General features: G+C 37.9%; 54 protein-coding genes and 1 other annotated feature (2 of these 55 cut by a window edge). Of the genes, 43 read left to right on the forward strand and 11 right to left on the reverse strand.

Translation table 11 applies throughout. The features are described 5' to 3' along the window. The 5 genes from RHP56_RS02115 to RHP56_RS02135 all read right to left on the reverse strand — a co-directional run. Positions 1-199, reverse strand: partial view of a methionine ABC transporter ATP-binding protein gene (locus tag RHP56_RS02115; RefSeq protein WP_011679278.1) — the start only. Its footprint begins 881 nt before the window's first position; only the first 199 of its 1,080 coding nucleotides appear in the window; it begins with the start codon at positions 197-199; its stop codon lies beyond the left edge, outside the window. Continuing rightward, positions 196-1,527, reverse strand: a complete 1,332-nt coding sequence (locus RHP56_RS02120) for a M20/M25/M40 family metallo-hydrolase (RefSeq protein WP_180970318.1) — start codon at positions 1,525-1,527, stop codon at positions 196-198. Before RHP56_RS02120 ends, RHP56_RS02115 begins: the two co-directional genes overlap by 4 nt. A 51-nt stretch (positions 1,528-1,578) precedes the next feature. After that, a complete protein-coding gene (locus tag RHP56_RS02125; RefSeq protein ID WP_011679279.1) occupies positions 1,579-2,421 on the reverse strand; it encodes a MetQ/NlpA family ABC transporter substrate-binding protein in 843 nt (280 codons plus the stop codon). A gap of 27 nt (positions 2,422-2,448) precedes the next feature. Beyond that, the gene (locus RHP56_RS02130) at positions 2,449-3,294 is read right to left on the reverse strand and encodes a MetQ/NlpA family ABC transporter substrate-binding protein (protein ID WP_011679280.1); all 846 of its coding nucleotides are present in this window, start codon (positions 3,292-3,294) and stop codon (positions 2,449-2,451) included. A 447-nt stretch (positions 3,295-3,741) separates the two neighbouring features. Continuing rightward, positions 3,742-4,401: a YoaK family protein gene (locus RHP56_RS02135; protein ID WP_011679281.1), complete on the reverse strand. Its 660-nt coding sequence runs from the start codon at positions 4,399-4,401 to the stop codon at positions 3,742-3,744. Positions 4,402-4,497: 96 nt separating this feature from the next. Here RHP56_RS02135 and RHP56_RS02140 point away from each other — a divergent pair, with 96 nt between their 5' ends. From RHP56_RS02140 to RHP56_RS02150, 3 genes are all read left to right on the forward strand, one after another. Further along, entirely contained in the window at positions 4,498-6,339 is a 1,842-nt protein-coding gene (locus RHP56_RS02140; RefSeq protein ID WP_258984441.1) for a DUF2207 domain-containing protein, read from the forward strand. Positions 6,340-6,610: 271 nt separating this feature from the next. Further along, the gene (locus tag RHP56_RS02145) at positions 6,611-9,274 is read left to right on the forward strand and encodes a calcium-translocating P-type ATPase, PMCA-type (RefSeq protein ID WP_025267782.1); all 2,664 of its coding nucleotides are present in this window, start codon (positions 6,611-6,613) and stop codon (positions 9,272-9,274) included. A 6-nt stretch (positions 9,275-9,280) separates the two neighbouring features. After that, a complete protein-coding gene (locus RHP56_RS02150; RefSeq protein WP_014324321.1) occupies positions 9,281-9,727 on the forward strand; it encodes a hypothetical protein in 447 nt (148 codons plus the stop codon). A 70-nt stretch (positions 9,728-9,797) separates the two neighbouring features. Here RHP56_RS02150 and RHP56_RS02155 read toward each other — a convergent pair whose 3' ends face one another. Continuing rightward, positions 9,798-10,775, reverse strand: coding sequence for a sugar transferase (locus RHP56_RS02155; protein ID WP_061514765.1), 978 nt, complete (start codon positions 10,773-10,775; stop codon positions 9,798-9,800). A 173-nt stretch (positions 10,776-10,948) separates the two neighbouring features. Here RHP56_RS02155 and RHP56_RS02160 point away from each other — a divergent pair, with 173 nt between their 5' ends. From RHP56_RS02160 to RHP56_RS02260, 21 genes are all read left to right on the forward strand, one after another. Continuing rightward, positions 10,949-12,004: a BMP family lipoprotein gene (locus RHP56_RS02160; protein WP_011679286.1), complete on the forward strand. Its 1,056-nt coding sequence runs from the start codon at positions 10,949-10,951 to the stop codon at positions 12,002-12,004. Positions 12,005-12,260: 256 nt separating this feature from the next. Further along, on the forward strand, positions 12,261-13,703 hold the full coding sequence (locus tag RHP56_RS02165; protein ID WP_011679287.1) for an ABC transporter substrate-binding protein/permease: 1,443 nt from the start codon (positions 12,261-12,263) through the stop codon (positions 13,701-13,703). Beyond that, positions 13,700-14,452, forward strand: coding sequence for an amino acid ABC transporter ATP-binding protein (locus RHP56_RS02170; protein WP_011679288.1), 753 nt, complete (start codon positions 13,700-13,702; stop codon positions 14,450-14,452). Before RHP56_RS02165 ends, RHP56_RS02170 begins: the two co-directional genes overlap by 4 nt. A 66-nt stretch (positions 14,453-14,518) precedes the next feature. Then, positions 14,519-15,964, forward strand: coding sequence for an ABC transporter substrate-binding protein/permease (locus tag RHP56_RS02175; protein ID WP_102753355.1), 1,446 nt, complete (start codon positions 14,519-14,521; stop codon positions 15,962-15,964). A 41-nt stretch (positions 15,965-16,005) separates the two neighbouring features. After that, positions 16,006-17,028, forward strand: coding sequence for a competence protein CoiA (locus RHP56_RS02180; RefSeq protein ID WP_102753354.1), 1,023 nt, complete (start codon positions 16,006-16,008; stop codon positions 17,026-17,028). A 57-nt stretch (positions 17,029-17,085) separates the two neighbouring features. Then, a complete protein-coding gene (gene pepF / locus RHP56_RS02185) occupies positions 17,086-18,879 on the forward strand; it encodes an oligoendopeptidase F (RefSeq protein WP_102753353.1) in 1,794 nt (597 codons plus the stop codon). Positions 18,880-18,989: 110 nt separating this feature from the next. Beyond that, positions 18,990-19,379 carry a cytidine deaminase gene (locus RHP56_RS02190; RefSeq protein WP_011679291.1) on the forward strand — a complete coding sequence of 130 codons (390 nt, stop codon included), beginning with the start codon at positions 18,990-18,992 and terminating at the stop codon, positions 19,377-19,379. Between the two features lie 16 nt (positions 19,380-19,395). Beyond that, the gene (locus RHP56_RS02195) at positions 19,396-19,836 is read left to right on the forward strand and encodes a nucleoside 2-deoxyribosyltransferase (protein WP_004164656.1); all 441 of its coding nucleotides are present in this window, start codon (positions 19,396-19,398) and stop codon (positions 19,834-19,836) included. After that, positions 19,836-20,765 (forward strand): phosphoglycerate dehydrogenase, encoded by a 930-nt coding sequence (locus RHP56_RS02200; protein WP_102753352.1) that lies wholly within the window; start codon positions 19,836-19,838, stop codon positions 20,763-20,765. The genes RHP56_RS02195 and RHP56_RS02200 overlap by 1 nt, the downstream gene beginning before the upstream one ends. 19 nt (positions 20,766-20,784) lie before the next feature. Continuing rightward, positions 20,785-21,153: a winged helix-turn-helix transcriptional regulator gene (locus RHP56_RS02205; RefSeq protein ID WP_102753351.1), complete on the forward strand. Its 369-nt coding sequence runs from the start codon at positions 20,785-20,787 to the stop codon at positions 21,151-21,153. Positions 21,154-21,163: 10 nt separating this feature from the next. After that, positions 21,164-21,357 (forward strand) — a binding site (T-box leader). A 99-nt stretch (positions 21,358-21,456) separates the two neighbouring features. Next, positions 21,457-22,506, forward strand: coding sequence for a phenylalanine--tRNA ligase subunit alpha (gene pheS / locus RHP56_RS02210; RefSeq protein ID WP_025267790.1), 1,050 nt, complete (start codon positions 21,457-21,459; stop codon positions 22,504-22,506). A gap of 2 nt (positions 22,507-22,508) precedes the next feature. After that, complete coding sequence (pheT, locus tag RHP56_RS02215; RefSeq protein ID WP_102753350.1) at positions 22,509-24,965, forward strand: phenylalanine--tRNA ligase subunit beta; 2,457 nt, start codon at positions 22,509-22,511, stop codon at positions 24,963-24,965. A gap of 80 nt (positions 24,966-25,045) precedes the next feature. Further along, positions 25,046-26,332 carry a UDP-N-acetylglucosamine 1-carboxyvinyltransferase gene (locus RHP56_RS02220; protein ID WP_011679296.1) on the forward strand — a complete coding sequence of 429 codons (1,287 nt, stop codon included), beginning with the start codon at positions 25,046-25,048 and terminating at the stop codon, positions 26,330-26,332. Positions 26,333-26,424: 92 nt separating this feature from the next. Beyond that, on the forward strand, positions 26,425-26,691 hold the full coding sequence (locus RHP56_RS02225; protein ID WP_004164650.1) for a type B 50S ribosomal protein L31: 267 nt from the start codon (positions 26,425-26,427) through the stop codon (positions 26,689-26,691). A 39-nt stretch (positions 26,692-26,730) separates the two neighbouring features. Continuing rightward, entirely contained in the window at positions 26,731-28,122 is a 1,392-nt protein-coding gene (gene rlmD, locus RHP56_RS02230; protein WP_102753349.1) for a 23S rRNA (uracil(1939)-C(5))-methyltransferase RlmD, read from the forward strand. A 1-nt stretch (position 28,123) separates the two neighbouring features. Next, the gene (locus RHP56_RS02235) at positions 28,124-29,452 is read left to right on the forward strand and encodes a UDP-N-acetylmuramoyl-tripeptide--D-alanyl-D-alanine ligase (protein WP_102753348.1); all 1,329 of its coding nucleotides are present in this window, start codon (positions 28,124-28,126) and stop codon (positions 29,450-29,452) included. 23 nt (positions 29,453-29,475) lie between these two features. Then, complete coding sequence (locus tag RHP56_RS02240; protein ID WP_011679299.1) at positions 29,476-30,618, forward strand: serine hydrolase domain-containing protein; 1,143 nt, start codon at positions 29,476-29,478, stop codon at positions 30,616-30,618. A 35-nt stretch (positions 30,619-30,653) separates the two neighbouring features. Continuing rightward, positions 30,654-32,240, forward strand: a complete 1,587-nt coding sequence (gene cshA / locus RHP56_RS02245; protein ID WP_102753356.1) for a degradosome RNA helicase CshA — start codon at positions 30,654-30,656, stop codon at positions 32,238-32,240. Positions 32,241-32,384: 144 nt separating this feature from the next. Continuing rightward, positions 32,385-33,566, forward strand: coding sequence for a bifunctional folylpolyglutamate synthase/dihydrofolate synthase (locus RHP56_RS02250; RefSeq protein WP_102753347.1), 1,182 nt, complete (start codon positions 32,385-32,387; stop codon positions 33,564-33,566). Next, positions 33,556-34,944 (forward strand): MFS transporter, encoded by a 1,389-nt coding sequence (locus tag RHP56_RS02255; RefSeq protein WP_011679302.1) that lies wholly within the window; start codon positions 33,556-33,558, stop codon positions 34,942-34,944. The genes RHP56_RS02250 and RHP56_RS02255 overlap by 11 nt, the downstream gene beginning before the upstream one ends. Positions 34,945-34,979: 35 nt before the next feature. Continuing rightward, on the forward strand, positions 34,980-35,588 hold the full coding sequence (locus RHP56_RS02260) for a JAB domain-containing protein (RefSeq protein WP_036089967.1): 609 nt from the start codon (positions 34,980-34,982) through the stop codon (positions 35,586-35,588). 22 nt (positions 35,589-35,610) lie between these two features. On the opposite strand, the gene RHP56_RS02265 is transcribed toward RHP56_RS02260, so the two are convergent. Further along, positions 35,611-36,579, reverse strand: a complete 969-nt coding sequence (locus tag RHP56_RS02265) for a thymidylate synthase (protein ID WP_011679304.1) — start codon at positions 36,577-36,579, stop codon at positions 35,611-35,613. Positions 36,580-36,779: 200 nt separating this feature from the next. Continuing rightward, positions 36,780-37,256: a deoxycytidylate deaminase gene (locus tag RHP56_RS02270; RefSeq protein ID WP_014324339.1), complete on the reverse strand. Its 477-nt coding sequence runs from the start codon at positions 37,254-37,256 to the stop codon at positions 36,780-36,782. A gap of 71 nt (positions 37,257-37,327) precedes the next feature. Here RHP56_RS02270 and RHP56_RS02275 point away from each other — a divergent pair, with 71 nt between their 5' ends. From RHP56_RS02275 to RHP56_RS02325, 11 genes are all read left to right on the forward strand, one after another. Then, the gene (locus RHP56_RS02275) at positions 37,328-38,173 is read left to right on the forward strand and encodes a bifunctional 5,10-methylenetetrahydrofolate dehydrogenase/5,10-methenyltetrahydrofolate cyclohydrolase (RefSeq protein ID WP_102753346.1); all 846 of its coding nucleotides are present in this window, start codon (positions 37,328-37,330) and stop codon (positions 38,171-38,173) included. A gap of 108 nt (positions 38,174-38,281) precedes the next feature. Next, complete coding sequence (gene comGA, locus RHP56_RS02280) at positions 38,282-39,223, forward strand: competence type IV pilus ATPase ComGA (RefSeq protein ID WP_010289199.1); 942 nt, start codon at positions 38,282-38,284, stop codon at positions 39,221-39,223. Beyond that, entirely contained in the window at positions 39,192-40,202 is a 1,011-nt protein-coding gene (locus RHP56_RS02285; RefSeq protein WP_014324340.1) for a type II secretion system F family protein, read from the forward strand. The genes comGA and RHP56_RS02285 overlap by 32 nt, the downstream gene beginning before the upstream one ends. Beyond that, positions 40,199-40,510 carry a competence type IV pilus major pilin ComGC gene (gene comGC, locus RHP56_RS02290; protein ID WP_011679307.1) on the forward strand — a complete coding sequence of 104 codons (312 nt, stop codon included), beginning with the start codon at positions 40,199-40,201 and terminating at the stop codon, positions 40,508-40,510. Before RHP56_RS02285 ends, comGC begins: the two co-directional genes overlap by 4 nt. After that, positions 40,494-40,895 carry a type II secretion system protein gene (locus RHP56_RS02295; RefSeq protein WP_011679308.1) on the forward strand — a complete coding sequence of 134 codons (402 nt, stop codon included), beginning with the start codon at positions 40,494-40,496 and terminating at the stop codon, positions 40,893-40,895. Before comGC ends, RHP56_RS02295 begins: the two co-directional genes overlap by 17 nt. A 176-nt stretch (positions 40,896-41,071) precedes the next feature. Continuing rightward, on the forward strand, positions 41,072-41,485 hold the full coding sequence (locus RHP56_RS02300; protein ID WP_010290465.1) for a prepilin-type N-terminal cleavage/methylation domain-containing protein: 414 nt from the start codon (positions 41,072-41,074) through the stop codon (positions 41,483-41,485). Beyond that, complete coding sequence (locus RHP56_RS02305) at positions 41,478-41,765, forward strand: hypothetical protein (RefSeq protein ID WP_014324343.1); 288 nt, start codon at positions 41,478-41,480, stop codon at positions 41,763-41,765. Before RHP56_RS02300 ends, RHP56_RS02305 begins: the two co-directional genes overlap by 8 nt. 37 nt (positions 41,766-41,802) lie before the next feature. Next, positions 41,803-42,792: a class I SAM-dependent methyltransferase gene (locus RHP56_RS02310; RefSeq protein WP_102753344.1), complete on the forward strand. Its 990-nt coding sequence runs from the start codon at positions 41,803-41,805 to the stop codon at positions 42,790-42,792. A 62-nt stretch (positions 42,793-42,854) separates the two neighbouring features. Beyond that, positions 42,855-44,114 carry an acetate/propionate family kinase gene (locus RHP56_RS02315; protein WP_059441911.1) on the forward strand — a complete coding sequence of 420 codons (1,260 nt, stop codon included), beginning with the start codon at positions 42,855-42,857 and terminating at the stop codon, positions 44,112-44,114. Between the two features lie 74 nt (positions 44,115-44,188). Next, the gene (locus tag RHP56_RS02320; RefSeq protein ID WP_102753343.1) at positions 44,189-45,490 is read left to right on the forward strand and encodes a glycoside hydrolase family 73 protein; all 1,302 of its coding nucleotides are present in this window, start codon (positions 44,189-44,191) and stop codon (positions 45,488-45,490) included. Between the two features lie 383 nt (positions 45,491-45,873). Next, the gene (locus RHP56_RS02325; protein ID WP_010294328.1) at positions 45,874-46,839 is read left to right on the forward strand and encodes a GRP family sugar transporter; all 966 of its coding nucleotides are present in this window, start codon (positions 45,874-45,876) and stop codon (positions 46,837-46,839) included. 81 nt (positions 46,840-46,920) lie between these two features. On the opposite strand, the gene greA is transcribed toward RHP56_RS02325, so the two are convergent. From greA to RHP56_RS02340, 3 genes are all read right to left on the reverse strand, one after another. Next, positions 46,921-47,403 carry a transcription elongation factor GreA gene (greA, locus tag RHP56_RS02330; protein ID WP_011679314.1) on the reverse strand — a complete coding sequence of 161 codons (483 nt, stop codon included), beginning with the start codon at positions 47,401-47,403 and terminating at the stop codon, positions 46,921-46,923. A gap of 55 nt (positions 47,404-47,458) precedes the next feature. Then, positions 47,459-50,068: a YfhO family protein gene (locus RHP56_RS02335; protein ID WP_102753102.1), complete on the reverse strand. Its 2,610-nt coding sequence runs from the start codon at positions 50,066-50,068 to the stop codon at positions 47,459-47,461. A gap of 88 nt (positions 50,069-50,156) precedes the next feature. Further along, positions 50,157-50,774 carry an SDR family oxidoreductase gene (locus RHP56_RS02340; RefSeq protein WP_011679316.1) on the reverse strand — a complete coding sequence of 206 codons (618 nt, stop codon included), beginning with the start codon at positions 50,772-50,774 and terminating at the stop codon, positions 50,157-50,159. Positions 50,775-50,898: 124 nt separating this feature from the next. Between RHP56_RS02340 and RHP56_RS02345 the strand changes: the two genes are divergently transcribed. The 8 genes from RHP56_RS02345 to RHP56_RS02380 all read left to right on the forward strand — a co-directional run. Continuing rightward, positions 50,899-52,050 (forward strand): AAA family ATPase, encoded by a 1,152-nt coding sequence (locus RHP56_RS02345; protein WP_042250822.1) that lies wholly within the window; start codon positions 50,899-50,901, stop codon positions 52,048-52,050. After that, positions 52,047-53,204: a vWA domain-containing protein gene (locus tag RHP56_RS02350; protein ID WP_096638958.1), complete on the forward strand. Its 1,158-nt coding sequence runs from the start codon at positions 52,047-52,049 to the stop codon at positions 53,202-53,204. Before RHP56_RS02345 ends, RHP56_RS02350 begins: the two co-directional genes overlap by 4 nt. Further along, a complete protein-coding gene (locus RHP56_RS02355; protein WP_010291654.1) occupies positions 53,201-53,491 on the forward strand; it encodes a hypothetical protein in 291 nt (96 codons plus the stop codon). The genes RHP56_RS02350 and RHP56_RS02355 overlap by 4 nt, the downstream gene beginning before the upstream one ends. Then, positions 53,488-53,994 carry a hypothetical protein gene (locus tag RHP56_RS02360; protein ID WP_014324351.1) on the forward strand — a complete coding sequence of 169 codons (507 nt, stop codon included), beginning with the start codon at positions 53,488-53,490 and terminating at the stop codon, positions 53,992-53,994. Before RHP56_RS02355 ends, RHP56_RS02360 begins: the two co-directional genes overlap by 4 nt. Positions 53,995-54,344: 350 nt before the next feature. Continuing rightward, the gene (locus RHP56_RS02365) at positions 54,345-55,520 is read left to right on the forward strand and encodes an ABC transporter substrate-binding protein (RefSeq protein ID WP_014324352.1); all 1,176 of its coding nucleotides are present in this window, start codon (positions 54,345-54,347) and stop codon (positions 55,518-55,520) included. 57 nt (positions 55,521-55,577) lie between these two features. After that, complete coding sequence (locus tag RHP56_RS02370) at positions 55,578-56,456, forward strand: branched-chain amino acid ABC transporter permease (RefSeq protein ID WP_011679321.1); 879 nt, start codon at positions 55,578-55,580, stop codon at positions 56,454-56,456. Next, on the forward strand, positions 56,456-57,430 hold the full coding sequence (locus tag RHP56_RS02375; RefSeq protein ID WP_014324354.1) for a branched-chain amino acid ABC transporter permease: 975 nt from the start codon (positions 56,456-56,458) through the stop codon (positions 57,428-57,430). The genes RHP56_RS02370 and RHP56_RS02375 overlap by 1 nt, the downstream gene beginning before the upstream one ends. After that, positions 57,402-57,671 carry the start of an ABC transporter ATP-binding protein gene (locus tag RHP56_RS02380; RefSeq protein WP_011679323.1) on the forward strand. The gene runs 516 nt beyond the window's last position, so the window shows 270 of its 786 coding nt (coding positions 1-270); its start codon is at positions 57,402-57,404; the stop codon falls past the right edge of the window. The genes RHP56_RS02375 and RHP56_RS02380 overlap by 29 nt, the downstream gene beginning before the upstream one ends.

The following is a 57,671-nucleotide window of genomic DNA, read 5'->3' on the forward strand; positions in this document are numbered from 1 at the left end:
TTACAGAACCACTAGTTGGTTCTTGTAGTAAGTTAATTACACGTACAAGTGTTGACTTTCCAGCACCAGAATAGCCTACGATACCGTAAACATCACCACGTTCAATATTGATGGAAACGTTTTTGACAGCTTCTATGGTGCGCTTTTTTTGATGGAAAGTGACATCGATATTTTTTAGTTCAATGATTGGTTCTGTCATTTTTCATAACTCCTAATTAGTTCTTTGATTACAGCAATATGTTGATTATAATCTGTTAATCGGATATTTTCATTGGGTGCATGGTCTAATGTATGTGCGTATCCTACACCCAAGCTAGCTATGGGTGCGTTCAATGCTTCGTGAATGTAATACATTGGGCCAGTACCGGGTGACGTTGGCATAATAACTGGATGCTGATGATAATACTTTTCAGTGATATCAATAACACGCAAAATTTCGGGATCCGACATGTCACTGCGATATCCTGGTTGACCTAACGTCTTAGTTACCACGATATCAGAAAATCCTTCATTTTGGAAATGCTGTTTAATTTGTTGCAAGGTTTTGTCAGGATCCATATTAGGAACTAAACGTGCTTCAAGTTTAGCAGAGGCAACAGCAGGCAAAACAGTTTTTACACCGTCACCTAAATAGCCACTTTGAATACCTTCTATATTTAATGTTGGTTGAAAATATAATGTTTCTTTTAGGTCATCGCCAGTTTTATCACTTAAAAGTGGCGAGGTTAGACCATGTTGTTGAATCAATGTGTCTCTTGTTGTAGGAAGACTTCTAACCAGTTCTTTTTCTCGTTGATTAGGGATGGCTACATCGTCATAGAATCCTGGGACAGCAATGTGACCTTCTCTATCAAATAGGGTTGCTAAAGCTTGGGTCAGACGCCAAGCAGCAGAATCTACGACACCAGCTAAAGATGAATGAAGATCGGTCTTTGCTGTTTTTACATCAACATTGAATGTTACGATACCCTTGTTACCACCAAAAATCTCCACCACATCATGCACGTTTTTTCCGCCTGATTCCCAAATAACTAAATCTGCGAATAGTTGATCTTGATACTTACTTAAGTATTCATCCAAGTGCTGAGAGGATGATTCTTCAGAACCTTCAATAATAAAAGTGATATTTACTGGTAAGTGACCTTCGTGTTCAGTTAAGTAATCTTCAATAGCTGTCAAGCGGGCAGTGATGTTTCCTTTGTCATCATCAGTTCCGCGTCCGTATAATTTACCGTCATGTTCAGAAAGTGTCCAAGGATCCGTTTGCCACAATGATATTGGTTCTACCGGTTGTACATCATAGTGATTATAGATAACTAGCGTCTGAGCATCAGGGACGCTGCTCCTAAATTGCGCTAATACGAATGGCGCAAAATAAGTATCATCATAGGTTACTTGAGCACCTAATTCACGAAAAGTTGTCGCCAATAGTTGAGCTGCTTCGGGTAAACAGCGATGAGTTGCCGAAACACTGGGTAGTGCAACTAAATCGCGGAGTAAATTTAGATATTTTTGATTAGAGCTCATGTTCATTTATTACCTTCCACAGAAATTATGTACGCGCCGAGGCGCATGTCTTTACTTGTTATAGTCCCAAACTGTAACTTCCGCTGAACCGTAATATTTTTTAACTAGTTTCTTTGTCTTATCAGTTTGCAATGACTTCACGACCTTTTTGTAAGTCTCGTTGTCTTTGTCTTTCTTATTGGCAGCGATGAAGTTGAAGTATTGTTCAGTTTCCTTATTCAAACCTTCCACGTAAATGGCTGAATTGACATCTAAGTTAGCTGATACGGCGTAATTGGTGTTCACCACGGCACCAGCAACTTTTGAATCATCTAACGATTTAGCGGTTTGCGAAGCATCAACCGGCGTAATAGTCAAGTTTTTAGGATTTGATGTAATATCTTTTGGTGTAGCTGTGTCAGTATCTTTAATCTTAATTAGTCCTGCTTCAGCCAAAAGATGAATACCACGGTTTTCGTTAGTGACATCGTTAGCTACCAAAATTTGGTCACCAGACTTAAATTCAGAGATCTTCTTATATGATGTTGAGTATATACGAAGTGGTGTTGTCCAAGTGTCTCCAATAGAAACAATGTTGGTCTTGTAGGTCTTGTTCCAGTTCTTCAAAAAAGGATAGTTTTGGAAAGCATTCAGATCAATGTCACCATCCGCTAAGGCTTTGTTCGGTTGTGAATAGTCAGTGAATTTCTTTGTTTTCAAAGTAATGCCGTACTTATCTTTGGCAGTTTTAATAGTGGAAGCCCAGATTTCATCTTCCGCTTTTGATCCAGCCATTACACCAATAGTAACGGTCTTAGATTCTGTTTTTCCTTGTCCACCAAATGACAGGTAGGCCGCACCAGCGATAACGACAACGGCAACACCAGCGATAATATAGTTCTTTTTCTTACTCATAATAAATTCTCCCTTAGTATCTCATTCTTATTTTGAAAAATCTTTATCCCAAGCAGGTAGTTCAACACCATCATATTGCTTATTAATGGCTTTCTTAACGGCATCTGTTTGGTAAGCCTTCACAACTTGTTTATAAGTTTTATTGTCTTTATCTTTGCTGTTTGCGGCAATAATGTTAACCCATTGATGTGAATTCTTGTTGATTGGTTCAACGAAAATAGCTTTTTTATAGTCCAATTTAGCTGAATCTGCATAAGTACCGTTGATTACTGCGCCTTGGATGTCAGATAAGGTACGAGCTGTTTGATCGGCAGCTAATTCTTTAATTTTCAAATTTTTAGGATTTTTTGTGATGTCTTTAACTGTTGCAGTCGTCAGACCATTTTTTAAATCAATTAATCCAGCAGATTTTAAAACATACAGTGACCGGCTTTCATTTGATGGATCATTTGGTACGGCGATTGTGTCACCACTTTTGAACTGAGAAACCTTGGTGTATGTTTTAGAATACAATCGGATAGGTGAAATAACCGTGTCGCCGATTGAAACAATTTTATTACCGGTTGCTTTATTTGACGCCTTTAAGAATGCATAATGCTGGAAGGCGTTAAGATCAATGTCGCCTGCAGCCAAGGCTTTGTTTGGTTGTGAATAATCTGTAAATTCTTTGAATTTAATTGTAATGCCATATTTATCTTTAGCAGTTTTCTTAACAGTATTCCAAATGGCTTGGTCTTGTTTAGAGCCAGACATTATGCCGATGGTTACTGTTTTTGACGATGTTTTTGAGTGCTGCCCAAAGCTGGCGTAAGCGGCACCAGCAATTACAATCACTGCAGCACCACCAATAAGCCATTTGGTTTTTTTACTCATAATATATATTCTCCTCAATATTCCCAAATAACGTGCAAAACGGATTTTTAAAACAAACAACAGAACGAAACAGTTTTGATGAGTTCAAAAAAGCCGTTTCCATATCATAGTCATAGATACAGAAACGGCTAAAAAATAGCGTGTTACCATTCTGAGTTGTAGATATTTGTTACCAAATATTTGCTCACTAACCATCAGGCATCGGGAGATGATCCTAGCCGAATGGTGTGCCCGGTAACGGGGGCCAAGTCGTTGTATGCTTAACGGTAAACCGATTCGCATACACCAATCACAGGTCATTTTCACAATCGCACTCACGCTGGCTCTCATCAACCGTCAGCTTTCTTAGCTTCGATAAATTGCTACTTTTCTGTTCAATTTGTTTTCGTTTTAAAAATCGTTATAGCCTATAATAACTAGATTATATTTATTTGTCAAATGTTTTATTTAATTCTTGAATAATAACAAGAAAACAACAAACATAATTATGCTGGAACCAAGTAGTGCGAAAGTGCCAAAGATACCAGAAAGAACAGCAGAAGAGAAGGCACCAACCATGAAAAAGACAACTAATATTGAAAATACCCATGCATTATGTAGAAAAATATGGTCACGGTTAATAAAGTATTTTACGAGATTGGTACCCACATTACGTAAATTACCAGTTGACATAACGCTTGTGAAAGGTAGACCACGTAATTTTGGAAATGAGTCCAATTGCATTGCTAATAGAAAGGATAGTGCCGATATGATGACCGTACTAGCTAGGTGATGATTAAAGACACCAATCATTGCAATACCAATAAATTCGATCAAAATACTGTGCTGTTGTAAGGATAATTTGCCGGCTGGAACAAAATGATTTAATACAGTATTAAATGCAGCCCCAAGCACGAAAAAAATGATTGGGATAACAAAAAATAAGGTTGCTTTCCAGTGTCCTTGGGCAAGGTGGAATCCTGCTTGGATAATATTTCCAGTTTGTAAGCTAGCAAATCGTTCGTGGTGGTATTCAAATGTGTACGAGTCGATAAAACCCGAATTCATGACGAGCAGTAGACCAATACGCAATCGTTCTTGCATTGGATTTTTATTCTTCAATATCATAATATCTCCTAAAAAATATTATTTTAACACGCCTGATTTGCTAATACTAGTAAAAAATAGATATACTGATACTACCATTTGGAGAGGGGAAGTTAATTGATAAAATTGAAGATAGTAGTATTTACATTTTTGTTTGCCATGATGGGTGTCTTAACGGTTTCCGCAGATGGCGATTATCGTATTACTGATTTAAATGAGGTTGTACGAATTGATGCCAACGGGGATGCGCGTATTACTAAAAAGGTCACTTATCATTTTGATGATGAGATGAACGGTGTGTATTTTAAAGAATCACTTAAAAAAGGAACTGCTTCACAATCGTTACAGTGGGGAGGATTAACTTCAATTGAGGTTAGCCATAACAACGGGGAAAAGCAGACTATTTTACCTCGTCAGGGTGATAGTAGTTATGGTTATGTTGAAACAAAAACTAGTCAGCAGGTTCAAGAAAAAATATATTATCCAGTCCAAGAGAATGATCAGTTGACAATGTTTTATCATTACACTTTAAAAGGTGTCGTGGTAAATTGGGATGATATTGCTGAGATAAACTGGTTACCTATAGGAACTAGGGACGTTGCCATCGAAAAATTACGTTTGGAATTTGCACTACCTAATCAACCAGCATCAACTTTAAAGGCTTGGGTACATGGGCGGTCGGTGGGACATGTTCTTGTGAATAAGAAACAGGCGAACATAACAGTTAACAGCAAGAAAATTGGCCCCGATGATACCGTCGAAGTCCATACTTATTTTGATACCAGCCAGACACCGTTGAATACGAATAAGCAGTCAGGTAACCGTGCTGCCTATATTCAAAAGCAAGAAAAAGCGATTGCGTTAAAAAATAAGAAATCCCTACAGATAAAGAAAGTAATTGGATTCATTGTTTCTCCAATTGTTATTATGATACTCGTATTCATTATTATGCTAAAAACTATCCAACGACGAAAGCTATTACAAAGCGCGCGACAACAGAGCGGTGTAACTGGTGACATTGTCCATATCTTTGATATACCAAATGATATTGGACCAGCGCTGGTCAGCGAACGAATTGCTAAATCAGTTACAAATGCGAAACTTATTATTGCAACACTGCTCGATTTGATTGCCCGTCGCAAAATTGCAATGACATATGACGATATTCAAAAGCAAGATGACATAACCTATTCAGTTTTGGATGAAACGAATTTACAGCCATTTGAATTAGTTTTCATTAATATGATTTTTGGTAAGTATCGTAGAGCGGTTGTACATGCCGAATTTAAGCAGCCAGAATCAGGGGTGTCAAATCGGATTAAAAAAGATATCAGTTCTTTTACAAAAGCACTAAAGGAAGCTGAAAAGCAGGCTTCAATAATTGACCATGTACTGACTAACAAAATAAAAAGTCAGCAATTTTTTCTAACGCTAGCCCTAATTATTAGTACAATAATATCTACTTTTTTGTTAGGAATTTTTGCTTATAGTACACAAGCATGGTCCATGTGGTATGTTATTTTTACGGAAATTATTGTTGTCATATTAGTTCTTATTTTTAGTATTAAACCAGCAATATTTTATAAGGTTCCTGATGGCTTTCAGGAAAAATGGCAGTGGGATGGATTTGCCAAAATGTTACACGATATTGCTCATTTAGAGAATAAAACGGTTTTGGACGTACAACTTTGGGATAAGTTGTTGGCCTATGCTATCATATTTGGCGAGGCAAAAAATGTCGCAAAACAAATGAAAGTTTGGTCACAAAAGGTTGATACAGATGATTCTATAATTTTTGTGCCAATCATGTTATATGGCGATGACTGGAGCGAGAGCTTGATTTATAATATTGAAAATGACGGTGCTTTTCACGTCGATAATAATGTGAATGGCGACGGTGGGGGATTTTCCGCTGGCTCATCAGGAGGTGCGGGGGGCGGCAGTGATGGTGCTTTCTAAAATGATAAAATTTTCAAACAAAAATGACACGTACTTAGAAAAATTTGTTATACTATAAGCATAAGTTAATTTCTGAGGGAGTAACTGACGGAATGATCGTGGCTGAATCGTCAAAGCAAAACAGCAATGTTTTATATCGCGCTTTATTGCGCCGGTTTAGCATTAAACAGTGAGACTCATGTAAACACACTTTTATTTGTGTTTACATGAGTTTTTTCTTTTGTTGGTAAAAACTTGGAAATTTATTTGAAAGAATAAGGAGATATTCAACATGGCAGATAAGCCACTCTATAATCAAGATAACACAGAAGTGTTATCTCATTTGCAGACGGATGCTAGTAAGGGGCTTTCGAGTTCTGAAGCTAATAAGCGTCTTGAGCAAAATGGCGCTAATCAATTGAATGAAGCTAAGTCAACGAATTTAGTCCAAAAATTTATTAATCAATTTAAGGACTTGATGATTGCTATTCTGTTGGCCGCCGCCATTGTTGCCGCATTTACTGGAGAAGTGGTTGATGCAATTTTCATTTTAGCTATTGTTATTATTAACGCCATTTTTGGTGTTTTCCAAGAAGCTAAAGCTGAGGATGCGATTAATGCCCTAAAAGAAATGTCGACACCAAATGCTAGTGTAATTCGTGATGGTAAAGAAACTTCAATTAAGTCCACAGAATTAGTAGTCGGTGATATTGTTCGTTTGGAAGCTGGAGATATTGTACCAGCTGATGTACGTTTGATTGAATCTGCGTCCTTGCAGGTTGAAGAGGCATCGCTGACCGGTGAATCTGTGCCAATCAATAAGAGTGCGGAAACACTGCAAGAGACAGATTTGCCCCTCGGTGATCGTACAAACTTGGGATTCATGAACACTAATGTGACTTATGGTCGTGGTGTTGGTGTCGTCACAGGTACTGGTATGCAAACTGAGATTGGTCATATTGCTGGCATGTTAGAAGCAACGGATGAAACTAAGACACCATTGCAAGCAAACTTGGCTAAGTTGGGACAAGTATTAACTTATTTGATTCTCGGTATTGCTGTGGTCACTTTCATCGTTGGTCTAGCACGTGGTAAGGAAACAATTATTGACATGTTGTTGACCTCCATTTCTCTAGCGGTGGCGGCAATTCCAGAAGGATTACCTGCCATTGTAACAATAACCTTAGCATTAGGAACAACGCGTATGGCCGCTCGTCATGCACTAGTTCGTAAACTACCTGCGGTAGAAACGCTAGGCTCTACAGATATTATCGGATCTGATAAAACAGGTACCTTGACACAAAACAAGATGACTGTGGAGAAATTAGTCGTCAATACTGAAATTTCTGATGCTGCTACTACTGAAGAATTGACGGGAACTTACGCTCGCTTAGCAGATATTCTGGCTTTAAATAACGATACAAAGCGAACTGAAAATGGTTTTATCGGTGATCCTACAGAAACAGCTTTGATTGCTTTTAATGAAAATCATGGGCGTGATTTAGATAAGCTGTTTACAGAAATGCCACGTGTGGCCGAGATTCCGTTTGATTCAGAACGTAAATTAATGTCAACTGTTCATCCGGCACCGACTGGCTATATTATAACTGTCAAAGGCGCACCTGATGAATTACTTAAGCGTGCGACACGAATTGAGATTAATGGTGAAATTAAGCCATTATCTGATGACATTCGAGCAAAGCTCTTGTCGATTAACTCAGAGTTAGCAACGCAAGCTCTTCGTGTACTTGGTTTTGCTTATAAGACAGTTGACCAAATACCTGGCAATCTGGATACAGAAACGGTTGAGCAGGAACTAGTATTTACCGGATTCGTTGGCATGATTGATCCAGAACGTCCTGAAGTTGCACAAGCCGTTGCAGAAGCTAAAGCAGCTGGTATTCGTCCAATGATGATTACTGGTGACCATCGAGATACAGCAGCAGCTATTGCTATTCGATTGGGTATATTGGATGAAGCGGATAAAGAAACAGCTGTTATTTCAGGATCTGATTTAGATGCAATGAGCGAAGAGCAATTTGCACAAAATGTTGATAAATATAATGTTTATGCACGAGTAGCGCCTGAGCATAAGGTTAAAATTGTTAATGCTTGGCAAAAGAAGGGCAAAGTCGTTGCCATGACAGGAGACGGTGTTAATGATGCCCCAGCCTTGAAGACAGCTGATATTGGTATTGCCATGGGTATCACCGGTACAGAAGTATCCAAGGGTGCTTCTGACATGGTTTTGGCTGATGATAACTTTGCTACGATCGTTCATGCCGTTGAAGAAGGACGTAAGGTCTTTGCCAACATACAAAAGGCTTTGCAATACTTATTGGCCTCAAACTTAGCTGAAGTTATTGCAATTTTCGTTATGACATTGTTGGGCTGGAATATATTGGCACCAATCATGATTTTATGGATTAACTTAGTAACAGATACTTTGCCAGCTATTGCATTAGGTATTGAACCGGCTGAAAAAGGTATTATGAAGAATAAGCCCAGAGGTCGTGGTGCTAGCTTCTTATCAGGTGGTGTTGGACCAGCAATTATTTGGCAAGGGATTTTGCAAGCTGTAATTGTGTTAAGTGTATATGGGTTTGCGTTAGCAGCTCCTGTTCATCCAGAAGTACATTTGGCGCACCAAGATGCCTTGACAATGGCATTTATGACGCTTGGTTTAATGCAAATGTTTAATGCTATTAACGTAAAATCTGTCTATGGCTCAATGATTGGGCCGCAAGCTTTCCAAAACAAAATGTTTAACTGGGCATTGTTAGGATCTGTCTTAGTAATGGCTGCAGTTGTTGTTATTCCGGGTTTGAACCCACTTTTCCACGTATCACATTTGGATGGTTATCAATGGGCTATTGTGTTAGTGGCTGGAATGAGTATCATTGTCATCGTAGAACTGGTAAAATTGATACAGAGATCAATTTTCAAAAAAGGATAAACAACATTGGCAAAATTCAACCCCAAACAAGCACAAGTTTACGTACAAACATTGCAAGAAGTATTAACAATAACTCAAGACACTGCTGATCGTGTAGCACCATTTTTTACAAAGTTAGATGATGCAAAAGAAGCGAATGCTGTTGCAGATATCCCTGCAGCAGAATTCGCCGAAATCAAAGCAGAATTTGAAGACGCTGTAGCAGCATATCAAAAGAATGCTCAAATTTTAAATACGGTTCAAGCACCTGTTCGTTTGTTGGGATTGCATAAATCATTGGCTAAAAATTATAGTGCCTATGCTGGAGCAACCAATATGATGAGCGAGGCATTAAATGTTGCCGATCAGACAGTAGATGACGTATTATACGTTAAATCAGAGGAAGACCAGGAACTTTATCTTGGCAAAATACAAGCAAATGTTTCAAAAATTATGATGGGTGCCGGTCGTTAAGAACGGTAACTTGCTATTAATATAAGGTTTGAAAAACGAGTAACTTACTCAGTAAGTTACTCGTTTTTTATTACATTAATTTTTTAAGTGTTTGCTGTGTGAAATAACCATTTTCTAGCTGCTTGGCCAAAGGAATAATATTTTTTTGCCAATTAGCATATTGTTTTTCCGATATTGAAGAAATCCTCTCAAGCTCAGACAAGGAGTCAATAACAAATCCTAGGTTGTATTGAAGGATTAAATGACCAATTGCACTTTGATTCCAAGCAATTAATGGCAAGCCAGCGCGCAAATATAGGCTAGCTTTGTGTGGTGCATTGAATCGTGTGTAGGTTTGGTATGTTTTGTCCTCAAAATCACTATCCCATAATAAGCCAAAACCATCATGAAAAGCATCTAAAATACTGGTAGGGTCGAAGTTTTCACGATAGTTAATGTTTGAAGGAAAGGTCACGTCAGCCCATCGCTTTGGTCTTGAACCAAAAAGCTCTATTTTGGGGCCATTATAATGTTTAAGCCACGGAGATTTTTGAAAAGTACCCGCAAAGTTAATTTTGTGACTAAAAGTAGCTTTTTTAGTGACGTCACCTAAATAATCAAAAAAAGGTTGAATAATGGCAGGTACGTGAACACCCAATTTCTTAAGTTCATCATACATTGCTTGCGAATGAACGATAATGGTGTCGTAGCTATTTAACACATTTATTTCCCAAGGCGCTGTTTTAATCAAGCGTAAGGGCTCAATATCATGAATCAATAGAGCGCTCTGTGCCTGATGTTTACTCAAGGCCGTGATAAGTTCAAGTTCAAAATCAGCGCTCATATAAGTTGGAAATTGGTGGATGACCTGATCACCCGGATTTACCATATTTAGCCATGATCGAATCTTTTGTTGACGTGTTTCGCTGTCAAAACGTCCATCGTTATAGCGTTCTAAAGGTAAAATTTTCCAACCAGTTGCAGCGGCAATTGCTGCGTAGTCCGCTTTTGCTTTTAAAGCACCTGGTGGCATCCAGGGTTCTATTGTATGAGTTATAAAGTTTGTCATAGTACGATTATATCAAAATCCGAACATTTTTAAATGTTTTTTGTCAAAAAACGAACTATAAAATAACAAAACGTTAAATATTCGGATATAAAACAGACTTTTAATCAAATTATAAGAAAAAAGCTGCTTAAAAAACGGATAATAAGAGCATAAAGAATATTTGGAGAAAAGATATGCAACGTTCAGCAAAAATTGGTATTGGTGTAGCAGCAGTAGTCGTTATTGGTGGTGGTATTTATGCCGCAACGCAAAAGTCTTCTACTAAAAGTACAGGATACGCTGTAGCTTTGGTTACTGATGGCGGTGGTATTGACGACCGATCATTTAACCAATCAGCATGGGAGGGATTGAAAGCCTATGGAAAGGCTAACAACCTCGAACAAGGGAAAGGTGGTTATAATTATTTCCTAAGTTCAGATACTTCGGATATAAAAACTAATTTGCAAACTGCTGTTAAGGGTGGTTACAAATTAGTATATGGTGTGGGATTCGCAGCCGCCCCTGCCGTTACTAGTGTTTCCAAGGCTAATTCTAAGACTAATTTTGCGATTATTGATTCAGTCGTAAACAACAAAAACGTAGCTTCATTGCTATTCAAGTCAGAACAATCATCTTATTTGGCGGGTGTCGCTGCGGCAAAGCAAACTAAGTCAAAGACCGTTGGTTTTGTCGGCGGTATTCACAGTGACACAATTGACACTTTTGAAGCTGGCTTTAAAGCTGGTGTGAAAGATACAGACAGCAGCATCAAGGTCATTACGCAATATACAGATTCATTTACAGATGCAGCTAAAGGAAAGACAATCGCGGCTTCAATGGTTGCGAATGGTGCTGATGTGATTTTCCAAGCTGCCGGTGGCGCGGGTAATGGTGTGTTTGCCGAAGCCAAGGCAGAAAACCAAAAGTTAGCTGCAAATGCAGATAAAAAGGTCTGGGTCATCGGTGTCGATCGTGATCAAAAAACTGATGGCAACTATAAAGATAAAGATGGTAAAGCGTCAAACTTTACTTTAGTATCTGCAGTTAAGCGCGTTGACAGTGCGGTTGAAGATGTGGCAAACAAGGCGAAAAACGATAAGTTCCCTGGTGGAAAGACCATTACATATGGACTGAAGCAAAAAGGGGTAAGCTTATCAAAGGATTCAGCTTCAGAAGATGTTTGGTCAGCAGTTCAGACGGCACAAAAGAAGATTATTAGTGGGAAAATCACTGTGCCAGTGCATCCTTAAAAACGAACAGCTAAGTAAAAATTATCGATTAATAAGTCGATAATTTTTTTGATGTAATATTGAACTCAAAAATAAAGAGGCCAGTTTCTGCTACAATTTATTGGATACAGATTAATAACATTTCTAAAAAACAGATGACTTTTCGTAAGACATAAACAGGTTAGCTGCATTTCAGTATCAATTGTTATATGCTTTTAGATTAAAATCTAACATTATCTGGTCTAACCAATCGTTTTTTTGTTATACTAAATATATTATGAAAAAAATATGGATAATTCTCACAACGCTTGCAGTTAGTTTCATTGCAATGGCGTCTGTTACGACCGTCAGCGCAGCAAAACCAAACTACATCATCACAACGGATGCAACATATCCGCCGTTTGATTTTCAAGATAGCAATAATCAATATACAGGTATTGATCAAGAAATCTTGAAAACTATCGCAAAACGTGAAGGATTCACGTACACATTAAAGCCTATGAGCTTCAATGCGGCAACACAATCGGTCACATCAGGTCAAGCTGATGGGATTATCGCTGGTATGTCAATTACTGACGAACGAAAAGAAGTGTTTGACTTTGGAACGCCTTATTATAAATCTGGTATTGCATGGGCAGTAAAAAAAGGATCTAATATCAAATCGTTAAGCGATTTAAAAGGGAAAACCGTTGCCTTAAAGACTGGAACTGCGGGTGCTGATTACGCACTTTCAATTCAAAAGCAGTATGGCTTCAAGGTTACCTATTTTAATGATTCAGATACGCTATACAATGATGTTGTGAATGATAATGCACAGGCAACATTTGGTGATTTACCAGTGTTGCAATACAGTATTAAAAATGGCACAAAGTTGAAAGTTATGAACGCGAAGTCACCATATGAATCAGGATGGTATGGATTCGCCGTTAAAAAGGGCCAAAACAAACAACTTTTAGCTTCTTTTAACAAGGGATATGCAGCAATTAAAAAAGACGGTACATATGACAAAATTATCAAAAAATATCTTGGTGCACCAGCATCGGATTTCACTGGTAAAAAGTCGGATAATAACTCAGTATTAGGTATTTTAAAAGCCAACAATGGGGCGTTCATGCGTGGCTTGTGGCAAACATTGTTGTTAACGATTTTGGGTATTATCTTAGCCTCAATTTGGGGCGTAATTCTAGGAGTCATGGGTGTTAGTCAAAACAGCGCAGTTCGTGGTTTGTCAACAACACTTATTTATATTTTCCGTGGTTTGCCATTGATGGTATTGGCATTCTTCATTTATATTGGCTTGCCAGGAGTGATTGGAACAAAGATACCCGCCTTTACAGCGGGACTAATTACCTTAATCTTAAATGAAGGTGCTTATACAGGGGCCTTTGTACGTGGTGGCTTCGAAGCCGTTGATAAAGGTCAGATGGAGGCAGCACGAAGTCTAGGGTTCACTTATAATCGTTCGATGCGTAAGGTCATCATGCCACAAGGATTGAAGATTATGGTACCAAGTTTCATTAACCAATTTATCATCACGTTGAAAGATACCTCAATCTTGTCAGCCATCGGTATTTTAGAGTTAACACAAACTGGAACCTTAATTGTGTCACGTAATTCGCAAGGTTTCCGTGTGTGGGCTATTGTGGCTGTGATATACTTAGTCGTTATTACATTACTCACGTGGTTGAGTAATTGGGTAGAAAAGAGGACACGTGCATGAGTGAAGCACAAACTAAAGTTAAAGTACATGTCGATAAAGTTAATAAATCATACGGTTCGAACCATGTTTTGCGTGATATTTCCTTAGATATCAATGAAAATGAAGTTGTCGTAATGATTGGACCATCTGGTTCAGGTAAGTCAACATTCTTACGTATGTTGAATCAGTTAGAAACGCCTGACAATGGTACAATCGTTGTTGATGGCTACGATCTTTCTCATAAAGGCACAGATATTAATAAAGTTCGTGAAAATATTGGTATGGTTTTCCAAAGCTTCAATTTATTTAATAACTATACTGTTTTAGAAAATATCATGTTGGCACCTGTTGAACTTGGTAAGATGGATAAAGAAAAGGCCGAAAAAAAGGCCCGTGAATTACTGGAAACGGTTGGTCTAGCTGAAAAAGCAGATGTATCAGTGAATTCATTATCTGGTGGACAAAAGCAACGTATTGCTATTGCACGTGCCTTAGCCATGGAGCCAGATATTATGCTCTTCGATGAACCAACATCCGCTTTGGATCCAGAAATGGTTGGGGATGTTTTGGATGTTATGAAGAATTTGGCCGGATCAGGTATGACAATGATTATTGTGACACACGAAATGGGATTTGCTAAACAAGTGGCGGATCGGGTTGTGTTCTTTGAATCAGGTAAGATTCAAGAATCTGGTGTACCAGAACAAGTTTTCAATGCACCAAAAAATGAGCGTTTACAAGAATTCTTGAGCAAAGTTATGCATGCATAATAGCGTAAACAAAAAACAATTAAGTAAGATGGCTTAAAATGCCATCTTTTTTTGAGAGGGAAAAACATGTTCAAAAAAGGTTTCATCCTTGCTGTTACACTGGTTGTAGCACTACTATCTTTTTCATTGGCGGCAGATTGCATTCATGCCGATAAACCACACTATACAATTTCAACAGATGCCACTTATCCGCCATTTGACTTTCAGGATAAGAACAACGATTATATTGGTATTGATCAAGATATTTTGAAAGAAATTGCTAAACGAGAAAATTTTACTTATACACTTAAACCAATGAGCTTTACCTCAGCGGCGCAACTAGTGGCTAATGGTCAAGCGGATGGCATTATTGCCGGTATGGCTATTACAGATGAACGCAAAGAAGTTTATGATAATTCGACGCCATATTATAAAACCGGTGTTGCTTGGATTGTAAAAAAAGGTAGCGAAATTAAGTCTTTGAAGGATTTGAAAGGTAAAACAGTAGCTTTGAAAACGGGCACAGCTGCCTCTGAATATGGTAAGTCACTTCAAAGAAAATACGGTTTTAACATCAAATATTTTAATGATACTGATACGATGTATAATGATGTCGTTGTGGGTAACTCTGCTGCCACTTTCGAGGATATGCCAGTCATTCAATATGCTATTAAAAATGGTGTAAAGCTCAAGGTAATGAATGCCAATAATCCAGGTAATGCTGGATCATACGGTTTTTTCGTTAAAAAAGACGAAAATAAAGAATTATTGGCATCCTTCAACAGGGGATTTGCATCAATTAAAAAAGACGGTACCTACGACAAAATTATCAAAAAATATCTTGGTGCGACACAGTCAACGTTTACTGGTTCTAAGAAAAACAATAATTCAGTGCTAGGTATCCTAAAAGCCAATGATGGTGCATTTCTAAAAGGATTATGGTTAACAATTGAGCTGACTGTATTGGCAATTATTTTAGCCTCAATTTGGGGCGTAATTCTAGGAGTCATGGGTGTTAGTCAAAACAGCGCAGTTCGTGGTTTGTCAACAACACTTATTTATATTTTCCGTGGTTTGCCATTGATGGTATTGGCATTCTTCATTTATATTGGCTTGCCAGGAGTGATTGGAACAAAGATACCCGCCTTTACAGCGGGACTAATTACCTTAATCTTAAATGAAGGTGCTTATACAGGGGCCTTTGTACGTGGTGGCTTTGAAGCCGTTGATAAAGGTCAGATGGAGGCAGCACGAAGTCTAGGGTTCACTTATAATCGTTCGATGCGTAAGGTCATCATGCCACAAGGATTGAAGATTATGGTACCAAGTTTCATTAATCAATTTATCATCACGTTGAAAGATACCTCAATCTTGTCAGCCATCGGTATTTTAGAGTTAACACAAACTGGAACATTGATCGTGGCGCGAAATTCACAAGGTTTTCGTGTTTGGGCAATCATCGCTATTATTTATTTGATAATTATTACATTACTCACATGGTTGAGTAACTGGGCTCAAAAGAAAATACAGTGATAAGGACACCTCTAATTCGTATGATGAATTAGAGGTGTTTTATGATTATTGCATGTGATAGTAACAAGAAATATGTGCGGGCCGACGAAGCAAATAAAAGAAATAATTACTTTTGCCCTGGATGCCATGAAAAAGTTATTTTAAAGAATGGGGAAGTCAAACAAAAACATTTTTCCCATTGTGCTGGTGCGGCATGCGTGACTTTTACTGAAAACGAATCGATGCAACATTTGTCTGGAAAATTGCAACTCGCGTCTAAACTACAGTATTATGGTGATGTGCAAATTGAAGCAGTTTTGCCAGAAATTCAACAGCGACCAGATATACTACTAATACATAACCATAAAAGAATAGCTATCGAGTATCAGTGCAGTCCCATATCGCAAAAAAAACTCGACATGAGAAATAAAGGATATTTCGCTGAAAATATTCATGTTATTTGGATTTTAGGGCAAACTTATTTTAATAGAACAATGACACAAGGAACAATTATGAAATTCATGGCTGATAATGCATTGGTTTTCTATTTGCCTGATAAACAATATTTTGTACATCGGCAGCATTTTAGAAAACCAGATTTTTCACGTGTACTTTTTGTTGATAAAATAGATACAACATTATTTAATGCAAAAGTTCCAAAACAAAGAACGAGATTAAATATTCCAAAACAAATCTATAAACTGCAGAGCTTAATTCTACAGCAGCGAGTCGATCCTAAGTTGGTTGATTATCTATACAAAAAGAATCGGCTGCTAATGGATGTGCCCGTGTGGGTACATGGTGGAAATACCTTTGGGCTTAAGGTGCCTAATTGGTATTGGCGCTTGATTACTATTCTATTTTTAGAAAAAATAGGTCAACAAAATGTTGTGAAAAAGGCAGAATTAACAGTTAAGCTAATCCCTTTTTTGTTAGGTAATAATACATTTAAGCGACAACAAATTGCAGAATTATACCATGATCTCGAAGTACATGATTACATCTTGCAGCAAGAGAACTACATATTAGTGAGGCGTCTGCCACAGTGGAAAAATGCGCGTCAACAAAGTATAGTGAAAATATGATAAAATGATTAGTACTGAATGATAAGGAGTATGCGTTTGATCGCAAATTAAATAATTATGTCTGAAAAACAACTATTACGTAATCAAGTACCAGAAAATCTTACATGGGATCTATCCTCAATTTTTCCGACAGATGAAGCTTGGGAAACCGCTTTTAATGAGACACGAAAGTCTGCACAAGCATTAAGCAAGTATGCTGGACACGTCGGGGATTCTGCGGATGTTTTGAAAGAAGCCTTAGAAGCAGATTTAGCAGTAGAACGTCAATTCGAAAAAGTCTACGTATATGCTCATCAAATTTATGATCAAGATACAACTAATCAAAAGTATAGTGCATATAATGCTCGTGTTCAAGGCTTATATGCTGAATTAAGTGCGAATACAGCTTTCTTCCAGCCTGAAGTGTTAGCATTGTCAAACGAGACACTAGATGCATACTTAGCGACAGCTGGTTTGAAAAAATATGCACACTTCTTTGACGTTTTAAAAGCTCGTAAACCGCATACGCTACCTGCAGAACAGGAAGCCTTACTAGCAGGAGCAAGCGACATCTTTAATGCTTCTGAACAGACTTTTGGTGCATTGGATAATTCAGATATTGTTTTTGGTGATGTCCATACTGAAACAGGTGAAATTGTGCCATTGACAAATGGACTCTATTCATTGTTGTTGGAGTCTAAAGATCGTTCATTGCGTGAGGAAGCGTTCACAACGCTTTATGATAGTTATATTGCTTTGCAAAATACATTTGCCTCAACGTTATCTTCACATGTCAAGGGACATAACTTTTTGGCTAAAACTCGTCACTATGATTCAGCTCGTCAAGCTGCTGTAACAGCCAATGATATTCCTGAGTCAGTTTTTGAAACATTAACCAAAACAGTTGATGCCAATCTGCCATTACTACACCGTTTTGTATCATTACGTAAAAAAATTCTTAATGTTGACGATGTACACTCTTACGATTTATATGTACCACTTGTTGATGAAATTAATTTTGAAGTAACATATGAAAAGGCAAAAGACATTGTTTTGGCGGCTTTGGCACCGTTAGGCGAGGATTACATCGCTATTGTTCAAAAGGCTTTTGATGAACGATGGATTGATGTGGTTGAAAATAAGGGGAAGCGTACTGGCGCTTATTCAAGCGGTTCGTATGATACAAAACCATTCATTTTGCTTAACTGGCAGAACAATTTGAATAATGTTTATACGTTGGCTCATGAAATGGGACATTCGGTTCATTCATACTTTACACGCCATAATCAAGAGTATCATTATGGTGATTATCCAATATTTTTAGCTGAAATTGCTTCAACTACTAATGAGGGATTATTAACGGATTATTTGCTAAAGACAAATGATGATCCCAAGTTTCAGGCCTACGTATTGAACCAGTATCTAGATGGATTCAAAGGAACAGTTTTCCGCCAAACTCAATTTGCTGAGTTTGAGCAATGGATTCATGAACAAAGTGCGGCTGGAGTTGCTTTGACAGCTGATGAGATGAGTACATTCTATGGATCGTTGAATCAAAAGTTTTATGGATCGGACTTATTTCCAGATGAAGCTATTGCTTATGAATGGGCACGTATTCCACATTTTTATTACAATTTCTATGTTTATCAATATTCGACAGGCGAAGCTGCTGCCACAACTTTGGCAGAACGCATACTAACACAAAATGGTGCTGAGGATTATAAGAACTATCTGAAAGCAGGTAATTCAGATTATGCTTTAAATGTGATCAAAAAAGCTGGCGTTAACATGAGTCAACCGGACTATTTAAATGAAGCTTTCAAAGTGTTTGAAGAGCGATTAAATGAGTTTGAAAAAATCATGTTAAAGTAAAATATTTGTCTATTGGTTAAATAGAAATTGTTAACCACGTATATAAAAAACAAAACTAATCAGTCCTTGCGGCTGATTTTTTGCTAAAATAATATTAGGAGAAAATGATCATGGCCCCACGAAAACTTGTCGACGTTGCAAATCAAGCACTTAACGATACATATACCCCTTACTCTCATTTTCCTGTAGGTGCTGCGTTACTCGGCGAAAATGGTGAAATTTTCAAAGGTGTTAATATTGAAAATGTATCATTTGGTCTAACCAATTGTGCCGAGAGAACTGCAATTTTTACAGCTATAGCAGCAGGGCAACGCCATTTTCATGGGTTAGTTATTTCAGGGCGTACAGACGAACCTATAGCTCCATGTGGTGCTTGTCGACAAGTGATGGTGGAGTTTTTTGATCCTGACATGCCGATTTGGTTGATTAACGATCAGGGTAAAGAAATTGAAACAAATATTGCAGAACTAATGCCGGGATCCTTTAATTCATTACAATAAAGAAAGAAGAATAATAATGTCACAAATCTATCTTGCAGGACCTTTTTTTTCAGATGAACAAATCGATCGTGTGAAACGTATTGAAGCTGCTCTTGATTCGAATCCAACTGTTACTGATTATTATTCACCCCGCAAACATCAAAAGACTGAAAACCCTGAATTCACCTCACCATGGGCGGCAGAGGTTTTTCAACGTGATATCAAGAATGTCACAGATGCGGACATTATTTTGTCGATTATTGATTATCGTGATAATGACGCCGATTCAGGAACAGCCTTTGAGCAGGGCATGGCATGGGTACAAAAAAAGCCAATTATTGTATTTAATGAATTGAAGTTCCCAGTGAATTTGATGCTATCAGAATCACTGACTGCCTACATCACAAATTCGGACGACATTGCAACGTATGATTTTGATCAAACACCAAAGTTACCATTTACGGGAGAACTATTCTAATGAAAAAAGTATTAGTAGCTAACATGACATCTCAAAAAGCTGTCAACTATCTTGAATCCAAGGGATATCAAGTGATTAAAAATGATCAGGCCTCAGATGATGATTTTCTGGGGCATGCAGATGTTGATGGCATTCTAATTATGATGCATCCATTTGGTGAAAGCTTGATGTCCAAAATGCCCAATCTCAAGGTAGTTGCACGTCACGGCGTTGGATATGATAATGTTGATTTAGATGCAGCCAGTGCACATGATATTGTTGTGACCAACACGCCTGGAGCGAATGCAACTGCGGTCGCCGAAACGGCTATGATGCATATATTGATGGCTGGACGACTGTTTTATCAGCGTCGTCAAGCTATTACTGATAACGCGAACAAGCGTTACCTAGCCGCGCATCACGGTCAAGAGTTAACTGGAAAAACAGTTGGTATTATTGGCTATGGGCACATTGGCCAAGAAATTAATCGTATGTTGACGGGATTTAATGTAAAAGTATTGGCTTATGCACGCCATCAACATGAGGTAACTAATGGTCGCATGGCAACGCTAGATGAGATATATGAACAGGCGGATTTTGTAGTGACAGCGCTCCCAGCAACGCCTGAAACAAAGCATATGATCAATGCGAGTGTTTTTAGAAAAATGAAAAAGAGTGCCGTATTAGTTAATATCGGACGTGGAGCACTTGTTGATGAGAGGGCATTGGTTGAGGCATTAACTAATGAGGAAATTGCTGGCGCTGGGGTAGATGTTGTTGAAAAAGAACCAATTACAGCGGAAAATCCATTACTACACTTGCCTAATGCATTTGTTACACCACATGTCGCTATGATTTCCAAGGAGGCCATGGATAATGTAGCTTTGAAAGCGGCAGAGGATATCGTTCGTGTCTTGGAAGGTGAACGAGCTGTATTTCAAGTGAATTAACTAAAAATAGGGGGTTATGATGGTTAAAAAAACAAAAAATACTGAAAATACTTTGTGCAAGAACTTCACCTGTACTTTCGAACTTTTGGGGCGTAAATGGAACGGACTAATTATTGAAACATTGCTGATTAGTGGCGCCAAAAGGTTTTTAGAAATATCACGTGCTGTTTCAGGGTGTTCGGATCGGGTGTTAGTTGAGCGCTTAAAAGAGTTAGAGGCTGCACACATAGTAATTCGTCAAACTTATAAAGATTCCAATTTAATTGAGTATAAATTAACTGAGGCGGGAGAAGCTATGCGACCTATGATGACAGCAATTCATGAATGGTCAGATCAATTCAATAACGTTGCTAACCTGGAAGAACCTGACAGTGCAACAAAATTTTGATATACTAAAGAAGCATACGATGAATGACCCAGTAATTGTATTGATGCCCTCAGCGAACGGTGATTAGTGAAAGACCGTGGCTAAGATACGGTGAAATTCAGTCAGGAGTATTGGTTTAATCGCCAACGGTTGTCTCCGTTATGGACACCAAAGCTGGATTTATCCAGGAATTTGGGTGGTACCACGGTATTTAACGTCCCATGTAGTTCTTTTTTGGAAGAATTACATGGGACTTTTAATTTGTAAAGTATAGGTGACTGGTAAAGATAAAAGTTAATGGTCACAATATTGAAAGGAAAAAATATGGGCTTAATTGAAGATCTTACGGCTTTAAAAAATTCAGCAGTAGAACGAATTAATGATAAAAATGCTGATATTGAGCAATTACGTGTGAAGTTATTAGGAAAAAAGGGTGAGTTAACAGGTTTGCTGAAGGGGATGAAGGATGTCGCCGCAGAAAATCGTAAAATGGTTGGTGAAGTTGGTAATGATGTTCGTCAAACTATCACAGAGTTATTGAAACAAAAAAAACAAGCGCAAGAAGAATATGCTTTAAATCAACAGTTATTGGCAGAAAAAATTGATGTTACTCTGCCGGGTAGCGCGCATCAGGTGGGACAACCACACGTTTTACAACAAATTATTGACGAAATTGAACAGCATTTCTTGGGCCTTGGGTTTGAAATAATCGATGATACAGTTGATTCACCAGAAGTTGAGACTGATGAATATAACTTTGAACGTGAAAATTTGCCTAAGGATCATCCTGCTCGCGATATGCAAGATACATTTTACATTACGCCAGAAATTTTATTGCGTACGCAAACATCTCCAGTTCAATCTCGATCGCTTGAAAAACATGATTTTTCAAAGGGACCACTGAAAATGATTGCTCCTGGAAAAGTCTATCGTCGTGACACGGATGATGCCACTCACTCGCATCAGTTCCATCAAGTTGAGGGCATGGTGGTTGGCGAAAATATCACAATGGCTGACTTAAAAGGTACATTGCTTTCCATTATGCAAGAATTATTTGGTGAAAAACATCAAATTCGCATGCGACCTTCTTATTTCCCTTTCACTGAGCCATCTGTGGAGGTAGATGTTTCCTGGAATGAAGTTACACCAGATATGAATCCAGAAGACATTGAGTGGATTGAAGTTCTTGGTGCTGGAATGACACACCCAAATGTGTTAAAAATGGATGGCATTGATCCTGAAAAATATTCAGCTTTCGCCTTCGGCTTAGGACCAGATCGATTTGCTATGTTGAAATATGGCGTAGATGACATCCGCCAATTTTACTTGAATGATGTGCGTTTCTTATCACAATTCAATCGAAAGGGGAACTGATTATGAAAACAAGCTTAACATGGATAAATGAATATTTGGATAATGCAATTGACTTGCACCCAAAATCAGTGAGTGATTTAGCGGAAAAAGTAGAGCGTACAAGTGTAGAAATCGACAGTAATACAACGATTGCTTCAGGGCAAAACGGTCTTGTAGTAGCTAAAATATTATCAGTAATTCCACACCCAGATTCTGACCACATGGTTATTACTCAGGTTGAGGCTGGTGAGCCAGAACCAATACAAATTGTCACAGGAGCGCCTAACGTAGCCGAAGGACAAATGGTTATTTTAGCTAAAGTTGGTGCACATATTATTAACCGTGAAAATGGTGAGCTAATTGAACTAAATGCAGTTAAATTACGTGGAGAATTCTCTTATGGCATGTTAGTTGCACTACAGGAAATTGGCTTCAGTGACAAAATTGCCCCCAAAGCGTTTGAAGCAGGGATTTATGTTTTTAATGAAACTGATGATGTTAAACCTGGAGATGATGCGCTTGTAGCTTTGGGAATGGATGAGCCGGTATTAGATACTGACTTAACGCCTAATCGAGCAGATATGCTATCAATGATCGGTACAGCCTATGAATTTGGGGCGATGTTAAATAAGCCGGTTACTCTGCCATCATTTGAACTGGTCGAGTACGAACAAACAGCAGATAGTCAAGTTTCTGTTCAAATTGATGATCAAGAACTAGTTTCAAAGTATGCGTTGCGCGTTGTAAACAACGTCACTATAAAGGATTCTCCCTTGTGGTTACAAAAGCGCCTGTGGAATGCCGGTATGCGTCCAATCAACAATATCGTTGATATCACTAATTATATGATGTTAACCTATGGGCAACCACTACATGCATTTGATTTGGACAAGTTAAATGGTTCAGATATTTACGTACGCCGTGCGAAAGATGGCGAAAAGTTGGTAACCCTCGATGGTGAAGAGCGATCATTGCGATCCGGTGAAGACATTGTCATTGCTGATGAATCAGAAGGATTGATGTTAGCTGGTGTCATGGGTGGCATGGGTTCTGAAATCGATAATAATACAAAAAATATTGTGATTGAAAGTGCCATATTTAACCCAAGTTTGGTTCGAGCAACTGCAAGACGCCATAATTTGCATTCTGAGGCATCATCACGCTTTGAGCGTGGATTAAACTGGGATGAAACACTTAATGCCTTGGATCATGCAGCTAGTTTAGTAGATGAATTAGCAGACGGTCAAGTAGCACGTGGCCAAATTGTTGCCGCTGATGATGTTCGTAAAGATATCCGATTGTCATTGTCAATACAACGGGTAAATAATATTTTGGGTACATCATTAGAAACAGATGAAATTGCTAACATTTTTGATAAGCTGAACTTTGTTTATGAAAAAAATGATGAAAAAATTGTTGTTGATGTGCCAGCACGTCGTGCTGATATTTCTATTGAGGCCGATTTAATTGAAGAAGTAGCACGTTTGTATGGTTATGATAACTTACCAGTTACATTGCCCTACGGTCCTACAACGTCTGGTAAATTGTCTAGAGAGCAACGTCAAATCCGTGCTAGTCGGCATATTATGGAAAGCTTGGGATTAAATCAAGCAATTTCATATGTGCTAACAACGAGTGAAAAAGCCCAGTTATTTGCTGAAAATAAAGCAGATGGTGTTGTAACATTAAACTATCCTATGAGCTCTGACCGTACAACGGCTCGCCAAAATTTATTAGCAGGATTATTAGATGATGTCAGTTATAATGTGAGCCATTTTGTACCTAACGTTGCGTTATATGAACAAGGTCGAGTGTTCATTGCTAATGAACCTAATGAGCAACCAAAAGAAATTGAGCATATAGCGGGAGTAGTAACTGGTAATTTACAAAAATCATCATGGCAAGAATCTAAGCAAGAAAAAGCCGTTGATTTTTATGATATCAAAGGAATTGTAGAAAATTATTTAGATCAGATTGGTGTCGATAACGTCCGTTATGTTGCGACAGAACGCCATGAAAGTATGCACCCAGGTCAAACGGCTGATATTTATATTGGAGAACAATATGTCGGATTTGTTGGTCAAATTCATCCCAAGATTACAAAAAAGCAAAAATCAGCGCCAGTATTTGGGTTTGAACTTAATTTATTTACTGTATTTAATCATGTGACAGATAGTATTCAATTTAATCCTATTTCACGTTTTCCACAAATTAGTCGAGATGCCGCATTATTAGTTGATCAGGCGACAACAAATAGTGAAATTAGTGCAACAATTGTAGAGACAGCAGGGGAGCACTTAGTTGATGTGACTTTGTTTGATGTTTATACAGGTAACAATCTGCCAGAAAGCAAAAAATCACTTGCTTACACGTTAACTTATCAAGATAGTGATGGCACGTTGCTAGAAACTGATGTGAATTCCGATTTTGAACATATTATGAGTGAATTACAATCTAAATTTAATGTAGAAATACGCTAATTATTTTTCTAATGTTATTTGAGTTGTCATTGTAAATACGATATAATGGGTTGCAGACTATAAAGTTATAGGATAATTTCATGGCAAAAATAATCGTACACGGCGGTAAACGCATACGTGGAGAAGTCACAATTGGTGGCGCTAAAAATTCAACAGTAGCATTAATCCCGGCGGCCATTTTAGCTGATACACCGGTGAAATTTGATACGGTACCACAAATTCTAGATGTTAAAAACCTGCAATTGATTTTGCAAGCAATGAATGTGACGTCTAAGTTTGAAAATGGGGTGTTGGATATTGATCCAACACGCATTGAAGAAAGTGATTTGCCCAGTGGCGCTATTAAGTCATTACGCGCTTCATATTATTTTATGGGTGCATTACTTGGCCGGTTTGGCCGTGCAACAGTGACTTTCCCTGGTGGTGATAATTTAGGCAGACGCCCTATTGATCAGCATATTAAGGGGTTTGAAGCGCTAGGTGCCGTGGTGACTGAAAGCAATGATATTATTCATATTGATGCAACGGATCATGGTCTAATTGGTGCGCGTATCGCTTTAGATACTGTATCTGTCGGTGCTACTATTAATATCGTTTTGGCTGCGGTTCGTGCAAAAGGCCAAACAGTTATTGAAAATGCTGCACGAGAACCTGAAATCATTGATATTGCAACATTTTTGAACAACATGGGCGCTAACATTCGTGGTGCGGGAACAGATACTATTCGTATTGCTGGCGTACCGACTTTGAAGGCACGCAATACGCACACTGTTATTCCTGATCGGATTGAAGCTGGAACATACATGAGTATGGCAGCAGCATATGGGGATGGCGTGACAATAAAAAATGTTATTCCAGAACACTTAGAATCATATACATCAAAACTAATTGAAATGGGTGTTAACCTTGATATTGGTGAAGATGCAGTTCATGTATACAAATCAGATGCATTAAAACCGGTCGCCATCAAAACGATGCCGTACCCTGGTTTTGCTACTGACTTGCAACAACCTATCACTCCTTTACTGCTAATAGCTCAGGGTGAAAGTACTATTATTGATACCATTTATCCAAAACGAGTGAAGCATATTGCTGAATTACGTCGTATGGGTGGTGATATTGCTTCAGCTAAGCCGGGCGAAATTAAAATTAATCAGTCACCGCGCTTGGTTGGTACGGATGTTGAGGCTGCAGAAATTCGCGCAGGAGCAGCATTAGTCATTGCAGCAATTATGGCTGATGGTGAGACGATCATTAACAATGCCGATCATATTTTACGTGGATATGATCGTATTCAAGAGAAGTTAACAAGTTTAGGTGCCGACATTAATATTGAAGGCATCGACCTTATCAATCTAATGCCATAATGTATTGCGTTACGAATTAATATTTGGTATACTAGTTTAGTTAATAACTGACTCTGGGTCACGAGACTCAGGGCGCTAAGGAGAAATGAACAATGCAAGCAGAAATCCACCCAGATTATCGTCAAGTTGTTTTCATTGATGCTTCAACAGGAAAGAAGTTCTTGTCAGCTTCAACTGTAACATCAAATGACACAACTGATTTTGAAGGTAAAGAATATCCAGCAATTCGTATGGATATTACATCTGATTCACACCCATTCTACACAGGTAAGCAAAAGTTTACGCAAGCCGATGGTGCGGTCGACAAGTTCAACAAGAAGTTTGCTGGATTTGGTTTCAAGAACAACGAAGACAAGTAATTGTTCTTTTAGAAGCGTTCACTTTAGTGAATGCTTTTTATGTATGAGGTGAAAATTATCGCACGCACAGTTTTACCAGTAAAATTAAATCAAGAGTTGATCGTTGTCGTCGATGATATTCGGATTGATGGTATGGGCATTGTTTATGTCACAGCAAAGTATCCGTTGTATGTTGCTGATGCATTACCAGGAGAAAAGGTGCATTTACTGGTAACTCAAGTAGACAAATTTTCTGGCTATGCTAAAGTTCTTGATTGGTTGGAAAGTTCAGATAAACGTCAAAATAGTGACCGGCAGTATTTGATTGATGCCGGTACAGCACCATTAGTGAACTTGAAATATGAGGCACAACTTGAACTAAAACAAGCCCAAGTGAAGAGACTGTTTGAAGAACAGCATATTGGTGTGTCAGTTGACCGAACGATTGGGATGGACAATCCAACATACTATCGTAATAAGACTATTGTGCCAGTGAAATGGCAGAATGATCATTTGACTAGCGGGTTTTACAAGAGGGGGACTCATGATTTAGTACCCATGGATGATTATTTTGTTAACGATGCAGAAATTGATCAGGCAATTATTGTGGTTCGAAATATTTTGGAGAAGTATGATGTCACAGCATTTGATCCTGATTTGGAACGTGGTGCGATTCGTTATATAATGATACGTCGTGGCTATTATTCTCATGAATTAATGGTCGTATTGGTTTCAAACGAAGAAGTCATTTCGCACGAAACAGAAATTACTGCTGATATCCGAAACCAGCTGACAGAATTAAAAAGCTTGATTTTGAACTATAGTCCCAAAAAAGACTACGTTTTGTTAAGTCCAAATAATCGAATACTATGGGGCGAGAAAGCAATTTATGATACTTTGCTTGGGTATGAGTTCATTATTGGTCCTAATTCGTTTTATCAAGTTAATCCGCAAACCACCGAAGTTCTATATGATTTAGCTGCCCAAAAAGCGGATTTGAAGCCGACAGACACTGTTATTGATGCTTACTCAGGTATTGGGACTATTGGAATTAGCGTTGCTAGTCGGGTTAAAAAAGTACTTGGTGTTGAAGTTGTTCCTGGTGCAGTTGCTGATGCACAATTGAATTTACAGGTCAACAATATTTCTAATGCCGAATATATTTTGGCTGATGCACCTGTGCAATTTAAAAAGTGGCAAGAACAAGGTTTGAAGCCAGATGTTGTTTTCGTTGATCCACCGAGACGTGGCTTAACGACTTCTCTCATTAACGCCACAACTGATATGTCACCAGAAAAAATAGTATATATTAGCTGCAATCCAGTAACTTTGAGTCGTGATGCCGTTGAGATTATTGAAAATGGGTATCATATTGATGGTTCGGTCTTACCAGTGGATCAATTTCCACAGACTTCTCACGTCGAAAGTATTACAGTGTTCCGAAAGGATTAAAATGAATTACTCAGTAAAAAAGATAGGTCAGATATTAAATGCGACAACACAAATAGATTCCAAAATAGTTACTGGTGTGTCTTTTGATTCTCGTAAAGTTAAATCTGGAGATTTATTTGTTGCTCTGGTTGCTGAAAACGATGGGCATGATTATGTGCAACAGGCGTTGACAAAAGGGGCCACAGCCGTTTTAGTGGACGACAGGCACCAAATAGATTCAAAAATTCCAGCTATTATTGTATCAGACACATTGTTAGCTTTTCAGCAATTGGGAGAATATCGTCGTCACCAAATTAATCCTAAAGTTGTTGCTATTACTGGTTCAAATGGTAAAACAACAACAAAAGATATGACTTCGGCAATAATGGGTTCTCAATACAAAACCTTTAAAACACCTGAAAACTTTAACAATGAAATTGGTGTTCCTTTGACGTTGCTTACCATGCCAGATGATACAGAAGTGTTAGTGGTAGAATTAGGTATGGATCGACCTGGTCAATTGACGACATTATCTGAGTTAGTGAGTCCAGACATTGCCATCATTACTATGATTGGAGAGGCGCATATTGAGTTTTTCAAAACACGTGAAAATATCGCTAAGGCAAAACTCGAAATTACTAAAGGTCTCAAATCACAAGGAACATTATTGATTCCTTACGATGAACCTCTTCTGACAAATGCACAAGTTAAACAAAATGTGCAAACCTTTGGACAAAATATTAAAGATATTAATTCGTCATCCTCCAAGACAATTTTTACTTATCAAAATACTCGATTTGCTATTCCACTGTTGGGTCGGTATAATATAATGAATGCGCTCGCAGCGATTTCAGCGGGTATCTTATTACATATTGAATTAAAAAACGCTGCAGAAGCGCTTCAGCATTTTGATTTGACAAAAAATCGCACAGAACAGCTCACCACATCTCACGGCGTGAACTTAATTAGCGATGTTTATAACTCAAATCCAACGGCTGTTGCTGCTGTCTTGGCAACATTAAAAATTATACCGGCCACACACAAGTATGTTGTGTTGGGTGATATGTTAGAATTAGGCGAACAGGCTGCAAGCTTGCACGCTTGTCTGGCAGAAACGGTGATAAATGCGAATGTTGATGGCGTTTACTTGGTTGGGCCATTGATGAATAAATATCTATATCCAATCTTGCAACGACGCTTTGATTCAGCGCACTTGCACCAATATGAAACAGATCAGTTAGCCGAATTAATCAAAGATTTACAGACGTTAGGTGAAAACGGGGACGTGATTTTGTTAAAAGCAAGTCATGGGATTCATCTTGAGAACGTTGTTAACGCATTGGTAAAATAGTTTTATGTGTTGAGGGGCACAAAATGAAACGCAGTCAGAAGCAACAATTTAAGATCAGAAAATGGTCTGTGTTCTTAATATTAGTTTGTACCATGGGATTAGTGTTATGGCCGAATCAGTTGAATAACGGTCAATATACGATTAATCCAATCGTTGATGATAAGTATAGTGCTAACAGTATGTCAGCACTAAAAAGCAATATCTCGCCACAAAATAAATTTGCTGAGACATTGGATAAAAAACTTCAGTCGGAAAACTATATAGGTACAGCGCTGATTGTGCACCATAATGAAATTATTTTGCAAAAAGGCTATGGTGAGGCAGATGAAAAAATGCATCGTGATAACGATGCCTCAACACTTTTTCAGCTTGCCTCAATTGAAAAATCCATGACTGCTGTATTAATAATGCAGCAAATAGAATCTGGTAAACTGTCATTTGATACCAAGCTGAGTGATTATTATCCGAATGTGGTGAATGCTAATCGTATTACGATTAGCGATTTAATCACCATGACTAGTGGTTTAAGTCAACGTATTCAACCGACGACATTTGAGTCCGAAGAAGATAACATTGATTTTTCTGCTGTTCATGCTGTTAAAATTGGTGAACCTGGTACTGGAATCGGTTGGTCTTACCAGCCGGTCAATTATCGTTTGTTAGCAGGTATTTTGATGAAGCTCACTAATAAAACGTTTGCCGTATTGTTGAACCAAGTATTCAATAATACTTATCATTTAAATGTGAGAAATTACCAAGATTTCATCAATTCCAAACATCGTTCTATTGGGTATGATAATAGTTACGATAAAGCTTATAGTGAAAATCAAGTGGCATACAACCGTGAAACTGGCACCGGAAATGTTGCCATGACAACTGGAGAATTGTATCACTTTTATCGATTAATGATTGATAAAGTTATCATTAAACATCCCAGTCAGTTATGGCAAACACGAACCGGTGAGACTTATGCTGCTGGAATGTATCACGAGGGGAAATACCTTAATGCTCACGGCATTTTGCCAGGATTTGAACCCACGGTTGTTATAAGAAATAATGGACAAGATGCGGTAATATTGCTTAGTAATCAATATTATAAGAATCACAGTTTTCAACCATTAGCCAGAGAATTATTTACAAAAATGACTGCCATTCCAACAAAGTAATGGCAAACGCGCACAAAGCGCAAGGAGAAAAAATTTTGAAATTTAGTGAATTAGGTTTGTCACAAGACATTTTGGATGCTATTACAACGCATGGATATGTTGAAGCTACACCAATCCAAGAAAAGACAATTCCATTAACATTAGCAGGACGTGATGTAATTGGACAAGCACAAACAGGAACTGGTAAAACAGCAGCATTTGGTTTGCCAATCTTGGAGCACATTGATTTAAATAATAAAAACATTCAAGCATTGATTGTATCACCAACGCGTGAATTAGCAATTCAAACAGCTGAAGAATTAAAAAAGTTGGGACGCGACAAGCGAGTTGATGTACAGGTTGTCTTTGGTGGTGCTGATATTCGCCGTCAGATCCAAAATTTGAAGTCACATCCACAAATCCTAGTTGGTACACCTGGTCGTTTACTTGATCACATTAACCGTAAGACTGTAAAAATTGATAATGTTCGTACATTAGTATTGGATGAAGCTGATGAAATGTTAAATATGGGCTTCTTAGACGATATTGAGGCAATTATTTCAAAGACACCAGCAGAGCGTCAAACACTGTTGTTCTCAGCAACAATGCCACCAGCAATTAAGCGTATTGGTGTCAAGTTCATGACGAACCCTGAACATATTCAAATCGAAGCAAAAGAATTAACAACTGATTTGGTTGATCAATACTTTGTTCGTATGCGCGAAAACGAAAAGTTTGATACTATGACGCGTATCTTTGATGTGCAGGCACCAAAATTGGCGATCGTCTTCGGTCGTACAAAGCGTCGCGTTGAAGAATTATCACGAGGATTAGAAGCACGTGGTTACCACGCTGCTGGTTTGCATGGTGATTTAACACAACAAATGCGTTCACGTGTGTTGGCTCAATTTAAGTCACATGAAATTAATATTTTAGTTGCAACAGACGTTGCTGCACGTGGTTTGGATGTGAAGGACGTATCTCACGTTTATAACTTTGATATTCCGCAAGATCCAGAATCTTATGTTCACCGTATTGGACGTACTGGTCGTGCTGGAGCTAAGGGTGTATCTGTCACTTTCGTTGCACCAAACGAAATGGATTACTTACGTGCTGTTGAAGATTTGACTAAGAAGCGCATGACGCCTCTTGAACCAGCATCTCTAAAGGACGCTCGTATTGGAAAGATTAACAATGCTGCTGGTGAAGTTGCTAAGTTAATTGATACAACTGAGGTTTCAGAAATTCAATCTCAGGTAGATGCGTTGACAGCAAAGTATAGTGCTGAACAATTAGCTGCTGCTGTATTATCTAGCGTTGCTGATTTAGAAAAGCAAAATACACCAGTTGAAATTACTCGTGAACGTCCATTACCACGTCGTAAGGGTGGTAATGGTGGCTCAGGCGGTGGTTCACGTAATGGCGGCGGACGTCGTAATGGTGGTGGCGGTGGTTACCGTGGCAATCGCGAACGTCGTGGTAATGGTGACACCCGCGGTAATGATCGCCGTCGAGGCAGTGGCGCTGCTTCTAGCGAACGCCGTTTTGGAGATTACAAGCGTCGTGACGGTCGCTCAACTGAAAGTCGTCGCAACAGTAGTGGCGGATCACGTCGCGAATTTACTGTACGTGAAAAAGATTAATAAATTAAAATGCTGTTTGAGACATCTTTGTATGATGTCTTATGAACAAGTGGAGCTCAGCTATTATTGAGTTGTTATCCACACATTTTGTAACACGATGAAACCGTCCAAACATTTTGGACGGTTTTTAGTTGGAGAAAGTAAATGAAAACAGTTGAAGATGCCATATCTTATATTCATAACCGGCCAAAAGGTGGTCAAAAAGAGTCATTATACCGCATGACCACATTGTTAGCAGCCTTGGGAAATCCACAAAATGATTTACCATATGCCATACATGTCACTGGTACGAATGGTAAGGGCTCAGTATCAACGATGGCTAGTAACATTTTACGTGTGGCAGGTTATGATACTGGTTTGTTTGTTTCACCTTTCATCACTAATTTTCGGGAACGAATACAAATCAATAATGAGATGATTTCGAAAGATGATTTACTGCACGCTACTAACAAAGTCGCACAAGTGTTAGTAAACGTTGATGCAGAATTATATCCGGATATTCCTGTAGAATTTGAAGTTTTGACAGCGATTATGTTCACCTATTTTTCTTCAAAAAAATTAGACGCATTAGTGATAGAAGTGGGTATTGGTGGTTTACTTGACTCTACTAATGTGATGCCAAATACAAAGGTAGCTGTTATCACTAGCGTAGGATTAGATCATCAGAAAATGTTGGGTAATACAATTACTGAAATTGCATCACAGAAGGCCGGTATTATTCATGATGATGTTGCTGTTGTTACCGGTGATTTACCAGATGAAGCACGCTTGGTCATTGAAAAGAAAACCCCACATGTCATAAAAGGTCTGCGCCATGAATTTCAATCCGGATTGCCAGGAGAATATCAGATAGAAAACACAGCGACTGCTGTTGCAGCAGTACGTGCTTTTGCTCAGAATATTTCTGATGATACAATTCAAAAAGGGCTAGAAGAGAGCCAATTTTCGGGACGGTTTGAATTAATTGCACCAAACATTATGGTGGATGGTGCTCATAATGCTCAAGGACTTCGTGCTTTATACAAGTCGTTGTCAGTGGCATATCCAAAGGAAAAAATCACCTTGATTATTGGTAGTTTGATGGATAAAAATGTTACTGCTGAATTCAATGAAATATTGCGAGATGACAGATTTAATATTGTTCTTGTGCCATTTACTGGACCTAATGGCCGTCCTAGTTTATCCATTGAGCAGACATTAAAACAGTATCAGGTATCTGCGATGCCACATTGGCAAGAAGCGGTTGAAAAATCAACCGCGGATTTAACGGTATTGACTGGATCATTATATTTTATAAGTGAGGTAAGAGAGCAATATGATAGATGATAAGTTATCCCCACGTTTGGTGCTAAGTGTCTTAGCGATTGGATTGCTGGGATTTACTGATATTATGTTAGAAACTGCCTTGAACGTCAGCTTTCCAATGTTGATGACAGAATTTAAGGTAACCTCTAGCACAGTACAATGGTTGACCTCAGGTGTCATCTTGTTGACAAGTATGGTAGTTATTTTGTCGCCATGGTTAAAGAAAAACTTCACCAATCGGAGCCAGTTTATTGTTGCCACGGTTATATCGATTGTAGGTGTTCTGATTGATGCTGTGAGTAATACCTTTGTGATTACATTGTTCGGCCGGTTGCTACAAGGGATTGGTGGTGGCGTTGGCTTACCATTAATGTATAATGTTATTTTCGAACAAGTTCCTGAGAAAAAGCGTGGCACGATGGTCGGACTTGGCTCATTAATTATTTCTTTTGCTCCAGCAATTGGTCCAGCTTTTGGTGGTTATCTAACTCAAAATTACGGTTGGCATATGGTCTTTTGGGTTGTGCTGCCCGTTCAAATTGGTTCTCTCATACTTGGGTGGGCCACAATCAAGCAAGTTTCAACAATTAAAAAAGAAAAATTAGATATTATTGGCTGGCTGTTGTTAAGTCTGTTTTTTGTCTCTGGTATTTTTGTCATCGAAAGAATCAGCACACATGGATTAGTAAATCTTTTAAGTTTATTGATGACTTTGGCGATGTTTGTGGGTATTATTGGATATATTCTTTATGCAAAAAGAGTTGACAATCCATTGTTAAGCCCAGAAATATTTAAGTTTAAGGTTTTTCGTTTTGGTATAGCAGCGGCATTTGTAGCTCAAATAGTTAATCTAACGTTTAACTATGCAATACCCATGGTTCTACAAATTGTTTTACTCAAAAATCCACAAGTTGCCGGTTTGACTTTACTTCCAGGTGCTTTAAGTTATGCTATGATGGCTATAATTTCTGGTCGCCTATATGATCGATATAGTGCACGGCTACCAATTACAATTGGTGTGACATTGATGTTTGTTGGGACGTTACTAATTGCATTTATCCCAATTAATCTCATTAGTTTAACAGGTGGATTCATGGTTATTCAGATAGGGGCGGGTTTCTGGTTTGGTAACAACATGACCTATTCGGTAAGCAGTGTACCAGTTGAATTTCAAAGCTCAGGAAATTCTATTTTTTCTGCAACAACGAACTATTCCGCTGCAGTTGGTATTGCACTTGCTGCTGGCATTATTGCTACATTTCAAAAGCAAGCAATTAACGTACGTGAGTTGGCTTCATCAACACACATTGGTGCATTGTGGACATTTAGAGTGGACATAGTACTGATTGTTCTAGCCGCCATTCTTTCATTAAGTGCTTTAGGTTCTATAAGAAAATAGAGAGAATGACGTATCATATTGTAGAGGTAAACAATATGGTCAAAGAAAAAGTAGAGAAATTTTACAATGTTTTGGGGTATAAGGAAAAGAAAGATATTCGTATTTTTCAACGTTACTTTCCAAATAACTATAATTTAAATGAATTGACAAATGATATAGTGGAAGATTTTTTGTCTCATAATCCGATTGCTAATGAAGCTTTGCTGTTAGGAATTGAAATTGGCAAACATGTTGCGCACCAGCGACGGCCACAGTTACTAAATGCCAAATATTCAGCAGAAATAGGCCGGTTTGCGCAACAACAAATTGGTAATCTAATGCAGGAACAATTAAGTGTAGCTTTGCTTGATACGCAGTTGAATGTTATCGGTTGGGAAGTAGTCTTTGTGGGTACTTTAAGTCAAGTACAAGCTTCACCACGAGAGATATTTCAACGCGTACTAAAAGCCAACGCATTTGGATTCATGATTGCACATAACCATCCTAGTGGTAATATTATGCCTTCCAATGCAGATATTACTTTCAGTCAGCGTTTGGCAACAATTGGTCATCAAATGGATTTACGTTTATTTGACTCGTTTATTGTGACGCAAAATGAGTATTGGAGTATGTCAGAAAATCAACAATTAAAAAAAGTTATCTGATTTTTCAGATAACTTTTTTTATTTAGACAGCTACGGGCGCTTTAATGGCCGGTTCACTATCGTAATCTAATATTTTGATGTCATCCATCGTATAATCAAACAATGATTTAACTTCCGGATTTAGCCATAGTTTTGGTAATTTGTGCATAGGCCGTGACAATTGTTCTGTTATTTGATCAACATGATTATTGTAGATATGCGTGTCACCAATGGTATGAATAAATTCACCAACTTCGTAGCCAGTTTGAGCTGCCACCATGTGTAGCAACAGTGAATAGCTGGCAATATTGAATGGAACACCAAGGAAAAAGTCACCGGAGCGTTGATACATTTGCAAACTGAGTTTACCGTCCGCAACATAAAACTGACTAAGTACGTGACAAGAAGGTAAGGGAGCTTGCGGTGTGGTCTCAGCATTCCAAGCTGTTAAAATGAGGCGACGTGAATTCGGTGTTTCCTTAATTTGATCAATAAGTCTGGCGACCTGATCAACGGTTTCATCACCGGCGGTCAGACTATTTGTTTCCCAGCTGCGCCACAATTTTCCATAAACATTTCCAATATAACCAAATTCTTCCTTGAATTCGTCATCATTGAGAATGTTGTTAACGAAAATGTCTTTTTGTTCTTTGTATATTTTGGCAAAATTTTCATCAGTTTGTGAACGAAGACCAAAATTAGTCATATCGGGACCGGTATATTTATCAGATTCAATCCACTTTTTAAACGCCCATTCATCCCAGATATGATTATTGTGTTCAAGTAAGAATCGGATATTATTATCTCCTCTTAAGAACCATAAAAGTTCACTTTTAATCAAACCAAAGAAAACCTTTTTGGTAGTTAAAAGGGGGAATCCTTCAGCCAGGTTAAATCGCATTTGTGTACCGAACAATGAACGTGTTCCAGTACCAGTGCGGTCTCCTTTATGTGATCCTTCATCAAGAATCTTTTGTGCGAGGTCGAGATATTGTTGTTCATTTTGAGACATATGTCAAAATACGTAATGTGCGCGACTGAATCATTGGCATGCAATGCCTCCAGGCGATTCCTTATCAAACACATTTCCTTTCAAAATTAATCTTTACTTAAAATACTAACGAAAACCCCGTTAAATAGCAAATGATTTAACGGGGTTTTCGATGTGATATCTCTTTCTATTGGATTAAAAAACGCTAAGGTATATCGTATTCATACAATGAATTGGTTCATATCAATTTGCTGTGCTGTAAGTGCAGAAAGTGGAACTTGTTTTAATTCAATTCCTTTTTGTGCTAATAGTTCTTCGGCAAAGGTATTATTTCGATAATCTCTCATAAAATAAATTTTATTGATGCCGGCTTGTAAAAGTAATTTAGTACATTGGACGCAAGGTACGTCTGTTACATAAACTTCCGATCCATCAATTGTTATACCCATTTTTGCTGCTTGCATCAAGGCGTTTTGCTCTGCATGAACTGCTCGAATACAGTGACCGTCAACCATCAAGTCACCAACTTCTGTACAGTGAGGCGTGCCAGATACAGAGCCATTGTACCCACTGGCAATAATGCGATGATCACGAACAATAATGGCACCAACGTGTAATCGCGTGCAGGTAGATCGTGTGGATAAAATTGCTGCTTGTGCAATGAAATATTGATGCCAACTAATGCGTTGATCTGCCATGAATAACTTCCTTTATCAAATAAATCTGTTAGAATGATAATAACACATTTTTATTTGAAGGAGTAAAAAATATGACAGAGATTTTAGATGGTAAGGCGGTTGCAAAAACCATCAATGAACAAACAAAAGCACGTGTGGCTAAACAAAAAAGACCTGTCACTTTAGCAGTTATTTATGATCCTTCAAATGATGGGAGCCAATTATATGTTGGCATGAAGTCACGTCAAGCAGCTAAACTCGGAATTGTAACGCGAGATATACCAATCTCAACTGATGCAACAACAGAAAGTGTTATTCAATTAGTAGAAGAGCTAAATGACGATGAAAGTATTACAGGAATCCTTGTTCAGAGTCCGTTAGCCAAAGGAATTAAAGAACGACAAATTTTTTCTGCTGTGGCACCACATAAAGATGCTGATGGTCTAGGAGCAACAGTTCAAGGAATGCTATTCGGTGATTCTTTGGAAAATTATACTGTTGCGGCAACGCCTCAAGGTGTGATGACACTTTTGGCGCAATATAATATTTCTTTAAAAGGAAAAAATGCTGTGGTCGTTGGCCGCTCACAATTATTTGGCAGGCCAATGTTTGCTTTGCTCACTAATGCAGACGCTACGGTAACCTTAGCACACCGCTATACTGAACCAACGACCTTAAAGGCACTTTTAAAAAATGCAGATATTGTTGTTGTTGGTGTTGGTATTCCAAACTTTATTCAAGGTGAAGACCTGAAAAAGGGCGCTACAGTAATCGATGTTGGTATGAACGTTGTTGATGGGAAAGCCACGGGGGATGTAAACTTTTCCTCAGCCCAAGGGATTGCCGGTTATATAACCCCTGTCCCAGGTGGTGTTGGGCCAATGACTATCGCAACGCTGTTAGAAAATACAGTAACACTAGCAGAACAATATCAATAAAACGATAAATAAAAAAGCATCTGGCATATTTGTCAGATGCTTTTTTGTGCGAAAAGATATCTAAACTCGTATGATACTGTGAGCTCAAAAAAGAGAAAGGAGTTAATGATGGAAATTGATCAATTACTTGATAACGCTGTTGCTGAGGAAGCTAGTGATATTTACATATTGCCCAACGATGATAGGTTTACGATAAAGTTTCATGCTGGTGGTTCAATAGTAACTCAAGAATATCTGGACAATAAAGCTGCTGAAAAAATGATTTCAGCTATTAAATACCGTGCTAAGATGAATATTTCTGAGCGACGAAGGCCACAACTCGGGCGTTTTCAAAAACAGGATATTTGGATACGTGTTTCAACTGTGGGAGATTTTTTGAACCGAGAGACAGTAGTTTTGCGTGTAATTTATCCAGAGCACAATACACAAAATTGGTTGGCTGAAAAGCAGTTTGATGATATGAAATTAAAGTTACCTGATTCAGGATTGTTTTTAATCTCAGGACCAACCGGATCAGGTAAAACAACAACACTTTATCATTTATTAAAAAGCATTGCGGAAAATAAATTAGTATTAACCATTGAAGACCCCGTAGAAATTAATGCCCCAGAGTTTGTGCAGTTGCAGGTTAACGAGACAGCGGGCATTGACTATACAGAATTAATTAAAGTAGCTTTACGCCACCGACCTGAAATTTTACTAATCGGAGAAATTCGTGATGTTAAAACAGCTCAAGCTGTGATACAAGCAGCTTTGAGTGGACATTTAGTATTTAGTACTATTCACGCAATGTCAACAAAAGACGTCGCTTTACGGTTGTTGGAACTAGGTGTTGATAAAAGTCAGCTCGAAGCAGCATTAACAAAAATTGTTTATCAAAGGTTAGTGCCCACGATAGACAATAAACAAGCAGCTGTTGCTGATGTTGTAGCAGGAATGCCTTTAAAAGGTTCACCAAAATTTACTAATAGATGGCGAGAAACGCTTGCGGATGCCTTAAAGGAAGGGAAGATAACAAATGAAACCTATCAAAAATTTAGCGCGCTTTAATAAGCGGGACCAGGTATTATTTTTTCAAGAGCTGGGTGAGCTACTATCATCAGGATATAGTATCGCACAGAGCATTGATATCTTAGCTAGTGCACATCAAAAATGGCAATCAATCCTTAGCCAGGTTCAGAAAGGTCTATCAACAGGGCAAACATTCTATCAAGCCCTCGAGGCATTTATTAGTCCAAATATTTTATTACAATTGCGGTTATCAGACCAACATGGGGATATTTCCAATACACTGGTTCGAATTGGGCAGACCCTTGCCAAATTTCAGCAACAACAAAGCAAGTTATCACAGGTCATGCGTTATCCAATTATTTTACTGGGTATCCTTGGTTTGTTGTTGATTGGACTAAAATGTTTTTTATACCCAATGATCAATCAATGGCGAGAAACTAATCAAGAGGCGATCAATTATCCATATGCATTTATTTTCTGCACCGGTCTCTTAACTTTAACCTTCTTAACACTGTGGTTATGGTATTGGCATCATTTATCATCAATTCAACAATTAAATATACTGGCTAAAGTACCATTTGTGGGGACGATAGTGCGCAGTATTGTTACCTATCAAGTTAGCCAACAATTATCAATGTTAATGTTTAGTGGACTAACGTTACCAGAAATTATTGATGAAGTTGCACAACAAAATAATAAATCATACGCAGTTGCACTTGCACATGATATTCAAAAGCATCTCAAATTGGGAGGCAATATCGAGAGGTATATATTATCACAGTCATTTGTTAATGATTCATTGGCTGGATATTTTATTCGTGGTCATAAACCTAAGATACTTGCTCGATATCTCGATTATTATGCAAAAACACAATTTAAATTACTTATGCAACAAACAGACCGTTTTATTGGCACGCTGCAACCATTATTTTTTGGTATTATCGGCGTTGCAATTGTTGGTCTGTATATGAGCATGCTATTACCAATGTATCAAACAATTGGAGGACTATATCAATGAATATTTTTAAAAAATCGAAAAAAGCATTTACACTAATTGAAGCAGCAATTGTACTCTTTATTATTAGTTTGTTAATGTTACTTATTTTGCCAAATTTAAATGCACAGCGTAAACATGCGGTAGAAAACCATGCGACAGCGATGGTATCAACTGTTCAAACACAAATTGATTTGTATCAAAATGATCACCCCAATCAGGATAATGTGACACTCGCTGCACTAAAGTCAGAAAATTATTTAACTGAGAAACAGTTTCAAAAAGCACAAGATCTTAAAATAACAATTGTTCATAATGAAGCACGTAAATAGTGGGTTCACATTAATCGAGTCAGCTGTAACATTAACGATTGTGAGTTTGCTGCTTTTTGTTGGAGCACAAACATCGGCGCGTCCCAAAATAGACACGCAACAATGGTTAGCAACATTTCAAACCTACTGGCAAAACGCAAGACTAACGGCACAACATGAACAAAAAACAGTTGAGGTTATTTTTGATAAGAAGGAGGTGAGATTTAATAATCAAGTACTAGTTTATCCATCAGGTATAAAAAAAGATTCGCAACAAAGAATAAATGTCTTAACAACAGGCTATGTTGCACCAACCACAGTGACACTCACAGGAGAACAGACGATAAAACTAATATTTAGTCTTGGAGGAGGAGAATATCGTGTTGAAACAAATAATTCAAAATAAGCAGTCCGCATTTGTTTTGGCAGAATCAATGTTAGCTTTAATACTAGTATCAGTATGCATGTCATTTGAGTATGAACAAGTTCACCAATTTCATATTCACAAAAGTAACTTGGAAAGGAAATTAAAAGTTGCAGAACGAGAACGAATTGATGCAATAAATCAGTGGGGAGGGTGTAATGAAAAATGATGGGTTTACATTGCTAGAAGCCTTGATATCATTGCTTATAGCCGCGTTAGTTTTGACTTCTTTACAATTTGTTGTTCCGTTTTTAAAGCAAATTTCTGATGCTCCAAAGGCAACAGTCCTGCAAACGATCACGCATCAACTTGAAACTCAAAAATATACCATAACCTCAGCAACATTGACATCAGCTAGACTTAAAAGCTACGAGGGTAAAGATATGTATCTTGAAGTCAAAAATAATAAATTACAAATAAGTGGCAGTGGTGCGGGTCAGATAATTTTAATGCAGAACGTAACAAATCTAGCGGTGGATGATCGCAATAATTATTTGAATTTAACAATTACAACTAACAAAGGTAAATTTTCAAGTATATTGCATTTAAAGAAGACGGTACAAAATGAATAAAAAAAATGCCTATGTTTTAGTACCAACCATTTTTGTTCTGGGAGCATTAAGCGCGTTATTTATTTTGCAGAATATGGCTTTTAATCAACAGTTGCGGGCACAAACACATTTGATCGAAATAGCAAAAATTGACAAGATACAAATGATTGTCAGTACGCAAGTATACAAAAATAATGAGACCAAATTCAATTTTGATGAGGCTAAAGTCACCGTTATTAATAAGCAAATAAAAATTGACTTAGGAAAGCGTATATATCAGCGTGAATTGCTTGTGAAATAACCTTGAAAATTGGTCCTAAAACCGCTAAAATAAACCTATGACACAAGAAAAAATAGCACAATATTTTGATGCTTTAACTAGCGCTTCACAATCTTTGGTTAAAGACACGAACATCAGTTATATCGATGCACTAATTGAGATACTTGAAGATATTAATTCGCAGACTGTCCATCGTGAGTTTGATAAGCCAAGTAACGATGTGGTGCAAATAATACAGTCAACAATTGATATGGACTGGTCTTTATTATCACCAGCTGAAAAACGCAAAGCACTACAATTGGCTGTTTTGAAAGCTAATCGTGAAGATCAAACTCCTGCTAATTACCAGATTACCCCCGATGGAATTGGCTATTTGCTGGCTGATTTTATTAACCAGACAGCTGGGTTACGAGATAATGATACTATTATCGACATGAATGTTGGTTCAGGTAATCTTTTATGGACAATAAATGAGATGCTAGATGTGACAGTTAAACGCATAGGGATTGATAATGATGAAACACAACTAGCGCTCGCGTCCGCCACAGATGAAATAATCAATAGCGATGAAACAACTCTATACAAGGAGGACACCATCAGCATAGAAGAGCCCCCTAAAGCCAAAGTTGTTATAGCTGATTTGCCAGTCGGGTATTATCCACTCCAGCCAAGTGACAAATTTATAACTCGTAATCAAAATGGGCGTTCCTTCGTTCATCACCTACTTATTGAAAAGTCATTGGATTTTGTTGCAGATGATGGATGGATATATCTACTTGTACCCGCAAATGTTTTGAACGGCGATGAAGCAAAAAAAGTATTACAATTTGTTACGTCACGGGCACAGCTAAAAGCATTTCTACAATTACCAAACGAATTTTTCCAAGAGGTGCGTGCAGCAAAAGCTATTTTAGTGCTTAAAAAACAAGGGACTAAAAATAATGAAGTGCTCATGGGCCAATATCCTTCGCTCAAGGATCTAAAATCATTGCAAAATTTTTTGCAAGAAATCAAAGCGTGGGTTAAACTAGAGAATGAACAAAATTGATGTATTCGTGGCATTGTCACTTAGAATTTAGGTAAGGAAGAAAGACAGGTAAAAAGAATATCATGGCTAAAACAATGGCTGTTAACGCAGGTAGTTCATCACTAAAGTTTCAATTATTAGAGATGCCTGCAGAACAAGTAATTGCACAAGGTGTTATCGAACGCATTGGTATGGACGATGCAATAGTAACGATTAAATACGGTGCAGAAATCAATGCAGAGCGCTTGGTTGGCCATTCAGAAGATGACGAACATATTACTTTGTCCAAAGACGGCAAAGGTAAGAAGTACGAAAACGTTACTGCAATTAAAAACCACCAACAGGCCATTAACTTCATGTTGCAAAAGTTAACAGATCTGGGTATTATTAAGGACTTTAATGAAATTACTGGTGTCGGACATCGTGTTGTTGCTGGTGGTGAATGGTTTAATCATTCCGTGGTGGTAACAGATGAGGTGCTGGCTAAAATTGATCGTCTTGCAGATTATGCACCACTTCATAACCCAGCCAATGCTATGGGAATTCGTGCTTTCCAAAAGCTCCTCCCTGATGCATTGTCAGTGGCGGTTTTTGATACTTCTTTCCATCAAACAATGCCTGATGAAAACTTTCTTTATGCCTTGCCATATGAATACTACACGCGTTATGGCGCCCGCAAGTATGGTGCTCATGGTACATCGCACCGATATGTTGCATCGCGTGCAGCCGAATTGCTCGGTAAAGATTTAAAAAGCTTGAAATTAATCACGCTGCATTTAGGTGCAGGTGCCTCAATTACGGCTATTAAGGATGGTAAGTCATTAGATACTTCTATGGGATTTTCTCCCTTAGCTGGTGTTGCTATGGCAACGCGTTCAGGGGATGTCGATGCTTCGCTTGTTTATTATATTCAAGAACGCGAAGGACTATCTAACGAAGAGATGTTAAATATATTGAACAAAAAGTCCGGTTTGCTTGGTATTTCGACAATTTCAAGTGATATGCGTGACTTGTTAGATGTCCAAGACACTAATGAGCATGCTGACATGGCGATTAGAATATTTATTAATCGTGTTGTTAAATATGTGGGACAGTATGTTGCTGAAATGGGAGGCGTTGATGCTATCGTATTTACAGCAGGAATTGGTGAAAACTCAGTCCCAGTTCGTAAAATGATTATTGATAAATTAAACTACTTTGGTGTGAAATTAGATGAAGAAAAAAATAATGTTCGCGGCAAAGAAGTTGAAATATCTACGAATGACTCCAAGGTAAAAGCCTTGTTGATCCCAACCAATGAAGAACTAATGATTGCTAGAGATGTTGAATCTTTGAAAGCATAGTTAGATGTAGAGTATGTGGACGGCTAGTGGACAACACTAGCCGCTTTATTACGCTGTAAGAGGTGAGATGAGATATGCAGTCTAGAAAAGAAAGACATCAGCATGAGATCAAAAATGCTGAGGCGATTGAGAAAGGCCTCGATCCATTTGCTGATACAATGAATAGTGGGAATAAGGGTGGTAGCCCTAGAAAAAAACGTAAAAAGCCTAATCGTCTGATATTACTTTTGTTACTTTTAGTTATAGTGATAGGTCTGTTTTTCGGATTAAAAGTGTTATTGACAGATAATACAGCTGCATTAGATCCGAATGACACAACGTTTAAAACTGTGAAAATACCATCCGGATCTACACCCTCTCAGATGGCAAAAGCATTGCAAAAACAAAAAGTTATTAAAAGTTCTGAGGCCTTTTACAAATATTCATTAAAGCACGGTGCTGAAGATCTCCAAGCAGGAACTTATAAAATATCACCTTCTCAAACTGTTCAATTGATTTTTAAACAGTTGACGATGGGGCCTAATGCCGGCCCACAATTGGGCAAAGGATATGTTTTGGTAGCAACAGGTCAAGATCAGGCGGCTATTGCCAAAAACGTTGCCAGTGAGACTAAATTGTCACAAGATAAAGTGAATAAGGCATTTGGTGATAAATCTATTATTTCTAAGATGAAATCAAAGTATCCGGATTTATTGAAAAATATGTCTTCTAAGAGTAACTTGGCCGATTACGTTTACCCAGCAGCATACGATTTAAATAAAGTGACAGATGCTACTGATTTAATGACGAAATTGTTGGCAACTTCAGATAAACAACTAAAGTCGTATTATAAAGACTTGAACAAAGATGGTATAAATAAGCCTGCTGTTATAACATTGATGGCTACTTCGGGTAAAAGCGAATTTGAACATCGTTTGGCTTTTGTCAACAAAATTGCGCCATATGCTCAGACACTCAGTAAGAAATATGGTATCTTAGCATCAATATCGATAGCTCAAGCGGCACATGAATCAAACTGGGATAACTCAAAGCTATCATCTAAATACAATAACTATTTTGGTGTTAAAACTCAGGATGAGACAGCAGGAAAATCAGTTGTTTTGGAAACGACTGAGTATGTTGATGGGAAACCTGAGACACAAAAAGCACGTTTTGCTGTGTATAGTGATTGGAAAGATAGCATGAAAGAACATGCTGAGACATTAGTGAATGGTAATACTTGGAATCCTAATCAGTTCCAAGATGTATTGGATGCAAAAAACTACAAGGAAGCCGCTAAAGCTCTGTATAAGGATTCATATGCAACCGATGTTAATTATCCAAAATTGATTATAAATTTGATTGAGACATGGAATTTACAACGTTTTGATAAATAAAAAATGTACCCGATCATCTAGACATTTTAGATGATCGGTTTTTAATATACGATATAACTGAATATGTTTTCAATTTTTATTTCTTATTTAATTTTAATATTTTAAAAAAATGATGTAAATTTACAAAAATTATCGTGTAAATGATTGTATTGTACTTAATAAAAGTAAGTGCACACCAATAGTAATAAAGATTATCAGTAATTTTATAACGTAAACTTTTTCATGATTTTTATTCAAAATTTTTAATAAATTAACAAGTATTTGAAAACGTTTACAGAAATTGTAAAAAAAGACTTGTGTAAACGGTTTCACTAATGTAAAATAAACAGTGTTAAAAAATGATGTGTTGCAGAACATCATATGAAAAAGGAGCAATATTTAGCATGAGTTTAGCAATTTTACTGGCCCTAGTGCCGGCACTAGCTTGGGGTTCCGTTGGAATCGTCAACACAAAAATGGGGGGAACAGCAGGGCAACAGACCTTAGGTATGACTTTTGGTGCTTTGATATTTGGCCTAGCAACAATGTTTTTCTTTGTCATGCCACGCCACATCGAATTAAGCAGTCATATTTGGGTTGTCGGTATTGTTTCTGGATTGGTTTGGGCAGTTGGAACAGCAGGACAGTTTTTGGCTATCAAGGATTTGGGCGTTTCGCTTGCTATTCCATTGTCAACAGCCGGTCAAATTGTAGCAAATGCTTTAATGGCTGCTGCTGTCTTAGGCGAATGGAAGACTGCTAAAATGTGGGCAATTGGTGTGATTTCAATCATTACGGTTGTTATCGGTGCAACTTTAATTTCAGCACGTGATAAAGCAAAAAACAGCGCAGGAATTGAAGCACAAGAGCAAAAAAAGGACTGGACTAAAGGGCTTATCTACCTGATTGTTTCAACCATCGGATTCATGTTCTATTTTGTTTTACCAAACTTCTTAAACAAAGTTGGTTACATCTCTGATGCCATTAAAGCACGTGGTAATGGTGTCGATTATATGACCGCCATTGTTGGACCACAAGCTATCGGTCAAGTTATTGGTGCCTTTCTAATTGTTGCCTTCGTTTTGAAAGAATCAAGTATCATGTTTAAGTTACCAACTTGGCGTAACATTGTAACAGGTTTAGTTTGGGCTGCTGGTAATATTTTCATGTTCATCTCAGCTGCCAATCCTGATGTTGGTCAAACTATCGCGACAACATTCTCACAATTAGGTATTATTGTTGGTACTTTTGGTGGTATCTATATATTAGGAGAGAAGAAGTCAAGTTATCAGATGAAGTTAATTGTGATCGGTACAATATTAGTTGTTATTGGCGCAATTATCATCGGCAATATTTATACTTTCGCATAATATAAAACGTCTGAACCATTGTTCAGACGTTTTTTAATGCAATAAAAAAGCACCTAGGCAGGTGCTTTTTGAATACTGAACTTATTTAGTTACGTTAATAATTTCAACGTCAATGCTAATACCATTTGGCAATGGAACAGCAACGGTTTCTCCGACCTTTTTACCAATTAAGGCATTAGCCATTGGAGACTCGTTAGAAATTTTTCCTGCCAAAGGATCAGCTTCTACAGAACCAACGATAGCATATGTTTCAGGTTCTTCATTTGGTAATTCTTTGAATGTCACCGTCTTACCTAATGAAACTTCGTCCTTAGCTGTTGCATTAGAATCAATGATTTCAGCATTATCAATCATATTTTTTAATGTTTGAATGCGTCCTTCAACAAAGGCTTGTTCATCTTTAGCTGATTGATATTCCGAGTTTTCTGATAAGTCACCGTATGATCTTGCAATCTGAATACGTTTTGTAATTTCTGGTCGTTGATTAGCAATAAGATCTTCCAACTCAAGTTGAAGCTTGTCACGGCCTTCAGCAGTCATTGGATATGTTTTTTCTTCAGACATAAGTGTTTCCTTTCAATTTGCGCTTTTTTCCGCAAAATATAACGGAAAAAGCATATCATGTGTGGATTTTTTTTGCAATAGATTTTCGATTAATTATTAATAATAGCAATAAGGCGAGTAAGCTAATTATTACACCGTAATAGAAAAGAGGTGGTGTATATACAAAGGATATTTTATGAAGGCCAGGTTTTGTTTTTACTGCTATAAAATAATTAGCTACTTTGGTCGTTTTGACTGTTTTACCATCAACCTTAACTTGCCAGCCTGGAATTGACGGAATAGTTGTCATAACGAGTGGCTTTTTTGTCGTTGTTTTGATAGTGCCTTCAATGCGTCGCTGCGAGCGTTTGCTTATCTTTAGACCATTCTGTTTCAAATTAGTCGAATCATTGGCTATTCGCTCATTATCGATGTGATACAGAGTCACATTTGTCAGCGCTAGTGTTTGGGTATCTTTAAGCCTAAACGTGATAGTTTGCAGTTTATCTTTGGCATTTGTGGCCAAATTAACAACAACAGTGTGTCGGTAAGTATTGAATTGTGTAATTACCTTGCCGTTAATTAATAAATCAAAATTTTTAATGTCTAATCCGCTGCCGATCGTCAGATAATAACTATCATTATTTGTGGGCGTAAATTGTAAGTCAAGACTTGCAGGTTTTGCAGCATTTTGTCGAGTGATAATTGAACCAGTAATCATACTTGGTGCAGTAAGATTATGTCCGATGGACTTCTGGAAGTTATCTACATGAACAGTTGAGGTTGTTGAGCCTGTTATACCTTGCCAAAGATTACCTTGATTTTGGAGTGGATTATTGAAAAGCATTTTCGTATTCAATGCACCAGAGCTAGCTGCAAATGCGAGTGGCAAAGCATTTTTATTTTGATAAACATTTGTGGTTTTGGTAGTGGCCTTAAGGTTGTATTTTTTGCTATCAGGACGAAAACCAATTAGATGTTGGCTAGGCTGGCCAGCGTCTCCATTATCTTTGCCATTTGCCGTGATAAAATACTTCATCCCCAAAAAGGCATCGGATAATACGCTACCATTACTATAAACAACGTAATTATCACCATCTGGTTGACCAAAATTACCAAAGAAAGTTGGTGTTGCCTTTGGTAAAGCAGAACTAAAATGAGCACCACCATAATAGTTAAGCATCATTGAGTCGCCACGTGTGCGCTGGAATGTTTGTGCCACGCGGTACCATGAATGATCTTTTTCAATTTTTTGTTTTGCGTCGGTAAGGGCGTGAATGGCATTCTGATATTCGGTGTTTGTAAGATATGAAAAATGATTCAGTGTTAATGCTACATTGGCGCCAAGGGAAACGATGGTGATTAGACTAAGTATCGGCAACCAAATACGATCGTGATTTTTAAAAGTAAATTGGGCTAGCGTTAATAAAGCTAATCCAATAAAAATGGCAATGCTATTACTGTCTGTGTAGCTTGTCTTTTGATCATTTATAAACGCATATACCGCGACGCCTACTAAAGAGACAAATAGCAAAATAAGTGTTATTTTTTGAGGTCGCCAAGTCGGCTGCCAACTCATTGCAGCTAAGTATATAACAAAAAAACTAATTAGGAAACTAAACCGGTAAGGATACCAAACCGGATATTGAAAACCATGAAAAAGTAAGGTTAAGGGCGCCCATGTTGTTGCCAAGATGAGAAAACTCAAAATAGCAAACGCACCAACTTTGACACGCCAATGTATGACACGAGTGGTAATAAAGGTAACCAATGTGATTAAAATAAACGCGCTAACATAAAAATTGGCTTGACCACTCTGCATCTGGTCAAAATCAAAGCTGCCCGGAATTAACTTGAGAAATAGATGCAAAGGATTGTTATCAAATTTGAAAGAAAATTCGGAATTATATTGTGATTTACCAAGCGTCAATTGGAAGTAGGTGGGCAAAATAAGCCACGCGGATAATGCGCCACCAATAATAGAACCAAGAGCAAAGTGCCATAAAATAGTTAGACGATGTTTAACATTAGGCCATGTGAGGCGCCACAAAAAATAAAGAACAATAAAGATGGCTACCATGAAGCCAATATAATAGTTCGTGATGATAGTAATAGCAAGTAAGACGCTATAACGCCACCATGTTTGACGGTAGAATACTTGTTCAAGCTGATAAATTACAAGTGGCAGCATGACAGCTGTATCAAGCCATAGTAGGTTGAGATTATTAGCGACAAACCAACCTGATAGAGCAAAGTTGATGGCAAAGAGGGTAATATAGTAGCCATGTTGTAAATGCAATTTTTTTAAAAGGTAACCCATTGAGAGACCAGCTGCACTAATCTTTAAACAGATAACCAATAGAATCGCAGCAGGTAAATTAGCGTTTGATACAAAAAGAAAAATGAAGTTAAATGGGCTCATCAAATAGTAGGCCCATTCACCTAACATATCTCCACCTAATGCGTTTGAAAATGAATAGAAGAAACTGGATGGGTGTTGTAAAATAGTGTATTTGAATGCTGCAAATTGATCAATGTATTGTTGACCAAGATCAACAGTCAGGATAGAGTTGGAACCAAAGGGTGCCATTTTTCGATAAGCAAAATATCCGATTAGAACAAGAAAAGGAATCCAGAAACTGAGTGCAAGCGGTGAAATTGTGTATTTTTTAATTTTACTTTTCATAAGTATTAGCATACCAAATTTTATTTAAATTGAGAAAAATTAAAACCAGAATCTTCTTCCGTATTAGAAAATTCTGGCCAAGTTGTTGTTATTTAGTTGAAGAAATCGCAACAGATTCTGCAATATGTTGTTCGGGATTTAATAATAGCTGTGCAATAAATTCTGCGACGCTTGTTCTAGTGATTGGGCCACCAATAATTTTTTCGTGAGGATCAGTTTGGACATTCACTTGTTGCATTTTATTATCATCTGTTAATTCATTGGGTCGGATGATTGTATAGTCCAATTGGGACTCTTCGATGCGCTTAGCTGCAGCAGCTTGATCGCCCATGTAGGTGTTTTCATTGTCTGGGGTGCCCAAAATATTACGCCAAATGTCAGCAGTTTCGGTAGCTATCTCATTGTAAATACCGATTGTTGCGACCCAAATTAAGCGCTTAACGCCAGCAGTGTGCATTGCGTTAACTAAGGCATTAGCGGCGTTTTTTTGTCGACCTTCTGCACCAATATTTGCATAAACAATATCAATGTCTTTTAGCGCACGAACCAAGTTTTCTTCCTTGGTAGCATCAAGTGATTTGATTGACTTTTCAGGGCGAGCATGAAGAGAAGTTAATGTAATTTTTGTATCGGTATTTGCCAGTATGTCAACCACAATTTTAGCAATTTGACCGTTGGCACCGAGGATTAAAATGTTTTTTGTCATGTCTTCATTTTAGCACGATTGTTTGTGTTGCGGTAGAATATACTTAGAAAGGGTATAGAAATAAACGTGGTGATAATTATTAGCTTTTAGACACGGTTAACTATACATAAAACATGAGGTTTATATGAGTTTAACTTATCAAAAATTACTAGTAGCTGTACCTTTGATTTTGCGTGGCGGTAACGTACCGACGATTGTGGGAGAAGCTGGAATTGGAAAATCTGCCCTTGTTGCTGAAATAGCTAAAAAATTGGGTGCAAAACTTTTTACAACAGTAGTTTCATTATCTGAAAAAGGAGATTTAGCAATTCCAATTCCACCTTTGAATGAGACATCATTCTTGCAAACTAAAAATTATGGTCGATTGGCTGATATCAAATTTGGTTATACACACACTTTGATACAGATTATAGAACAAGCTGAAGTCGAACCGGACCGAACAATTATCTGGTTTTTAGATGAATTCAACCGAGGATCACAAGCAGTACAAGGTGAACTAATGAATCTTGTTTTACAGCGACAGATTAATGATCTGGTATTGCCTGATAATGTTAAACTCATTCTCGCAGAAAATCCTGATGATTCAATGCAAGGGTTTGAGAATGCCGAATATGCGGTTCAAACATCTGATGCAGCGATTAAAGATCGAACCACTCGACTTGTCATGACTGTTTCAGTTCGTGATTGGTTGCAGTGGGCCGCATCTGGAAAAAAGCGGCCGCACATACACGACTTGGTCCGCCAATTTATTGCCGAAAATGCCGAATTATTGTACCCAAAAAATCGAGATATTGACTTGAACCCTACCCCGCGTGCGTGGCAGCGCGTATCTGATAATTTATTCCAGCTGCAAAAACTAACCAATGAGCAGCAGGATGAACTGTTATTTGATATCGTGGCAGGAGATCTTGGGGACAATTGTGCCACACAATTTGTGACTTTTGTCCAAGAAAAAACAACTAGTCTAACAGCTGAAGACGTCTTTGATTCATTACCAAGTGGTCCAAAATTACCACAGACAATACGTGAAAAATTTGAGAGCTTTTCAGAAATTCAAAAGCTGAACGTGATGAAAACCTTATTATTAACGGCAGATATGAGACTAGACAATAATGCTGGCCGTTTCAGTGAGTTACTCAATTTGATTGCTCCCGATGGACAGTATGCACTGGTAAAACAAATGACGAGCGCGCCAATTTTGGATGATTTATATGCTTCTGATAATCATTATGCCAACGTGTTATATCAACAGATTATGGATATTGCTACACGATGAAATCAGAGAATGACAATCTAATTATTGATGGTATTAAAACATTGCTCGATGTATCGCCCCTCTACGGCAATATTGTGATGAACTTAGTCCGAGAGGTGAACCCACAGGCTGCTAATCCATTAGCGTTAAAATGGCAAGGACACCACTGGTACTTACTGGTTAACCCTAATTTATTAACGGCTCGTTTTACATCACACAACCAGGTTGCTGCTGCGTTAGCTCATGAGGCTTTGCATGTTATTTGGCAGCATCCGACTCGTTATGCGAAAGAACGAGAACATAATCAAATGGTTGATATAGGTACTGACTTAGCGGTCAACCAATACTTACCAAGAGATTTGGGTGAACTACCTGGTGCAATATCGTTTCAAACTATTAATGAACTCTATCACATTAATTTACCACACAATCAAGATTCATCGACCTATATTTCTTTATTGTCAGAAGTTGATCAAAAAAATTCACGGGCAAAAAAGAAGGCTATGCCAAAACATACGGAATGGCAGAGCGCGAGTAATTCAATAGAAGAAGCTGAGTCTGCACTTAAAAATGTGATAAAAAAAGCCAATGACGATACGAAATACGCTGGGCGTGGTAATGTATCGGGTGCGGTTTTGCAACAAATTAGCGAGGTTGTCGTACCAAAACGTAACTGGAAAAGTATTTTGCGATCTGGTATCAGTCAAGCACCAAATAAAAAGAAAGATTCACGAGCTAGGTTTAATCGCCGACAGGCTTATCGACTTGATCTACCAGGAGAAATTAGTCGTTATGATACGGAAATTGCTGTTTTTATTGATAATTCTGCATCAATATCTAATTCACAGGCAAGTGAGTTTTTAGCCAACGCAATGCAGATAACAAAACAATTTGATATTAACGTGCATTTCTTTTCGTTTGATACGAAGGTGCATCAAATTAAAAATATAAAAACTTGGCAGCGCCATGCCGGTGGTGGGACAACTTTCCAAAGCATATTTGATGCATTGCCCGCTTTAAAATTTTCCCCTTTGCAAACACTGGTAGTTATTTTTACGGACGGCGATGGCGAAAAAGAGTTGATTCAAACCAAATTTAAACATGTGTATTGGTTACTACCAGAGGGGCAAACATTAAGCATACCATCACCATTTGGAAAGGTTATTACGCTATGAAATTAAAACCTCGAGATCTTAAGAGTTTTATTGATAAAGACATACGCTACAAGCGGGCAGAAGCATTACTGATTGGGCAGTGGGAATCATTGCTATTAAGTGAGCCGTGGGACATGCCGATGATTACACGAGCCGATGTTTCTTTTGCGAAAACATTAAGCGAAGCAAATGTTGTTAAAACAGATGTTGATTTGTCGACGTTTAAGGGTGTACAGAAATTTATAAGCCACAACAACAGTCGACTATCACCAGACGTTGTTAAACTATTAAAGGAGCCATTTTTATGAAAATAAACTTAGTATTAGCACCAGAGCAGCCAGTTTCGGAACTGTTAACATTACAAAGTGCTCAACCGCAAAATGTATTTTATTTAGGAAAAATCTCTCAACTGGCGGGGACAAATTTACTCATCATTGATGCTCAGAATGTCGTTGCAAAATTTGCCCGTCCTATTGGATTTGAGAGTCGAGCAGTTATCGGACAATTTAAGGGGAATGTTATCCATCAAATTGCTTTTCAGGCTAAAGATAACAATGATGAATTGATTGCAAAGTTATTAACTGGGAATGCCATTATGGCTCAAAATGACAATGGTAAGTCAGAGTACATGATTTGGTCATTCTGGTCTACTCACGATGAATTGGCACGTTTTCTAGCTAGTGAAATCTATCAACAAATGCACGCTTTGATGAAAAATCCGTATACTACAACTTATCAGCACGTGACTGATCAATCGCAATTATCCTTGACTACCAAAATGCGTGACTTTGACAAGGAGTGGTGGGGATAAGTAATTACGAAGGCTAATTTTCACATTTTTATCGTGTAAATCCCGATATGTTCTTGACAATGTTTTTACTGGCCTGTATGATATTAGATATTAAGAAATTAGGAGGCAACACATCATGCAAAACATGAATCAAAAACAAAACTCATCTCAAGCCCTCCTTCTCCTCCTCATGCTGTAGTCATGATGAGGTTTTTCGCACTCATGACTAACTGGAATCAGTGTTCATGGGTGTTGAAGTGATGAGTATAACTGCTGTCATTATTAACGATTAGTAACCCATGAATTTTGGTATTCATGGGTTTTTTGTTTGCGAAAAGAAGGAATTGAGAGAATAAATTGGAGAAGAAAGAATGAAAAAAATTGTAATTGTCGGCGCTGCGTTTATTGTTGCTATTGGTGGTATTGTTGCATTTGGGGTAGTCAATAAGTCTAGCAAAGCATCAACATCAAATGTGATCAAAATTGGGGGTGTTTTTGATACATCTGGTGACGCTTCCTCATATGGAAAAGCTGAGCAAGATGGTGCTAACTTTGCTATAAAGCAAATTAATGCTAATGGTGGTGTTAAAGTTAACGGAAAAAGCTATAAGTTTAAAATCATTAACAAAGATGCTAAGACGGACAATACTGAAACTGCTTCGGTAACAAGTAGTTTGATTAACAAAGAAAAAGTCAGTGCTATCGTTGGTCCCGTGATTACCTCTGGTGTTCAAGCAGCAGTGCCAGTGGCAACTCAGGGTAAGACGCCGATGATTTCACCAACTGCTGGTGCAGACAACATTACTTTGCAAAAGAATGGGAATGTTCAACCTTACGTATTCCGCGCACAATACAAAAATTCTTTTATGGGTACAAAGATGGCACAATTTGCTACAGAGACTTTAAAAGCTAAAAATATTGTGATTTTCCAGGACAATTCTTCCGATTACGGTACTGGTATCACATCTGCATTTAAAAAAGCCTTTAAGGGTAACGTCGTAGATGTTGAATCTTATCAAGAAGGGACGAAAGACTTTCAAGCAGTTTTGACAAAAATTAAGGATAAAAAGTTTGACGCAATTGCAATCAATGGCTATTACACTGAGGGTGGCGCAATTTTGAAGCAAATGCGTGATATGGGGATTGATGTGCCGGTTATTGGACCAGATGGCATTGGTGATCCTAAAACGGCTGAAATTGCAGGAAATAAAAATACAAGCAATGTTTATTACGCGGCACATTTCTCAGTTGATGCACCAGCTACTAAGGTTTCAGCACCATTCGCCAAAGCTTATAAAAAGGCTTACGGCAAGTATCCATCACAATTTACAGCTTTAGCTTATGATTCAGTTCGCATGATAAAAGCAGCTATTGAAAATGAAAATTCAACTAGCAAATCGGCAATTACTAAGGGATTGGCTAACTTGAAAAATTTTGATGGTGTAACTGGTAAGATGTCAATTGACAAAGACCACAATCCTGTCAAATCAATGGTTATGGTCGGTATGACTGATGGTAAAGAGTCATCTGCCGTAGTTGTTAAGTGAACACGTTTTCTAAGAAACGTATGAAACTAATGCGTTTGATAATATTTTGAGGTTAAAATGACTACTTTCATTCAGCAATTAATCAATGGTCTTATGCTAGGCAGTGTCTATGCGCTACTAGCTTTAGGCTATACAATGGTCTACGGTATTATTAAATTAATCAATTTTGCACATGGTGATATATACATGCTCGGTGCGTATTTTGGCTATTTTTTCATCAAGGTTTTACATTTGAATTTCTTTATAGCGTTAATTCTCGCAATGGCAGTAAGCGCCATTATTGGTGTGGTCATTGAGTATATTGCCTATCGACCATTGCGTCATTCTCCAAGAATTGCGGTTCTTATCTCCGCTTTAGGCATCTCTTTTTTACTAGAAAATGGCATGACTTATTTATATGGGTCAGATCAACGTTCATTTCCACAGGCGATTAAGACAGTACAATACCACTTTTATGGTATACAAGTTTCAAATATTCAGTTGATTATTGCTGTAACTTCAATAGTTTTGATGCTGTTATTAACTTACATTGTTAAAAATACAAAAATGGGTCGTGCGATGCGGGCAGTATCCGCAGATCCAGATGCAGCGTCATTAATGGGCATCAACATCAATCACACAATTTCATTTACATTTGCAATTGGGTCAGCATTGGCGGCGGCTGGTGGCGTTTTGATTGGATTATATTATAACAGTATTGACCCATTGATGGGTATGACTCCTGGGTTGAAAGCTTTTGTTGCCGCGGTTTTGGGCGGTATAGGCATTATTCCAGGGGCAGCAGTAGGTGGTTGGCTAATCGGTATATTGGAAACAATGGTTCAAGCGACAGCTTTTTCAGATTACAAAGATGCGATTGTGTATGCAATGTTGATTGTCATATTGCTTATTAAACCGACTGGTATTTTAGGGAAAAACAAGCGGGAGAAAGTTTGATGGATCAAGCGCATATTAAATACACGTTATCATGGGCATCTTTGGCTGCAATGGGGTTCATATTGATATTCGTAGCTCAAATGGTTGGCCTTATTGGTCATTATGGCATCACAACGATTGTACTTATCGGCATTAATATCATTGCTGCACTGGGACTTAATCTAGTGGTTGGTATTTCAGGGCAGTTTTCGTTAGGGCACGCTGGATTTATGGCTATCGGTGCTTACGCGACAGCATTAGTTATGGAAGTTGTTCCTGGTATCATTGGCTTTATTTTGGGAATGGCTGCAGGCATCGTAGTCAGTGGCGTAATTGCCTTAATTGTTGGTATTCCAACTTTGCGTTTACGTGGTGATTATTTGGCTATTGCAACATTAGGGTTTGCTGAAATTATTAGAATTGTCATTATGAACTTGAAAATAACTAACGGACCAGCTGGTATTTTTGGCATCGCACCTTTTGTGAGTTGGCAATTAGTTTATATACTAGCAGTTATAACATTGATTATTGTGGTCAACTTTGTTCGTAGTATGCCTGGGCGAGCCATTATTGCCGTTCGTGATAATGAAATTGCTGCCGAATCCTTAGGAATTAATACAACTAAGTATAAGGTAATTGCTTTTGTGACAGGGGCATTATTTGCTGCTATGGCTGGTAGCTTACGTGCAAGTTTCATCCAATCTATTGCGCCTAAAGACTATGCTTTTATGCAAAGTATTATGATCTTAATTATTATTGTGATAGGTGGGATTGGCTCAATGAGTGGGACAGTTGTGACAGCAATTGCGTTAGGTGTGTTAGACACAATGTTACAAAATTTTGGTTCCTTGCGTATGGTCATCTACGCTGTTATTTTAATTGCTGTGATGCTGGTTAGACCTCAAGGTATTTTTGGTAGTCGAGAACTATCATTAAAGAAATGGTTATTTGATGAAGGAGACGGACATGGCTCAGACAATACTGAAAACGCGTGATTTAAGTATCCGTTTTGGAGGTGTAACTGCTGTTGATGGTGTTAATATTGAAGCTGCCGAAAATGAGTTAATTGGTTTAATTGGGCCAAATGGTGCGGGTAAAACCACATTATTTAATTTACTAACAGGTGTATATTCACCTAGTGAGGGAGAAGTACTCCTATTTGATGGTCAGCAGTTAGCTAATGTCAATCGTCAATCTCCTGCAAAACGTGCTCGATTAGGCGTTGCGCGCACTTTT

Source organism: Leuconostoc sp. C5, assembly GCF_056530425.1.

What these genes read in the sequence shown, in the direction of transcription:
- RHP56_RS02300 (WP_010290465.1), top strand. Translation starts at nt 41,072, where the DNA reads ATGAAAAATGATGGGTTTACATTGCTAGAAGCCTTGATATCATTGCTT.
- RHP56_RS02220 (WP_011679296.1), top strand. Translation starts at nt 25,046, where the DNA reads ATGGCAAAAATAATCGTACACGGCGGTAAACGCATACGTGGAGAAGTC.
- RHP56_RS02355 (WP_010291654.1), top strand. Translation starts at nt 53,201, where the DNA reads ATGAAATTAAAACCTCGAGATCTTAAGAGTTTTATTGATAAAGACATA.
- RHP56_RS02190 (WP_011679291.1), top strand. Translation starts at nt 18,990, where the DNA reads ATGGCCCCACGAAAACTTGTCGACGTTGCAAATCAAGCACTTAACGAT.
- RHP56_RS02180 (WP_102753354.1), top strand. Translation starts at nt 16,006, where the DNA reads ATGATTATTGCATGTGATAGTAACAAGAAATATGTGCGGGCCGACGAA.
- RHP56_RS02365 (WP_014324352.1), top strand. Translation starts at nt 54,345, where the DNA reads ATGAAAAAAATTGTAATTGTCGGCGCTGCGTTTATTGTTGCTATTGGT.
- RHP56_RS02120 (WP_180970318.1), bottom strand. Translation starts at nt 1,527, where the DNA reads ATGAGCTCTAATCAAAAATATCTAAATTTACTCCGCGATTTAGTTGCA.
- RHP56_RS02350 (WP_096638958.1), top strand. Translation starts at nt 52,047, where the DNA reads ATGAAATCAGAGAATGACAATCTAATTATTGATGGTATTAAAACATTG.
- pheS (WP_025267790.1), top strand. Translation starts at nt 21,457, where the DNA reads ATGGGCTTAATTGAAGATCTTACGGCTTTAAAAAATTCAGCAGTAGAA.
- RHP56_RS02225 (WP_004164650.1), top strand. Translation starts at nt 26,425, where the DNA reads ATGCAAGCAGAAATCCACCCAGATTATCGTCAAGTTGTTTTCATTGAT.
- RHP56_RS02240 (WP_011679299.1), top strand. Translation starts at nt 29,476, where the DNA reads ATGAAACGCAGTCAGAAGCAACAATTTAAGATCAGAAAATGGTCTGTG.
- RHP56_RS02295 (WP_011679308.1), top strand. Translation starts at nt 40,494, where the DNA reads ATGAAGCACGTAAATAGTGGGTTCACATTAATCGAGTCAGCTGTAACA.
- RHP56_RS02145 (WP_025267782.1), top strand. Translation starts at nt 6,611, where the DNA reads ATGGCAGATAAGCCACTCTATAATCAAGATAACACAGAAGTGTTATCT.
- pepF (WP_102753353.1), top strand. Translation starts at nt 17,086, where the DNA reads ATGTCTGAAAAACAACTATTACGTAATCAAGTACCAGAAAATCTTACA.
- RHP56_RS02305 (WP_014324343.1), top strand. Translation starts at nt 41,478, where the DNA reads ATGAATAAAAAAAATGCCTATGTTTTAGTACCAACCATTTTTGTTCTG.
- RHP56_RS02285 (WP_014324340.1), top strand. Translation starts at nt 39,192, where the DNA reads ATGAAACCTATCAAAAATTTAGCGCGCTTTAATAAGCGGGACCAGGTA.
- RHP56_RS02195 (WP_004164656.1), top strand. Translation starts at nt 19,396, where the DNA reads ATGTCACAAATCTATCTTGCAGGACCTTTTTTTTCAGATGAACAAATC.
- RHP56_RS02175 (WP_102753355.1), top strand. Translation starts at nt 14,519, where the DNA reads ATGTTCAAAAAAGGTTTCATCCTTGCTGTTACACTGGTTGTAGCACTA.
- comGC (WP_011679307.1), top strand. Translation starts at nt 40,199, where the DNA reads ATGAATATTTTTAAAAAATCGAAAAAAGCATTTACACTAATTGAAGCA.
- RHP56_RS02340 (WP_011679316.1), bottom strand. Translation starts at nt 50,774, where the DNA reads ATGACAAAAAACATTTTAATCCTCGGTGCCAACGGTCAAATTGCTAAA.
- RHP56_RS02255 (WP_011679302.1), top strand. Translation starts at nt 33,556, where the DNA reads ATGATAGATGATAAGTTATCCCCACGTTTGGTGCTAAGTGTCTTAGCG.
- RHP56_RS02155 (WP_061514765.1), bottom strand. Translation starts at nt 10,775, where the DNA reads ATGACAAACTTTATAACTCATACAATAGAACCCTGGATGCCACCAGGT.
- comGA (WP_010289199.1), top strand. Translation starts at nt 38,282, where the DNA reads ATGGAAATTGATCAATTACTTGATAACGCTGTTGCTGAGGAAGCTAGT.
- RHP56_RS02325 (WP_010294328.1), top strand. Translation starts at nt 45,874, where the DNA reads ATGAGTTTAGCAATTTTACTGGCCCTAGTGCCGGCACTAGCTTGGGGT.
- RHP56_RS02125 (WP_011679279.1), bottom strand. Translation starts at nt 2,421, where the DNA reads ATGAGTAAGAAAAAGAACTATATTATCGCTGGTGTTGCCGTTGTCGTT.
- greA (WP_011679314.1), bottom strand. Translation starts at nt 47,403, where the DNA reads ATGTCTGAAGAAAAAACATATCCAATGACTGCTGAAGGCCGTGACAAG.
- rlmD (WP_102753349.1), top strand. Translation starts at nt 26,731, where the DNA reads ATGTATGAGGTGAAAATTATCGCACGCACAGTTTTACCAGTAAAATTA.
- RHP56_RS02130 (WP_011679280.1), bottom strand. Translation starts at nt 3,294, where the DNA reads ATGAGTAAAAAAACCAAATGGCTTATTGGTGGTGCTGCAGTGATTGTA.
- RHP56_RS02235 (WP_102753348.1), top strand. Translation starts at nt 28,124, where the DNA reads ATGAATTACTCAGTAAAAAAGATAGGTCAGATATTAAATGCGACAACA.
- RHP56_RS02160 (WP_011679286.1), top strand. Translation starts at nt 10,949, where the DNA reads ATGCAACGTTCAGCAAAAATTGGTATTGGTGTAGCAGCAGTAGTCGTT.
- RHP56_RS02335 (WP_102753102.1), bottom strand. Translation starts at nt 50,068, where the DNA reads ATGAAAAGTAAAATTAAAAAATACACAATTTCACCGCTTGCACTCAGT.
- RHP56_RS02265 (WP_011679304.1), bottom strand. Translation starts at nt 36,579, where the DNA reads ATGTCTCAAAATGAACAACAATATCTCGACCTCGCACAAAAGATTCTT.
- RHP56_RS02345 (WP_042250822.1), top strand. Translation starts at nt 50,899, where the DNA reads ATGAGTTTAACTTATCAAAAATTACTAGTAGCTGTACCTTTGATTTTG.
- RHP56_RS02310 (WP_102753344.1), top strand. Translation starts at nt 41,803, where the DNA reads ATGACACAAGAAAAAATAGCACAATATTTTGATGCTTTAACTAGCGCT.
- RHP56_RS02250 (WP_102753347.1), top strand. Translation starts at nt 32,385, where the DNA reads ATGAAAACAGTTGAAGATGCCATATCTTATATTCATAACCGGCCAAAA.
- RHP56_RS02360 (WP_014324351.1), top strand. Translation starts at nt 53,488, where the DNA reads ATGAAAATAAACTTAGTATTAGCACCAGAGCAGCCAGTTTCGGAACTG.
- RHP56_RS02370 (WP_011679321.1), top strand. Translation starts at nt 55,578, where the DNA reads ATGACTACTTTCATTCAGCAATTAATCAATGGTCTTATGCTAGGCAGT.
- RHP56_RS02170 (WP_011679288.1), top strand. Translation starts at nt 13,700, where the DNA reads ATGAGTGAAGCACAAACTAAAGTTAAAGTACATGTCGATAAAGTTAAT.
- RHP56_RS02165 (WP_011679287.1), top strand. Translation starts at nt 12,261, where the DNA reads ATGAAAAAAATATGGATAATTCTCACAACGCTTGCAGTTAGTTTCATT.
- RHP56_RS02375 (WP_014324354.1), top strand. Translation starts at nt 56,456, where the DNA reads ATGGATCAAGCGCATATTAAATACACGTTATCATGGGCATCTTTGGCT.
- RHP56_RS02200 (WP_102753352.1), top strand. Translation starts at nt 19,836, where the DNA reads ATGAAAAAAGTATTAGTAGCTAACATGACATCTCAAAAAGCTGTCAAC.
- RHP56_RS02320 (WP_102753343.1), top strand. Translation starts at nt 44,189, where the DNA reads ATGCAGTCTAGAAAAGAAAGACATCAGCATGAGATCAAAAATGCTGAG.
- RHP56_RS02315 (WP_059441911.1), top strand. Translation starts at nt 42,855, where the DNA reads ATGGCTAAAACAATGGCTGTTAACGCAGGTAGTTCATCACTAAAGTTT.
- RHP56_RS02270 (WP_014324339.1), bottom strand. Translation starts at nt 37,256, where the DNA reads ATGGCAGATCAACGCATTAGTTGGCATCAATATTTCATTGCACAAGCA.
- RHP56_RS02260 (WP_036089967.1), top strand. Translation starts at nt 34,980, where the DNA reads ATGGTCAAAGAAAAAGTAGAGAAATTTTACAATGTTTTGGGGTATAAG.
- RHP56_RS02135 (WP_011679281.1), bottom strand. Translation starts at nt 4,401, where the DNA reads ATGATATTGAAGAATAAAAATCCAATGCAAGAACGATTGCGTATTGGT.
- pheT (WP_102753350.1), top strand. Translation starts at nt 22,509, where the DNA reads ATGAAAACAAGCTTAACATGGATAAATGAATATTTGGATAATGCAATT.
- RHP56_RS02275 (WP_102753346.1), top strand. Translation starts at nt 37,328, where the DNA reads ATGACAGAGATTTTAGATGGTAAGGCGGTTGCAAAAACCATCAATGAA.
- RHP56_RS02205 (WP_102753351.1), top strand. Translation starts at nt 20,785, where the DNA reads ATGGTTAAAAAAACAAAAAATACTGAAAATACTTTGTGCAAGAACTTC.